Here is a 55,920-nt window from a genome sequence, read left to right as displayed (position 1 = left end):
CTTACGACCAGGGCCGGAAGGGGCCCGCGCACGGCAGGTCACCCCCCACGTCGCGCACCCGGTGCGGGGACGCGGGAGGATCGGAGCGTGGAACTGACTCTGCTCGGCACCGGAGCCCCCGACGGGCTGCCGCGGCCCGACTGTCCCTGCGCCGCCTGCGCCACCGCCCGCGGGGCGGGGGCCCGGGCCGCGACCGCCCTGCTGATCGACGACGCACTGCTGCTCGACCTGACCCCCGGGGCGGTGTTCGCCGCCGCCCGCGCGGGGCATTCGCTCACCGGCGTACGGCAGGTCCTGCTCACCCATCCGCACGACGGGCCCGCCGTCGAACTGCCCGCCGGGCTGCCCCCGGCCGGCCGCGTCCCGGACGGACGGGTGCTGACGCTGATCAGCGGGCACCGGGTGCGGGCCGTGCCGATGGACGCGCCCGGCACCGGCTACGAGGTCACCTCGCCGGACGGCGAACGGCTGCTCTACCTGCCGCCGGGCGCCGCACCGGCCGGTCTCGCCGACCGGGCGGCGGAGCCGTACGACCTGGTCGTCGCCGACGTCGTGGGGCGGCCCGACGCCGTGGCCCGGCTGAGGGCGGTCGAGGCGATCGGGCCGGCCACCGAGGTGATCGCCGTCCATCTGGACCATGACGCACCGCCGGGCCCCGAGCTCGACCGCCGGCTCTCCGCGGGCGGTGCCCGGGCCGTGCCGGACGGGACGACGCTGACGGTCGGCGGATACCACGCCGAACCCGGCATCCCGCGGCGCACCCTGATCACCGGCGGCGCGCGGTCCGGGAAGTCGGTCGAGGCCGAACGGCGGCTGGAGACCTACCCCGAGGTCGTGTACGTGGCGACCGGGGGCAGCCGGGAGGGCGACACGGAGTGGGCGGCCCGGATCGGACTGCACCGGGAGCGCAGACCGGCGGCCTGGCGCACCGAGGAGACCTGTGAGCTGGTGGAGCTGCTGGCCTCGGACGGGCCGCCGCTGCTGATCGACTGCCTCGCGCTCTGGCTGACGGACGCGATGGACCGGGTGGACGCCTGGAACGACGCGGCGTGGGCAGGCGGTGGTCGGAGCACGTTGCGCAAGCGCACGGCCGAACTCGTGGCCGCGGTCCGCGGGACGCGGCGGACCGTCGTCGCGGTGACCAACGAGACGGGCTCGGGCGTGGTGCCCGCGACGGCGGCGGGACGGCGTTTCCGTGACGAGCTGGGCCGGCTCAACGCCGAGTTCGCCGACGAGTGCGAGCAGGTACTGCTGGTGGTGGCCGGGCAGGCGCTGACGCTGCGCGGCTGAGCGAGCCGCCACCGAACGGGACAGGAGGAGCGGAACATGGCACGTGTACGGCCGATGCTGGACGGGGTTCCGGAGACCCTGTTGTGGACGCTGCACCACCGGGCGTTCGAGGCGGGCCGCCGCTATCCGGTGCTGGACGACCCGATGGCGCTCCAGCTGCTGGCGGACCTGGACTACCCGTTCGAGGAGCGTTTCGGGGTCCCCGACCCCTTCCACTCGCAGGCTCAGGCGCTGCGCTCACGCTGCTTCGACCTGGCCGTGCAGGAGTACCTCGCCGACCGCCCGGAGGCCACCGTGGTCGCGCTCGGCGACGGCCTGGAGACCGGCTTCTGGCGGGTCGACAACGGCCGGCTGAACTGGCTGAGCGTGGAGCTGCCGGAGGTCGCCACCCTGCGCCGCACCCTGCTGCCGCCCTCGGACCGGCTGCGGACGCTGTCCGGTTCGGCGACGGATCTGTCCTGGCTGGACGAGATCGAGGACCCGGAGGGCCGAGGCGTGGCCGTCACGGCGCAGGGCCTGTTCATGTACCTGCGGCCCGCCGAGGTGCGGGAGATCCTGGCGGCCTGCGCCGAGCGGCTGCCCGGCGGGATCCTCGTCCTGGACTCGATGGCCCGGTGGCTGGCGAGGGGCACGGTGGCGGGCACCTCGAAGGTGGGTGCCATGACGATCCCGCCGATGCGCTGGGCGATGGACCCCGGCGAGCGCGGGAAGCTGCGTAGCGCGCATCCGGGGATCACCGAGGTGCGGGGCCTGCACCTGCCGCGCGGGCGGGGCGCGATGGGTGAGCTGATCCGGATCCAGAACCTGCTCCCCGGACTGCGGACCCTGACGCCCGCGATCACCCAACTCCGGTTCGGGGACCGTACGCCGCACTGAGTGGGGCCGGAATTCGCGGCAGGTACTGTTCGGCGGGGAGCCCGGCTCCCCGGCCCACACCACGTATCGACCCGCGAGGCAGACCCCCGTGAATCTGGACGACTTCTCCGACCTGATCGAACGCCCCGACGGGGGTGTACGGCGCGATGCCGAGGAACGCCGGGAGCGGTTCATCGTGCCGCCGGGTGCCCTCGGCCGCCTCGACGAGCTGGGGGAATGGCTTTCCGCCGCCCAGCAGGCCGTGCCGGTCAGAGCGATCGAGCAGGCCCGTGTGGTGCTGTTCGCCGGTGATCACGGGGTGGCGCGGCTGGGCGTGTCCGGTCGCGCGGCCGGCACCGCGCACGAGCTGGTGCGCGCCACGCTGGACGGGGCGACGCCGCTGGCCGTGCTGGCCCGCCGGTTCTCCGTGCCGGTGCGGATCGTCGACGCCGGGCTGGACTGCGAGCCGGAACTGCTGCCGGAGGCGGTCGTCCGGACCCGGGTGCGGCGCGGCAGCGGCCGGATCGACGTCGAGGACGCGATGACGGTCGAGGAGGCCGAGCGGGCGGTGCGGCTCGGCATGGCGATCGCCGACGAGGAGGCCGACTCGGGCACCGGTCTGGTGGTGCTCGGCGATCTGAGCGTGGGCGGTACGACGGCCGCGGCCACGCTGATCGCGGCGCTGTGCGGCACCGATGCCTCGGTGGTCACCGGGCGCGGCGGTGCGGGCATCGACGATCTGGCCTGGATGCGCAAGTGCGCGGCGGTCCGTGACGCGCTGCGCCGGGCCCGGCCGGTACTGGGCGACCAGCTGGAGCTGCTGGCCAAGGTGGGCGGCGCGGACCTGGCGGCGACGACCGGCTTCCTGCTGCAGTGCGCGGTGCGCCGGCTCCCGGTGATCCTGGACGGGGTGGTCTCCGCGGCGTGCGCGCTGGTCGGGCAGCGGGCCGCGTTCCGGGCGCCGGACTGGTGGCTGGCGGGGCAGTTGAGCGGGGAACCGGCGCAGGCGAAGGCGCTGGACCGGATGGCGCTCAACCCGCTGCTGGACCACGGCGTCATCGTCGGTGAGGGAAGCGGGGCGTTGCTCGCGCTCCCGTTCGTGCAGGCCGCGGCCGCGCTGGCGGCCGAGCTGCCCGAACGTACGCCGGAGACCGACGACGACGCGGACGACGCTGACGACGTGAAGGACGACGAAGAGACGTCCGACGGCGAGACGTCCGGCACGGCGGACTCCCCGGCCGGGGAGTGACGAGCGGCGGCTGACCGACGGGACCGCGGCCGTCCGGCACCGGCCGCAGCGCGGCCCCTTCCATGAAACGCGATGCCCCATATGATCGCTTTTCATGGGAGAGGTCTGCTTGGCCAGTGAGGAATCCGGCCGGACTGCCGTCCGGCCGCGGAGCACCGACCGGTCGCGGCGGGGCGCGGCCTTCGCCATCTGGTACCTGCGCGTCGTGTCGTTCGTCAATTTCCTGAGCGCCGTCTGGGTCACCTTCGGCCAGGACCTCCGGCGCCACAACACCGAGAACTACTTCACGCCCTACCTGCTCACCGCGGGCTTCTCCTCCGGCGTCGTCGCCCTGTTCCTCGCGGTCACGATGCGCCGACGCAAACGGGCCGCGTGGATCGTCAACCTGGTGCTGAGCGGCCTCACTCTGCTGCTCTTCGCCGCGGTGATCGGCTTCCCGGAGGTGCGGCGGTATCCGCAGAACTGGATCTCGCTCGCGCTGACGGCCGCGTTCGTCCTCGCGCTCGCCCTGGGCCGGCGGGAGTTCTACGCGAAGGGCGACCGGTCCAACCCGAAGCTGGCCGCGCTGGTGGCGGTCGGCGGGCTGCTGGTCACCTCGCTGATCGCCGCCGGTCTGGTCACGCTCACCAACACCGCGCCGGACGAGCACCGTTCGACGTTCCTGGACCGCTGGCGCTACGGCGCGCTGCGTCTGGTCTCCGTCGCCGCCGACGACTCCCGCTTCCCCGGCATCACCACGCCGGGCTGGGTGAACGTCGTCATCAACATCCTTTCCACGCTGCTGCTCATCGCCGTCGTGTACGCGGCCTTCCGGGCCCGCCGCGCGGTCGACCCGATCACTGCCGAGGACGAGACGGCGCTGCGCGCCCTGCTGGACAGGCACGGCGAACGGGACTCGCTCGGCTACTTCGCGCTGCGCCGCGAGAAGAGCGTCGTCCGGTCGCCGACCGGGAAGGCCGCCGTCGCCTACCGGGTGGTCGGCGGTGTCTCGCTGGCCTCCGGCGACCCGATCGGCGACCCCGAGGCCTGGCCCGGCGCGATCGGCCCCTGGCTGGCCGAGGCCCGTGAGCACGGCTGGATCCCGGCGGCGATGGGGGTGAGCGAGGAGGGCGGCACGATCTACGCCCGGCACGGCCTCGACGCCCTGGAGCTGGGCGACGAGGCGATCGTGGAGACCGCCGATTTCACCCTGGAGGGGCGGGCGATGCGGACCGTCCGCCAGGCGTACAACCGGGTGAAGCGGGCCGGTTACGAGGTGACGGTGCGCAGGCACGCGGACATCCCCGAGGCCGAGATGGCCGAACTGGTGCGCCGGGCCGACGACTGGCGCGACGGAGCGACCGAACGCGGCTTCTCCATGGCGCTGGGCCGGCTCGGCGACCCGGCCGACGGACAGTGCGTCATGCTCGAATGCCGCGACGCGAGCCCTGCCGAGGGCGGCGGAACCGGTGCGCTGCGCGCCGTACTCAGCTTCGTACCCTGGGGCCCGCACGGCCTCTCGCTGGACCTGATGCGCCGTGACCGGGACGCCGAGAACGGCCTGATGGAGTTCATGGTCATCGAACTCCTGCAACGCGCCGAGAAGATCGGCGTCACCCAGGTCTCGCTGAACTTCGCGATGTTCCGCTCCGTCTTCGAGCGCGGATCACGGCTGGGCGCCGGGCCGGTGCTCAGGCTGTGGCGTTCGCTGCTCAGCTTCTTCTCCCGGTGGTGGCAGATCGAGTCGCTCTACCGCGCCAACGCCAAGTACCGGCCGATCTGGGAACCGCGCTACCTGCTCTTCGAGAAGAGCGCGGACCTGCCGCGCATCGCCGTCGCGGCGGGGCGCGCCGAAGGTTTCCTGGAGGCGCCGGGACTGCCCAAGTGGCTGCACCGTTCCAAGCTCGGACCGCGCGCGTGACAGGGGCGCGAACGCTCGGGCGGGCGGCCCGCCGGGAGTGGGGTCCGCTGTGGGCGGCGTTACGCACGGCGGTCGCCACCGAGCGGCTGCGGGCCGTCCCGATGACCGTGGCCGCGGTCTGTCTGACAGCGCTGCTCCAGGTGGTGCAGAACAGCTCCTGGGGGTACGGGCCGGTGCAGGCGCTCGGGGCGGTGCGGGCCGAGGACCCGCTCCCGGAGGCTCTGCTGCGTACCCCGCTGTCCCTGTTCGTCCCGGCCCTCGACCTGCCGGTCTGGGGGGCGCTGGCACAGGTACTGCTGGTGTTCGGGATCGCCGAGATCTGCCTGGGCCGGCGGCGGACGCTGCTGATCGCGTACGCCGCGACGCTGGCCGGGACGCTGTACGCACGGATCGGCGTCGCGGTCGGCCCCGACGGGTTCCTTGGTCTGCCCGGCTCCGACGCGCAGGTCGTCGACACCGGGCCGTCGGCGGCCGTGGTCGCCCTGGCCGTCTGCGTCTGCTGCGCCTACCGGGCCCGGTTCACCGGCGGGCTGGTGATCGCGGCGATGGTGGCGGAGATCGCGGTGAAGAACAACCTGGCGGGCAAGGAGCACCTGGCGGCCATCGCCGTGGCGCTCGCGCTGTGCGCGGTGCCGGCCCTGCGCGCCCGGCGCAAGGCCCGCCGTCAGGACTTGGGTGAGGGTGCCGGGACGCGGTCGGGTGCGCCGCCGATCAGGTCCTGGAACCTGCGCCGCGGCCCGGCCCAGCGGACGTCGTGGTGGTAGGCGCGCAGCACCGAGCGTGACCGGGCCCGGTGCCGGTTGCGGTAGAACCGCTTGGCCCACATCGAGGTCGGTCTGGCCAGCCGGACCGCCCCGACCAGGGCGACGAACGGAACCAGGGTGCCGAGCACCGCCATCCGCGCCTTGCCCTTGAACAGCGCGATCAGCACGAAGCAGAAGTTGACGACGAGGGTGAGGACGACGCCGAGCCTGCCCTGCTGCTGATCGTCGCTCAGGCCGTCCACGCCGAGCGGGGAGAACCCGCCCAGCACCAGCAGCACCAGGGCCGCGGTGAGGACCACGACCTCCACGCTCTGGCGGCCCTGCTCGCTCCAGTACACGTCGTCCATGTGGAGGATCAGGGCGAACTCGTCCAGCACCAGCCCCGCGCCCACGCCGAAGACGACCGCACAGGCCCCGGCCGCGAAGCCGTGCTTCCCGCTGGCCACCGCGCCGAACCCGCCGACCACGCTCAGCACCACTCCCGGCACGACATGGTGGACGTGGACGCCGCCCGGCGTGATGTTGCCGAAGGGGCCCTTGCCGGCCCGGATCATCCGGGTGATGACCCGGGTGATGGCGAAGGTCAGGACGAAGGCGGCCAGGGCCAGGAGCAGGGGCAGCTTCCCCGGCTCGACGATGTTGCGGTCGAACCAGTGACCCATCCCACCCACTCCCGATAAGTCGCTTCTGCTCCGTTATCTACCGTTCCGGACAATCTATCGGCCGCGCCCACCGATTAGCCTGCGCGCCGTGACCTCCCTGAACAGCCACGGCCTGCGTTTCGCCTTCGGCACCCTCACCGTGCTCCCCGTCCGCGTCAGCCGCTGGGACCGCGAGACCGCCCGGGCCGGGATGCTGTGCGCCCCGCTCGCGGGCCTCGCCGTGGGGGTCCTCGCGGCGGTGCCCGGGACCTTGTTGCTGCTGCTGGGCTCGGGGCCACTGCTCGCCGCGGTCGCCTCGGCCGCTGTCCCGGCGGCCCTCACCCGGGGGCTCCACCTGGACGGTCTCGCGGACACCGCCGACGGTCTGGGCAGCGGCAAGCCGGCCGACGACGCCCTGCGCATCATGAAGCAGTCGGACATTGGGCCGTTCGGTGTGATCACCCTGCTGTTCGTCCTGCTCGCCCAGGTGGCGGTCCTTCAGCAGCTGTACGCGCAGGGCTGGGCGCAGGGCGCGGCGGCGGCCGTCGTGTCCGGTGCCGTCGCCCGGCTCGCGCTCACACTGGCCTCCCGGCGCGGCGTCCCCGCGGCCCGCCCGGAGGGACTGGGCGCCGCGGTCGCCGGCACGGTCCCGGCGGCGGGCGCGGCGGTGACCGCGGTCCTGACCGTGGCGGTCTGCTCGGGTGCCGGTGCGCTGCTGGGCGGGTACGGGGCTCTGCGGTACGCCCTCGCCGCGGTGGCCGCGCTCGCGGTGGCCCAGCTGCTGCTGCGGCACTGTGTGCGGCGCTTCGGCGGGGTGACCGGCGATGTGTTCGGCGCGCTTGCGGAGACGGCGGCGACGGTGACGCTCGTGGGGCTGGCGCTCGGCTGAGAGGCTGCCGGACGCCCCGTCAGGCCTTCGCCGCCGGGCACCGCTCCCGCCAGACGCCGAGCTCGTACTTCTTCAGCAGCGAGCTCAGCCCCAGCCGCCGGGACTGCCCGCAGAACCGCGCCACGGGCAGCTCGTACTCCACGTGGAAGACCGCCTTGCCCGCCTCGATGAACGGGGTGAGCTCCTCGCACTCCTCGTACTGGGCGCACTGTTCGTTGACGGCGAAGTCGAAGTCGCCGACCAGTTCGGGGATCTGGGGCAGGTCGTTCTTCAGGCCGACGGCGAGGTGGTGGCGGTGGGCGATGCGGGCGACGAGCCGGTTGTAGCGCAGCTGGTCGGCGGCGGTCAGCGGGAAGCCGCTCTGATTGCGGTAGCCGTCCATGTTGTCGGGCTCGACCGCGTCGAAGCCCTTCTTCGCGCACATGGAGATCCGGCTCTCCATCAGCGGCTCCAGGACGTCGGTGCGCCGAATGTCGAGCCAGCGCTCCCCCTTCCAGCCGTTGCCCTTGCCGAGGACCGCCGTGGGGAACCTGGCCGCGTCCGGGCGGAAATCCTCCCAGGCGCCCGTCGACAGGTAGCAGATGACCTTGCGCCCCTTGCGGTGCAGCTCGGCCACCTGCGCCGCTTCGTGGTCGAAGCCGTCGATGTCGTACACCGGGGCGTCCACGGACGTGTCCAGCCGGCCGGACAGCTGCCACTGCCAGTCGGTGCCCGGCTCCGGCTGCCAGCGGGCCGCGGCGGACCGGCCGGAGGGGGCCGGCGAGGGGGCGGACCCGGATGCCGAGGTGCAGCCGGCCAGCATCACCAACAGAATCAGTACGGTGGCGGGCAGCGCCTTCGGCCGGCCGGCCGCCCGGGCGGCCATCCGGTCATCCATCGTTCTTCCCCCTGGGTCCATCCGCCGGGTCCGTCCGCTGGACGTCCGCCAACGCCGTGACGGTCACGGTCCGTTCCGCCGGGACGATCTTCCCGGTGCGACAACCGTACGGCCGCCGCGGCGCACTGACGGCCCGCCGCCGTAATCGGGCAGCAAAGGCGCGCGTAGGCTCATTCCCGGCACATCGCGGCGGCGTCTACGATGCGCCGGGCACGGTCGGCCACCCCTCGGCCAGCACAGATCGACAAAGAACTCAACGGAAGCGAGATTTCACCACCGTGACTGCTCTCACTCTCAGCACTGCCGGTGCGGCGACGCTGCGCGCCGACGCGCTCGTCGTCGGCGTCGCCAAGGGCGCCGGCTCCAAGTCCGGGGACCTGGTCCTGGCGCCGGGCGCCGAGGCCGTGGACAAGGCGTTCGGCGGGAAGCTCGCCACCGTCCTGGCGACCCTGGGCGCCTCCGGTGCCGAGGGCGAACTGACCAAGCTCCCCGCACCCGACGGCCTGAAGGTCCCGGTCGTCATCGCGGCCGGACTGGGCCCGGTCCCGGAGAAGGACGGCGCGTACGACGCCGAGGCGCTGCGCCGGGCCGCCGGCTCCGCCGCCCGCTCGCTCGCCGGCTCGAAGAAGGCCGGCTTCGCGCTGCCCATCGCCTCCGTCGAGGACGCCGAGGCCATCGCGGAGGGCGCCCTGCTGGGCGCGTACGCCTTCACCGCCTACCAGGGCGGCGAGAACAAGCTGGCCCCGAAGGGCGCCAAGGCCAACGGCCCGAAGCTGCCGCTCGGCGAGGTCGCCGTCCTCGGCGCCAAGCCGCGTGACAAGGCCTTCAAGGCCGCCGCCGAGCGCGCCGTCGCGCTGGCCGAGGAGATCAACCGCGCCCGCGACCTGGTCAACACCCCGCCGAACGACCTGTACCCCGAGTCCTTCGCCGCCGTGGCCACGGCCGCCGGCAAGGAGCACGGCATCAAGGTGCAGGTCCTCGACGAGAAGGCGCTCGTCAAGGGCGGCTACGGCGGTCTGCTCGGCGTCGGCCAGGGCGCGGCCCGCGGCCCGCGCCTGGTGAAGCTCGCCTACACGCACCCGAAGGCGGAGAAGACCCTGGCCCTGGTGGGCAAGGGCATCACCTACGACTCGGGCGGCATCTCGCTGAAGCCGGCCGGCCACAACGAGACGATGAAGTGCGACATGGCCGGCGCCGCCGCCGTGTTCGCGTCCGTCGTCACGGCCGCCCGACTGGGCCTGCGGGTCAACGTCACCGGCTGGCTGGCGCTGGCCGAGAACATGCCGTCGGGCAACGCCACCCGCCCCGGTGACGTGCTCCACATGTACAGCGGCAAGACCGTCGAGGTCCTCAACACGGACGCCGAGGGCCGGCTCGTCCTGGCCGACGCGCTGACCCGCGCCTCCGAGGAGAACCCGGACGCGATCGTCGACGTGGCGACCCTGACCGGCGCGATGGTGCTGGCCCTGGGCAACCGCACCTTCGGCATCATGGCGAACGACGACGCGTTCCGTACCTCGATCCACGAGATCGCCGAGGAGGTCGGCGAGGCCTCCTGGCCGATGCCGCTCCCGGCCGACCTGCTCAAGGGCATGGACTCCCCGACCGCCGACATCGCCAACATGGGCGAGCGGATGGGCGGCGGCCTGGTGGCCGGTCTGTTCCTGAAGGAGTTCGTGGGCGAGGGCATCGCCTGGGCGCACCTGGACATCGCGGGCCCGGCCTTCCACGAGGGCGCCCCGTACGGCTACACGCCGAAGGGCGGGACCGGGTCCGCGGTCCGCACCCTGGTGAAGCTGGCGGAGCGCACCGCGGCCGGAGACCTCGGCTGAGCGGCAGGCTCTGACGTACGGCCCCGGGCATACGTCCGGGGCCGTACGTGTTGCACCCACGGCGCCGCGGCGACGGCCGGGCGGGTTTCGCTCTCGACGAAATCCGTACGTCCCTACGCAGCGGTAACCCACTGAGACGGACGATCATCCGTCTCAGACACGGGCCCCGCGTCCCGCCCACCGTCAACAAGTGCGAAGATGGGTTCTCGGCAGGACAGGGCCCCCACCACAGGGCCGAATGACAAAAGCGGCCGAACACCAGCCGACCGGCCGGTCACACCCCGATGACGGGGCCCGGCGTACGGCGCACATGCATGGAGGACGTGACGTGGCGAACGACGCCAGCACCGTTTTCGACCTAGTGATCCTCGGCGGTGGTAGCGGCGGTTATGCCGCGGCCCTGCGCGGAGCGCAGCTGGGCCTGGACGTCGCTCTGATCGAGAAGGGCAAGGTCGGCGGCACCTGCCTGCACAACGGCTGTATCCCCACGAAGGCCCTGCTGCACGCCGGTGAGATCGCGGACCAGGCGCGCGAGGCCGACCAGTTCGGTGTCAAGGCCACCTTCGAGGGCATCGACATGGCGGCCGTCCACAAGTACAAGGACGACGTGATCTCGGGCCTGTACAAGGGTCTCCAGGGTCTCATCGCCTCCCGCAAGGTGCACTACATCGAGGGTGAGGGACGGCTCTCCTCCCCCACCTCGGTGGATGTGAACGGCCAGCGCATCCAGGGCCGCCACGTGCTCCTGGCGACCGGCTCCGTGCCGAAGTCGCTCCCGGGCCTGGAGATCGACGGCAACCGCGTCATCTCCTCGGACCACGCGCTGAAGCTGGACCGGGTCCCGAAGTCCGCGATCGTGCTGGGCGGCGGCGTCATCGGCGTCGAGTTCGCCTCGGCGTGGAAGTCCTTCGGCACCGACGTCACCATCGTCGAGGGCCTGAAGCACCTGGTCCCGGTCGAGGACGAGAACAGCTCGAAGCTTCTTGAGCGCGCGTTCCGCAAGCGCGGCATCAAGTTCAACCTCGGCACGTTCTTCCAGGGTGTCGAGTACACCCAGGACGGTGTCCGGGTGACCCTCGCCGACGGCAAGACCTTCGAGGCGGAGCTGCTGCTCGTCGCGATCGGCCGCGGCCCGGTCTCGCAGGGCCTCGGTTACGAGGAGGCGGGCGTCGCGATGGACCGCGGCTACGTCCTCGTCGACGAGTACATGCGGACGAACGTCGAGACGATCTCGGCCGTGGGCGACCTGGCCCCGACCCTTCAGCTGGCACACGTCGGCTTCGCCGAGGGCATCCTCGTCGCGGAGCGGCTGGCCGGCATGAAGACCGTGCCGATCGACTACGACGGTGTCCCGAAGGTGACGTACTGCCACCCCGAGGTCGCCTCCGTGGGCATCACCGAGGCCAAGGCCAAGGAGCTCTACGGCGCGGACAAGGTCGTCGCGCTGAAGTACAACCTCGCGGGCAACGGCAAGAGCAAGATCCTCAAGACCGCGGGCGAGATCAAGCTCGTCCAGGTCAAGGACGGTGCCGTGGTCGGCGTCCACATGGTGGGTGACCGTATGGGCGAGCAGGTCGGCGAAGCCCAGCTGATCTACAACTGGGAGGCGCTGCCGGCCGAGGTCGCGCAGCTCATCCACGCCCACCCGACGCAGAACGAGGCGATGGGCGAGGCCCACCTGGCCCTCGCCGGCAAGCCCCTGCACTCCCACGACTGATCAGTCGACCGGGCGCGACGACCGACCACTTCCGCATTTTCGTTAGGAGCAACTGAAACCATGTCGGTTTCCGTAACCCTTCCGGCGCTCGGCGAGAGCGTCACCGAGGGCACTGTCACCCGCTGGCTGAAGGCCGAGGGCGAGCGCGTCGAGGCCGACGAGCCGCTGCTCGAGGTATCGACCGACAAGGTCGACACCGAGATCCCGGCCCCCGCCTCCGGCATCCTGGCCTCCATCAAGGTCGCCGAGGACGAGACCGRCGAGGTCGGCGCCYAGCTGGCCGTCATCGACGACGGCACCGGCGCCCCGGCACCCGCCGCGGCTCCGGCCGCCGAGCCCGAGGCCGCCCCGGCCCCGGCTCCGGCACCCGCCGCCGAGGCCCCCGCGGCTCCGGCTCCCGCGGCCGAGGCTCCGGCCGCCGCCCCGGCCGGCGGTGCCTCGGGCACCGACGTCACCCTCCCGGCGCTCGGCGAGAGCGTCACCGAGGGCACCGTCACCCGCTGGCTGAAGGAGGTCGGCGAGGAGGTCACGGAGGACGAGCCCCTGCTCGAGGTCTCCACGGACAAGGTCGGCCCCGGCCCCGGCTCCGGCCGCCCCGGCGCCGGCCGCCCCGGCTCCGGCTCCGGCGGCTCCCGCCGCACCTGCCGCTGCTCCGGCCCCGGCCGCTCCGGCGCCCGTCGCCGCAGCCCCGGCTCCGGTCGCCCCGGCCGCTCCGGCTGCCCCGGCCGCGACCTCCGGTGACGACGGCGCGTACGTCACGCCGCTGGTCCGCAAGCTCGCCGCCGAGAACGGCGTCGACCTGGGCGCGGTCAAGGGCACCGGCGTCGGTGGCCGTATCCGCAAGCAGGACGTAGTGGCCGCCGCGGAGGCCACCAAGGCCGCCGCTGCCGCTCCGGCCCCCGCCGCCGCCGCTCCGGCCGCCTCGAAGGCGCCGAAGCTGGAGGCCTCCCCGCTGCGCGGTCAGACGGTCAAGATGACCCGCATGCGCAAGGTCATCGGCGAGAACATGATGAAGGCGCTGCACTCGCAGGCCCAGCTGACCTCGGTCGTCGAGGTCGACGTCACGAAGCTGATGAAGCTGCGCAACAAGGCCAAGGACGCGTTCGCGGCCCGTGAGGGCGTCAAGCTCTCGCCGATGCCGTTCTACGTCAAGGCCGCAGCCCAGGCGCTGAAGGCCCACCCGGTCGTCAACGCCCGGATCAACGAGGACGAAGGCACGATCACGTACTTCGACTCGGAGAACATCGGCATCGCCGTGGACGCCGAGAAGGGTCTGATGACCCCGGTCATCAAGGGTGCGGGCGACCTCAACATCGCCGGTATCTCGAAGAAGACCGCCGAGCTGGCCGGCAAGGCCCGCGGTGGCGGCCTGACGCCGGACGACATGTCCGGTGCCACCTTCACCATCAGCAACACCGGTTCGCGCGGTGCGCTGTTCGACACCGTCATCGTGCCGCCGAACCAGGCAGCCATCCTGGGCATCGGCGCCACCGTCAAGCGTCCCGCGGTCATCGAGACCGAGGAGGGCACCGTCATCGGCGTCCGCGACATGACGTACCTCTCGCTCTCCTACGACCACCGTCTGGTGGACGGCGCGGACGCCGCCCGCTACCTGACCGCGGTCAAGGCGATCCTGGAGGCCGGTGAGTTCGAGGTCGAGCTCGGCCTCTGAGCACCGCAGTTGTAACAAGCCTCACCAGCGGCGCCCCCGTCCGGAACACTCCCGGGCGGGGGCGCCGCCGTATTGTCTAGACACCACCGGTCGCTCCGGCCGCCGAGTTGGTGCAGGCAGCACCGGTTTGCCCCGAAGGAGCCACTCATGACCCCGCCCGTCGTCCACTCGCTGCGCGAACAGATCCGCGAGCACATCGTGGACGGGATCGTCAGCGGGCGCTGGAAGCCGGGTGAGCGGATCGTGGAGCGGCGCATCGCCACCGAGCTGGAGGTCAGCCAGACGCCCGTGCGCGAGGCGCTGCGCGAGCTGGAGACGCTCCGCCTGATCGAGTCGGCGCCCAACAAGGGCGTCCGCGTCCGCAACCTCACCGCGGCCGATCTGGAGGAGAGCTACCCGGTACGGGCCGGCCTGGAGCAGATCGCCGCCGAGCTGGCGGCCCCGGGGCTCGGCGAGGACTGCTCGCTGCTCGCCCCGCACGTGACGGCGCTGTACGAGGCGGACCGGCTGGCCGACGGCGAGGCCCAGGTACGCCACACGGTGGGCTTCCACCGGGAGATGGTCCGGGCGGCCGGCAACGCGGTCCTGCTGCACACCTGGGAGGGACTGGGCATCGAGGTGTTCACGGCGCTCTCGATCCGCTGGCTGGGCACGGTGCAGAAGTCGTACGCCGAGGAGCACGAGGCGCTCATCGAGGCGTTCCTGCGGAAGGACCCGGACATAGGGGTGCTGGTCAAGGCCCACGTACTCGGCTGCGCGCCGCGCGCCTGAGGCCGGGTCCCGCGCGCCTGAGGCCGGGTCCCGCGCGCCTGAAGCAGGGGTTCCGCGCTGCTGAGGCCGGGTCCCGCGCTACGACCCCCCGCTCGGGCCCGCGCTGAAGGCCAGGTCCTGAGACGAGGGCCCGAGGCCAGGTCCCGGGACCGGGGCCCGGGACCATGTCCTGAGACGAGGGCCCGAGACCAGGCTCGGGGCCGAGCCGGAAGCCCCGCGCTGCCGAACCGGGGCGTCCCCCGCCCGAGCCGGAGGCCCGCGCCGGGCATCGTTCATCCCGCGACCTGCGTGCACCACGGTGCGCATGTGTAGCGAGAGGCGCTCGCCTGTGCGGATGAGCGCCCGCTTAGTCCGATAAATCCCGTCACTCCGTGCCCCATTTCACGGCACCCCATGCCACTTTCTTCATATCGAGAAGTTTTGCCTTTCACCCTTTGATCGATCATCGATCGGAGCCTTACAGTTCACTCCGCGGGCCCACCGGCCCCATCGCCCTGTCCTGCCAGTCAGGGACTTCTCCACCCCCCTCCTCACCGGAAGGCGGCGATCATGACCGACCCCGTAGGAAAGCTTCCGAGCGAGCTCGACCAGCTCCCGGACCGCGACCCGGAGGAGACCGCTGAATGGGCGGCCTCCCTGGATGCCGTCACCAAGGCCGCGGGCCCGCACCGTGCCGCGTATCTGATGCGCCGCTCGCTCCAGCACGCCGAGGGCGCCGGTCTCGCGCTGCCCAAGCTGCTGGAGACCGATTACGTCAACTCCATCCCCACCGCCGCGGAGCCCGCCTTCGACGGCGACCTGGAGATGGAATCGCGGATCACCGCGTGGAACCGCTGGAACGCGGCCGCGATGGTCACCCGTGGCTCCCGCTTCGGCGTCGGCGGCCACATCGCGACCTTCGCCTCGGCGGCCTGGCTGTACGAGACCGGCTTCAACCACTTCTTCCGCGGCAAGGAGGGGGACGGCTCCGGCGACCAGCTCTACATCCAGGGCCACGCCTCCCCCGGCATCTACGCCCGCGCCTTCCTCGACGGCCGCCTCAACGAGCAGCAGCTCGACAACTTCCGCCAGGAGGCGGGCGGCGACGGTCTGCCGTCCTACCCGCACCCTCGGCGGCTGCCCTGGCTGTGGGAGTTCCCCACCGTGTCGATGGGCCTCGGCCCGCTCTCGGCGATCTACCAGGCGCGTTTCAACCGTTACCTGGCCAACCGCAACATCAAGGACACGTCGAACTCGCACGTCTGGGCCTTCCTGGGCGACGGCGAGATGGACGAGCCCGAGTCGACCGCCGCCCTCGCCCTCGCGGCGCGTGAGCAGCTCGACAACCTGACCTTCGTCATCAACTGCAACCTGCAGCGCCTCGACGGTCCGGTCCGCGCCAACTTCCGGGTCGTCCAGGAGCTGGAGGGCGCCTTCCGCGGCGCCGGCTGGAACGTCGTCAAGACGCTCTGGGGCACCGCCTGGGACGAGCTCTTCCAGCTCGACACCACGGGTGCGCTGGTGCGCCGGCTCCGTGAGGTCCCGGACGCGCAGTTCCAGACGTACGCCACCCGCGACGTCGCCTACATCCGCCAGCACTTCTTCGGCGCCGAGCCGGCGCTCGCCGAGCTGGCGAAGCTGCTCACCGACGCGAAGATCGCGGAGTGCTTCCACTCCTCGCGCGGCGGCCACGAGGCCCGCAAGGTGTACGCGGCCTACCGGGCGGCGCTGGAGCACAAGGGTGCGCCGACGGTGATCCTGGCGCAGACGGTGAAGGGCTACACGCTCGGCCCGGGCTTCGAGTCGCGCAACGCCAACCACCAGATGAAGAAGCTGGACGGCAAGCAGTTCCGCGCCATGCGCGACCTGCTGGAGCTGCCGATCCCGGACTCGAAGCTGGACGAGGGCCTGGTGCCGTACGGCCACCCGGGCGCCGACTCCCCCGAGGTCCGCTACCTCCAGGAGCGCCGCGCCGCCCTCGGCGGCCCCGCCCCGGCCCGCCGGGTGCACGCGGTGGCGCTGCCGCAGCCCGAGGAGCGCGCGTTCGCCGCGCTGAAGAAGGGTTCCGGCAAGCAGGAACTGGCCACCACGATGGCGTTCGTCCGCCTGGCCAAGGACCTGATGCGGGACAAGGAGACCGGCAAGCGCTGGGTTCCGATCGTCCCCGACGAGGCCCGCACCTTCGGCATGGAGGCGCTGTTCCCGTCGGCCGGCATCTACTCGCCGCTGGGCCAGACGTACGACCCGGTCGACCGAGACCAGCTGATGTACTACAAGGAAGCCAAGGACGGCCAGGTCCTCAACGAGGGCATCACCGAGGCCGGCGCGATGGCCGACTTCATCGCCGCGTCCACGTCGTACGCGACGCACGGCGAGCCGATGATCCCGTTCTACATCTTCTACTCGATGTTCGGCTGGCAGCGCACGGGCGACCAGTTCTGGCAGCTCGGCGACCAGCTCGGCCGCGGCTTCGTGGTCGGCGCCACGGCGGGCCGTACGACGCTGACGGGCGAGGGTCTCCAGCACGCGGACGGCCACTCGCACCTGATCGCGTCCACGAACCCGGCGTCGCTCAACTACGACCCGGCGTTCGCGTACGAGATCGCGGTGATCGTCCAGGACGGTCTGCGCCGGATGTACGGCCCCGACGCCGAGAACGTCTTCTACTACCTGACGGTCTACAACGAGCCGAAGCCGCAGCCCGCGATGCCGGAAGGCATCGAGGAGGGCATCCTCAAGGGCCTCTACCGGTTCAAGGAGGGCACGCCCGCGAAGGCGGACAGCCCGCGCGTGCAGCTGATGGCCTCCGGTACGGCGATCCACTGGGCCCTGGAGGCCCAGGAGCTGCTGGCCGCGGACTGGGGTGTCACGGCCGACGTCTGGTCCGCCACCTCGTGGGGCGAGCTGCGCCGCGACGCGCTGGAGTGCGACGAGGCGCTGCTCCGCGGTGAGCTGCGGGTGCCGTACGTGACCCAGGCGCTGGAAGGCGCACCGGGTCCGGTCCTCGCGGTCAGCGACTGGATGCGCCAGGTGCCGGACCAGATCAGCCAGTGGGTCGAGCAGGACTGGACCTCGCTCGGCACGGACGGCTTCGGCCTCTCCGACACCCGTGACGCGGCCCGCCGCCACTTCGGCGTCGACCCGCAGTCGATCACGGTCGCGGCCCTGGCCCAGCTGGCCCGCCGCGGCGAGGTGCCGGCGTCGGCGGTCAAGGAAGCCCGCGAGCGGTACGGGCTCTGACGGCCCGGAGTACGGGGCGCGGGTCTCTCCCGCGCCCCGTTCTCCGCGTACGTCTCCCGCGCCCGGCACTCCGCATAGGTGTGCCCCGCTCCGGCACCGGCTCTGTCCTCAATCGCCGGACGGGCTTGATGTGCCCCGCCGGAGCGCTGTCGCGTGCCGCACGGCCCTCCCCACGATCACCGGACAGGCCTGATGTGCCCCGCCGGAGCACTCCCGCGTGCCGGCACCGGCTTCGTCCTCATTGGCCGGACGGGCTTGATGTGCCCGCCGGAGCGCTCTCATGTGCGGCTGCTTCTCGGACGACGGCCCGATCCCGGCCGACCTTCGCACCCGGCCCGGGCGCACATTCAAGCCCGTCCGGCGATTGAGGACATCTTTGAGTCCGGCCGGCGCTTGAGGCCACACCCAGCCCGGCCGGCGCTTGAGGCCACACCCAGCCCGGCCGGCGATCGAGGCCGAGGCTCACCGGGTCCGGGGCACACGCGCCCCCTGCCGCGGCCACAATGGCCGCATGCGTGCTGCCCGGCTCATCAGAATGGTGCTGCTCCTGCAGTCCCGCCCCGCCATGACCGCCGCCGAACTCGCCCACGAGCTCCAGGTGTCGGAGCGGACCGTCACCCGGGACGCCCAGGCGCTCTCCGAGGCCGGGATCCCCGTCTACGCGGAGCGGGGCCGTGCGGGCGGGTACCGGCTCGTCGGCGGGTACCGTACCGGCCTCACCGGGCTGGCCCGCGACGAGGCCGAGGCGCTCTTCCTCTCCGGCCTGCCCTCAGCCCTGCGCGAGATGGGTCTGGCCGACGCCGCGTCCGCCGCCCGGCTCAAGGTGTCAGCGGCCCTCCTGCCCTCCCTGCGGGACGCCTCCGCCGGCGCCGCCCGTCGGTTCCATCTGGACGCGCCGGGCTGGTACCAGGAACCCGTCACCCCGGAGCTCCTGCCCGCCGTGGCCGAGGCGGTGTGGGACGACCGGACGCTGCGCGCGCACTACCGGCGGGCCGGCCGGGACACCGAGGTGGAGCGTGAGCTGGCCCCGTACGGCCTCGTCCTCAAGGCCGGGGTCTGGTACCTCTGCGCCCGGGCGGAGGAGGACTTCCGGGTCTACCGGATCGACCGCTTCACGGCCGTGTCCGTGTCCGACACCCGGTTCGTCCGGGACGAGAGCTTCGACCTGTCCGCGTTCTGGGACGAACGCGCGGCCCAGTTCGCCCGGTCGCTCCTGCGGGCCGAGGTGACGCTGCGGCTCTCGGAGGCCGGAGTACGCCGGCTGCCGCACGCCGTGGACCGCGTCGCGGCCCGGGACGCTCTCAAGGAAGCCGGTGCGCCCGGGGCCGACGGGTGGGTCACGGTCACCCTGCCGGTCGAGTCCCTGGACGTCGCGTTCGGTCAGCTGCTGGCCCTGGGACCGGAGTTGGAGGTCCTGGAGCCGGCCACGCTGCGCAGCAGGTTCGCGGCGGCCGCCGAAGCGCTGCACGGGCTCTACGTGAGGCCGTAAGGCTTCATTTCGGCGTCTGGGCGTGCATCGGCCCTCTCGGGGGCAGATGCTGGACCCGTGATGGACGAGACGGAATTCTGGGAGCTCATCGACAGCACCCGCGAGGCCGCCGACGGCGACCCCGAGGACCATGCCGACCTGCTCGTCGAACGGCTGGTGCAGCTCGATCCCGATTCCGTGCTGGACTTCGCGCGGCACTTCGAGGCCCGCTACAACCGTGCGTACCGCTGGGACCTGTGGGCGGCCGCCGCCGTACTGCTCGGCGGGGCCAGCGACGATGCCTTCGACTACTTCCGCTGCTGGCTGATCGGCCAGGGCCGGGAGGTCTTCGAGGGCGCCGTGCACGATCCGGACAGTCTGGCCGAGCTCCTCGACGACTTCGACGACGAGCTCGACGGGGACGCGGAGGAACTGGGATACGCCGCCGACGAGGCGTACGAGCAGCTCACCGGGGTGGTTGCCCCGGATCTCGGGCTGCCGCCGCAGCCGGCCGAGCCGGAGGGCACCCCGTTCGACTTCGAGGACGACGCGCTGCTGGCGGCGCGGCTGCCCGAGCTGTGGCAGCGGTTCGGCGCCGGGTGAGAGGGAGCCGGCCGGGGGCCCGTCACGGGCCGAGCGGCCGGCCCATCATCACGTCGTCCACGTAGCGCCCGCCCAGGAAGAACTCGCCGGGCAGGACACCCTCGACGGTGAACCCCTCCGACGCGTACAGCGCACGGGCGGGCGCGTTGTGTCCCAGCACGCGCAGGGTGATCCGGTTGGCGCCCTGGCGGCGTGCGGCCCCGCACGCGGCGCGTATCAGCGTGCGGCCCAGCCCGTGGCCCCGTGCCCAGGCGGCCACGGCGAGGCCCTGTATCTGCCGGACGTGCGCGTTGCAGGCCAGCGGGGTCGGTGGCACCACGCGTATGTACCCGGCGAGGGCCATCTCGCCCGCCGGGTTCTCCGCCTCGGCCACCAGGATGTCCCGCGGCAGGTGCCGGTCGTCGAAGAACTGTGCGTACGGCGGCTGCGGCCGCGGCGTCACGGCGTGCAGCGTCGACCAGGTACTCCGGTCGAGCTCCGCCAGGGCGGGGCCGTCGTCGGGGACGGCGGGTCGGACGGACGGTGCGGGAGGGGTGAAGGACTCGGCCATGGGCGTCACTGTGACACGCCTCGTCGGCGGCCCATGGGGCAGGATGGTCCCATGACGCACTCCCGTATCGCCGTCACCGGATCGACCGGACTCATCGGAGCGGCGCTGGTGCGCTCGCTGCGGTCCGACGGGCACGAGGTGGTCCGGCTGGTCCGGCGGCCCGCCCGGTCGGGCGACGAGGTGGAGTGGGACCCCAAGCGGGGCTATGTCGACGTGGCTGGTCTGGTGGGCTGCGACGCCGTCGTCCATCTCGCCGGGGCCGGGGTCGGCGACCATCGCTGGACCGAGGCGTACAAGCGGGAGATCCGGGACAGCCGGGTGCTGGGCACCGCCGCGATCGCCGAGGCCGTCGCCTCGCTGGACGTCCCGCCGAAGGTGCTGCTGTCCGGGTCCGCGATCGGCTTCTACGGCGACACCGGCGACCGCTCGGTGGACGAGGGCGCGCCGCCCGGCGACGGGTTCCTGCCGTCCGTGTGCGTGGAGTGGGAGGAAGCCACGGCCGCCGCGGAGGAGGCCGGGGTGCGGACCGTGCACGCGCGCACCGGACTGGTCGTCGCCCGGGAGGGCGGTGCCTGGGGCCGGCTCTTCCCGCTGTTCCGCGCGGGGCTCGGCGGCCGGCTCGGCAACGGCCGACAGTACTGGAGCTTCATCGCGCTGCACGACCACATCGCGGCGCTGCGCCACATCCTGGACAGCCCGGACCTGTCCGGACCGGTCAACCTGACGGGTCCGGCCCCGGTCACCAACGGCGAGGTGACGGCGGCGATGGGCCGGGTACTGCGGCGGCCCACGCTGTTCACCGCTCCCGCGCCGGTGCTGCGCATCGCCCTGGGCGACTTCTCCGGGGATGTGCTGGGCAGTCAGCGGGTGCTGCCGGGACGGCTGCTGGACTCCGGGTTCGCGTTCGCCTTCCCCGGGATCGACGCCGCCATCCGGGCGGCTCTGCGCTGACCCCGCCGCCCAGGAATCGCCCTCCGTCGCTTCGTTCGGACGGACGTGCGACCCCGTGCACCGGTGCCCCGGCCCGCGCGCGACTGCGCGGAATCCCGCCACCCTCCTAGCCTCATGCCGAACTCGCGCATTCCGGGGGCCGGTTGAGGGCAAGAGCCTCCCACCAGTTGCGCCGACTCGGGGAGGGGCACGTGCTCAGCACGGCACACCACGCGGACGTCGTCATCATCGGGGCCGGGATCGCCGGCCTGTCAGCGGCCCACCGACTGACCAGTGCGGGAGTAAGCGTCAGCGTCCTGGAGGCCGGCCCCCGGGTCGGCGGCCGGATGATGACCGACGAGGTGGACGGGTTCCGGCTCGACCACCTGGGACCGCTCCTCAACACCTCGTATCCGGAGCTGTACGCGACGCCCGGACTCGACGGGCTCGTCCTGCGGAACTTCGATCCCGGCGTACTCGTCCACAGCGAGGGCCGCCGGTACCGGACCGGGGAGACACGCAGCGCACGGGGCTCACGCAGCGCACGGGGCGCACTCAAGGCAGCGCGCGCCCTCGCAAGCGCCCCCCGGGCCCCTCTGAGCGGGAGCCTCACCGGAGCCATGGGCGGGGCGATCGACCAGGCCCGGCTCGGGGTGGCGCTGGCCCGGCTCGCGGCCACCCCCCGGCACCGCGTCCTGGCCCGGCCCGAACGGGCCGCGCTCGACGCCCTGTCCGGCCGGGGCCTGTCCGCCCGGACGCTGAACGGATTCGTGCGCCCCCTGCTCACGGCGCTGCTCAGCGACCCCGCGCTCGCCACGTCCAGCCGGTGCGCCGATCTCGCGCTGCGCGGCTACGCGAGCGGCAGGCTCTGCGCACCGTCGGGGGGTTCGGCCACGCTGCCCGATCTGCTCGCGGCCGCGCTGCCGCCCGGCACCGTACGCACGGGCGTCCACGTCACATCGGCGGACATCACCGCCGTCCGCACCAAGGAACACGGCGAGATCGGCTGCCGCTCCCTGCTGCTGGCGACCGGGGCGGGCGCCGCGGCCGAGCTGCTGCCCGGTCTGCGCGTGCCGCCCTTCCACCCGGTGACGGTGCTTCACCACACCGCCCCCGCTCCCCCGCCGACCGGCGCCTCGCTGCTCCTGGACGCCGACCGCTCCGGTCCGGTCGCGCACACCGCGGTGATGAGCGAGGTCGACCCGTCGCGCGCCCCGCACGGCCGGGTGCTGATCAGCTCGACGGTGCTCGGTACGCCCCCGCCCGATCTGGACCGCACGGTCCGCGCGCATCTCGCGGCGCTCTACGGCACGCCCACCGACGACTGGGAGCTGCTGGCGGCCCACCACGATCCGGAGGCGGTGCCCGCCATGCCGCCCCCGCACGACCCGCGGCGCCCGGTCCGGCTGCTCGCGGGGCTGTACGTGTGCGGCGACCACCGCGACACCGGCTCGGTGCAGGGCGCCCTGTCCTCAGGCGGGCGTGCGGCCGGGGCGATCCTCACCGATCTGGGGGTGCGACCGGCCGGGGGCACCGCGGCGCTCCCGGAGGCGGCCTGAGGCGTTCGGCCTCACCCCAGCGCGGCCACCCGTTCGCGGTAGCCGCGGACCGCGGCGGCGTCCTGGAAGGGTTCGAGGCGCCGCTCGAAGTCCCGTACGTACTCCGTGGCCCGCACCGACCGCATCTCGGCGGCCTGTTGCGCGGCTTCCGCGCCCAGCCGGCAGGCCTGGTCGAGCTCGCCGAGCCCGAGCCGGGCGGAGGCCAGCACGACCCGGCAGAACAGCCGGCTGCGGGCGTACGCGGGCGCGCGCAGCTGGAGCGAGCGCTCCGCGTGCTGCGCGGCGGTCCGGTACTGCTGGAGGTCGCGGTGGCAGTGCCCGAACTCGTCGGCGAGCTGGGCCTCGTCGAAGTGGCGCGCCCAGTGCGGGACCTCGTCGCCGGGACGCGAGGCCTCCAGCGCGCGTTCCGCCCGGGCGAGCGAAGCCGCGCAGGCCTTGGAGTCGCCGAGGACCCCGTGTCCGCGTGCCTCGACCGCGTGCAGCAGGGCCAGGACGGCCTGGGGCGCGGACGAGCCGACGCCCTGCTGGGCCACCCGCGCCAGCTGGATGGCCTCCCGGCCGTGCCCGAGGTAGACGGCCTGCCGGCTCATCGTGATCAGGACGAAGCTGCCGTAGGCCCGGTCGCCGGCGGCCTGGGCCAGCCGGAGCGCCTGGACGAAGTAGCGCTGGGCGAGCCCATGGGCCGCGATGTCGTACGAGGTCCAGCCCGCGAGCCGGGTCAGATCGGCGGCGGCGGCGAAGAGCCGGCGTCCTGTGGCCTCCCCGTACGTGCCGCGCAGCATCGGCTCCGTCTCGTGCTCCAGGTACCGCACGAGGGCCTGCCGGGCGTGGCCGCCGCCGTAGGCGTTGTCCAGGGTGCGAAAGAGCTCGGCGACCGAGCGCAGGGCGGCGACGTCCCCGCTGCTGACCTTCTGGCCGGAGGCGCGCTCGCTCTGCCGCTGTCTGGGGACGCCGGCGGGCCCGGCCACGAAGGCGGCCGGGGGGCCGCCCGGCGCGTGCGGTCCTGCGGGCCGGGACGGGGTGGGCCCGCGCAGGCCGTGCCGGACACCGGGGCCGGGCACGCCGCCCTGCTCGGGCACCCCGGGCACGGACCCCCCGCCGGGACCGCTCACGCCTCCGTACGGCCCGTGCGCTCCGACGGCGCCGGGCACCGGGCGCGGCCCGCCGGCGTGCGCCCTGGCGGCCTGACCCGGGACGGCGGCACCGTCTCCGGCCCGTCCCACCCACTCGTCCGCCCGTCCGATCAGCCAGTCCCGGCTGGGGACGACCAGCCCCGCCGGGGTGAAGGCGATCTTCCGCAGCTCCACATGGCTGCCGGAGTCCTTGCGCCAGAGTCCGCTGACGATGTCGACCGCCTCGGCGGGCGTGGCCGCGAACTCCAGGCCCGCGTAGACGGGCGCGCAGGCGTCCAGTCCCAGGTCCTGCGCGGAGAGCCGGCGGCCGAGCCGCCTGGTGAAGACCTCCGCGATCAGCGCGGGCGTGGTGCCGCGCGGCTGCTGCCCGCGCAGCCAGCGGGTCACGGAGGTCTTGTCGTACCGCAGGTCGAGGCCGTGTTCGAGTCCGAGCTGGTCCACCCGGCGGGCGAGGCCGGCGTTGGAGAACCCGGCTTCGGTGATGAGTGAGGCGAGTCGGCGGTTGGGGGTGCGCTGCGGAGGTCGTTCCGACATCAGCTGTACGGTCTCCTGCCTACGGGGCCGGGCGGGCAGCCCCTCAGGGACTGTTCTGTGTTCTCCCCGCGACATCGCGGTGCCGGGCCGGGCCCGAGGGAACGGCGCGAATTTAGCGGCCTCCGGGCCGACCCCGGCCGCCTTCGCATCACATTCATCCGATCGTGTGAGGATTGAGGGCGGCGCTGACGGGAACCACCTGCCGGGCCCCCGCTCCGGCACCGGTCGTACAGTGGCCGGAGGCGCGATTCGGTGCATGGTGACGGGACGACGGGACACCCCCGGCCCCGGCGCCGCAAGTAGAGAGGCTGCTGTCGTGACTGAGCTTCGGTTCGTCCGTCTGGGATTCGGCGAGGAAGCCGTCGACTACCAGGAGGCCTGGCAGAAGCAGCGCGAGGTGCACGCGGCACGGTTCGAGGACACCGTCCCCGACACCTGTCTGCTGCTGGAGCACCCGCCCGTCTACACGGCCGGCCGGCGCACGACCGACAGCGAGCGCCCGCTGGACGGCACCCCGGTCATCGACGTGGACCGCGGCGGCAAGATCACCTGGCACGGTCCGGGCCAGCTGGTCGGCTACCCGATCCAGAAGCTGCCGCGCCCCGTGGACGTCGTCGCACACGTCCGCCGGCTGGAGGAGGCGCTGATCCGTACGGCCGCCGAGTTCGGCGTGGAGACCAGCCGGGTCGAGGGCCGCAGCGGTGTCTGGGTCCTGGGCGACCCGGTCGAGCAGCGCCCGGCGATCGGCGGCCTTTCGCTCGACTTCGACCCCCGGCTGCGGGACGAGGAGTTCGACGCCCGGCTGAACGGACCCGAGTACGCCCCGTCCAACGCCGGCCAGCGCCGCGAGGACCGCAAGCTCGCCGCGATCGGCATCCGGGTCGCCAAGGGGGTCACCATGCACGGGTTCGCCCTCAACGTGAACCCCGACAACACCTCGTTCGACCGGATCGTGCCCTGCGGCATCCGGGACGCGGGCGTCACCTCGCTCGCGTACGAACTGGGCCGCGACATCACCATCGCCCAGGTGCTCCCGGTCGTCGAGAGGCACCTGCGGGACATCCTGGAGAACGCCGAGTTCGCGCCGCGCACCATCGAGCGCACGAACGATGCCGTGGCCACGGCCTGACCCTCGGAACACCTCCGCGGGAATAGGCCCTGCCGGCCACAGGTTGGCCAGACGTAAAGCCGTTTGAACTACGGGCGTACCCTGGTGTTCGCCGAAGAATCCAATGCAGCGAAAGCAAAGGGGAGTGCCGGAGTGTCCGCTGTCGCACCCGACGGGCGCAAGATGCTGCGCCTCGAGGTCCGAAACAGCCAGACCCCCATCGAGCGCAAGCCCGAGTGGATCAAAACCCGGGCGAAGATGGGCCCCGAGTACAACCAGCTGCAGAAGCTCGTGAAGAGCGAGGGTCTGCACACGGTGTGCCAGGAGGCCGGCTGCCCCAACATCTTCGAGTGCTGGGAGGACCGCGAGGCCACGTTCCTCATCGGCGGCGACCAGTGCACCCGGCGCTGTGACTTCTGTCAGATCGACACGGGCAAGCCGCAGGCGCTGGACCGGGACGAACCCCGCCGCGTCGGCGAGTCGGTCGTCACGATGGACCTGAACTACGCCACCATCACGGGCGTCGCGCGCGACGACCTGGAGGACGGCGGCGCCTGGCTGTACGCGGAGACCGTCCGCCAGATCCACGCGCAGACGGCGGAGCGGGAGGGCGGCTACACCAAGGTGGAGCTGCTGATCCCCGACTTCAACGCGGAGCCCGAGCAGCTCGCCGAGGTCTTCTCCTCGCGCCCCGAGGTGCTGGGCCACAACGTGGAGACGGTGCCGCGGATCTTCAAGCGCATCCGCCCCGGTTTCCGCTACGAGCGTTCCCTGGAGGTCATCACCCGCGCCCGCGAGGCCGGTCTGGTGACCAAGTCCAACCTGATCCTCGGCATGGGCGAGACCCGCGAGGAAGTCAGCCAGGCGCTCCGGGACCTGCACGACGCGGGCTGCGAGCTCATCACGATCACGCAGTACCTGCGCCCGACGCCCCGCCACCACCCGGTCGAGCGCTGGGTGAAGCCGCACGAGTTCGTGGAGCTCAAGGAGGAGGCCGACGCGATCGGCTACTCCGGTGTGATGTCCGGACCGCTCGTCCGCTCCTCGTACCGCGCGGGCCGGCTGTTCCAGCAGGCGATGGAGCGGCGTGGTGCGGCAGCCCCGGCGCCCACCGCGTAGCGGCGCCCGTGTGAATCCGGGCACAAGAAGCTATCCGGGCACAAGAAGCTACTGAACGGTAGTGGCTGGCTCGACGCGGCCCGTCCACTCCTCGCAGGTCCGAGGCGCGGATGGGCCGCGTCGGCGTGCGCGACGCCCGTATCAAGGTTTCATTGGTGTTTGACCGACCGGTCACGCGCTGGTAACACCAGGCAGTGACCCTGGATACAGGCAGCGCAGTGGTTCTCGCGGCCGCGTCGCTACTGCGCCCCGTATCCAGTTCCGCGCAGCACACTCCGCCCGCCGGGCACCGCCCGGTGAGCGCATCCGTTCCGAGGGGACTTCCACGATGCAGGCCGTGCCGGTACGCGCCACCGCCCTTCCGTCCGTCACCGACGCCCTCCGCGCCGTCGAGTCGCTGCTGCTGAGCAGCGGCCAGCGCACCGCCCGCCGAAACGCCTGGACGGCCGTCCTCGAGGACCGCCGCCGGGCCAAGGACCGGGTCGAGTCCGAGTACGTACTGGAGGCCGTGGCCGACCACCGTTCCTAGGCCACGTAAACTTCATTGCATGGCGAGGAAGGCAAAAACCACTGAAGGCGCGGACAGCGCCGAGAACGCGGGGCGGCTCAAGCAGATCGCCCTGACCTACAAGATGACCAGGCGGTCCGACTCCAAGATCGGGCTTGTCGTCGCGGGTGTGGGAATCGTCACCTTCGGTGTCCTCCTCGCGATCGGTTTCCTGATCGACCACCCGATCTACCTGGGCATCCTGGGCTTCGTGCTCGCCCTCCTCGCGATGGCGATCGTCTTCGGGCGGCGTGCCGAGCGGGCGGCCTTCGGGCAGATGGAGGGACAGCCGGGCGCCGCCGCGGCCGTGCTGGACCGCGTGGGCCGCGGCTGGAGCACGACGCCGGCGGTCGCGATGAACCGCAGCCAGGACGTCGTCCACCGTGCCGTGGGCAAGGCGGGCATCGTGCTGGTGGCGGAGGGCAACCCGAACCGGGTGAAGAGCCTGCTCGCGGCCGAGAAGAAGAAGATGGCCCGCATCGTGGTCGACGTACCCGTGCACGACATCATCGTCGGCAACGGCGAGGGCCAGGTGCCGCTCAAGAAGGTGCGCACGACGATGCTGAAGCTGCCGCGCGTCCTGACCGGCCCGCAGGTGACGGCCGCCAACGACCGGCTGCGCGCCATGGGGGACCTCATGAGCAATATGCCCTTGCCGAAGGGCCCCATGCCGAAGGGCATGCGGATGCCGCGCGGCGGAAAGATGCGCTGAGCGGACTGAGAAACGCACGAAGAGGGCGGGTCGCGAACCGGTGGTTCGCGACCCGCCCTCTTCGTCTTCCCCCACTTCGTGTTCCTTCGTTCGTCGCGCCCGTTCCTCAGATACGGATCTGAACCGTGCGGGCCAGCCGGTCGTGCAGCCCGCGGCCGTCGCGATCCCAGACCAGGGCCGGGATCACCAGGCACAGCAGCACGCTGCGCACCAGCACCCGTCCGAAGCCCAGGCGCCCGCCGTCCTCGGCCACGACCTTGATCCGCAGCAGGCGCTTGCCGGGGGTGCAGCCGATGGTGCCGACGGTGAGCACGCTCAGTACGAGGAAGACGCCGAGCGCCCAGTTTCCGGCCGCCTGCTGGTCACCGCGAGCGAACAGTCCGTATGCGATCAGCATGCACAGGGCCCAGTCCACGAAGATCGCGCCGAAACGCCGTCCGAGTGGCGAGACGGCACCCGGCCCCTGCTCGGGCAGCCCGAGCCGCTTGCCCCGGTAGCCGAAGTCGGCGCCCATCTCCTCGGCGGCCGCACGCGGTCCGGAGAGCCACGATCCGATTGCTTGCCTATTGTCCACCCGACCACGGTACTGCGCCCGCTCCCGGCACCCGCCGGGCGGGTGCCGGGAGCGGGCGGGACATCGGGCCGAAACCGGTCCGGAACGTGCCCGGAACCCGCCGTCGCCGCGCGCATGAGGTGCCGCCCACACCCGGCTCGGTTAACTTCTGCGAAACAAATGGGTCATGCTTGAGAAATCCGGTCTGCCTATGGTCGGGTCCAGCGTGTGCCACCGCACTGGCCACACAACGAGCTGCAACCCCGTCCCTCCCGGGCCGGGAGTAGGAGGAGTTGGATGTTCCAGAACGCCGACGACGTGAAGAAGTACATCGCCGACGAAGACGTCAAGTTCATCGACGTCCGGTTCTGCGACCTGCCCGGTGTGATGCAGCACTTCACCATCCCGGCGGCGGTCTTCGACCCGACCGAGGAGCTCGCCTTCGACGGCTCCTCGATCCGCGGCTTCCAGGCCATCCACGAGTCCGACATGGCCCTGCGCGCCGACCTGTCGACCGCCCGTGTCGACCCGTTCCGCCGCGACAAGACCGTCAACATCAACTTCTTCATCCACGACCCGATCACCGGCGAGCAGTACAGCCGTGACCCGCGGAACATCGCCAAGAAGGCCGAGGCGTACCTCGCGTCGACCGGCATCGCCGACACCGCGTACTTCGGCCCCGAGGCCGAGTTCTACGTGTTCGACAACGTCCGCTTCCAGACCTCGGCGAACGAGTCCTTCTACCACATCGACTCCGAGGCCGGCGCCTGGAACACCGGGTCGGAGGAGAACAACCGCGGTTACAAGGTCCGCTACAAGGGCGGCTACTTCCCGACCCCGCCGGTGGACCACTTCGCCGACCTGCGTGCCGAGATCTCCATGGAGCTGGACAAGAACGGCCTCCAGGTCGAGCGCCAGCACCACGAGGTCGGCACCGCCGGCCAGGCCGAGATCAACTACAAGTTCAACACGCTGCTCGCCGCGGCCGACGACCTGATGCTCTTCAAGTACATCGTGAAGAACGTCGCCTGGCGCAACGGCAAGACCGCGACCTTCATGCCGAAGCCGATCTTCGGCGACAACGGCTCGGGCATGCACGTCCACCAGTCGCTGTGGGCCGGCGGTTCCCCGCTGTTCTACGACGAGCAGGGCTACGCGGGCCTCTCGGACATGGCGCGCTACTACATCGGCGGCATCCTGAAGCACGCCCCGTCGCTGCTGGCCTTCACCAACCCGACGGTGAACTCCTACCACCGCCTGGTCCCCGGCTTCGAGGCCCCGGTCAACATGGTCTACTCGCAGCGCAACCGCTCCGCCGCGATGCGCATCCCGATCACGGGCTCCAACCCGAAGGCCAAGCGCGTCGAGTTCCGCGCCCCGGACCCGTCGTCCAACCCGTACCTCGCCTTCTCGGCGCTCCTGATGGCCGGCCTGGACGGCGTCAAGAACAAGATCGAGCCGCCGGAGCCGATCGACAAGGACCTCTACGAGCTGGCTCCCGAGGAGCACGCCAACGTCCAGCAGGTCCCGACCTCCCTCCCGGCCGTGCTCGACGCTCTGGAGGCGGACCACGAGTACCTCCTGGCGGGCGGCGTCTTCACGTCCGACCTCATCGAGACGTGGATCGACTTCAAGCGCACGCACGAGATCGCCCCGATCCAGCTGCGCCCGCACCCGCACGAGTTCGAGCTCTACTTCGACCTCTAGGCAGCAGGTGGCTCAGCAGTTCTGAGCAGGGCGAGGGCCGCTACCCCGTGACCGGGGTGGCGGCCCTCGCCCGTTCGTCGTTCTTCACCGGCTGTGGACGATCTGGATCAGGTTGCCGCAGGTGTCGTCCAGGACCGCGAACGTCACCGGACCCGCGTCCATCGGTTCCTGGGTGAAGCGGACTCCGAGGCCGCGCAGCCGGGCGAACTCCGCGGGGACGTCGTCCACCGCGAAGGAAGCGGCCGGGATGCCGTCCTTGACCAGGGCCGTCTTGTACGGCTTCACCGCGGGATGGCCGTCCGGTTCCAGGAGGAGTTCGGTGCCGCCGGGGTCCTCCGGCGAGACCACGGTCAGCCAGCGGTCCTTGCCGACCGGGACCTCGGTCTTCTTCACGAAGCCCAGCACGTCCGTGTAGAAGCGCACGGCCTTGTCCTGGTCGTCGACGAAGACGCTGGTCAGGTGGATCCTCATGGTGCTCTCCCGTCTGTCGGGCCCGAGCGTCGGTCTGCGTCCGGCTCGGGCGGGGCCGGTGTTCCGATCATGCATCGCGGCGACAGCCCACGGCCCTCGGCCGGGCCTGAAGGCCGTTCGGATGAGCCGGAAGAGGTCGCCGGCCGCGTGTGTGTCGGTCGGGTCGTCGATCCCGCGCAGGTTGTCGCACAGGGCGTCGAGGACGGTGCCGGGAGCGGTGGCCCGCGGGGCTCCGACGGCCACGCCGAAGGTGCGGCAGCCGAGGGTGTGCCCGGCCTCGTTCCAGCCGCGCATCCACTGCTCGCTGATGCCGCACTCCCCGTCTGTGATCATCACGATGTCGCCGCGCCGGCGTCCGTCGGTGTTGCACTCCTCGTCCAGCAGCCGGACGGCCGCCGCCGCCGGGGTGCGGAACTCGGCGCCGCCGCGGCTGTCGTAGAGCATCAGCCGCGACTCGGCGAACCGCGCGGCGAATACGTTCCGCATGACCGGGATCCCGAGGCCGGCCGGCTCGGACGGGATGAGCCGGGAGAGGTCGTCGCCCAGGGTGATGCCGACATATTCGCCGCGGGCGTGCTCGACCTTACGGGCGCGCTCGCCGGCGGCCATCTGCCGGAACCGGCCGATGAGGCCGGCGGACGCCCTCAGCCGGCCGCCGCGCAGCCGTTCGTCGAGCCGGGCCCGTTCGGCGTACGGCATCCGCTCCAGCTCGCCTCCGTGGCCACCCCTCGTCCGGTCAGTGCCGCAGTGCCTGGCCCACCTCGACCTTGATGTCGCCGTCGAGCTTCCGGTTGCTGCGGGCCGTGGCGTCCTTGGTCTTCTTGGAGGCCACGTCGTCGACCGTCACCACGACCGTGTCCTGCAACTTGCCTTCCGCGTTCTTGAAGTTGATCTGCACGGCATAGGACTGCGCCGAGCCGGTGCTGTTCGTCACGGTGACCTTCGAGGTCACCCGGCCGTCCGCGTCGGTGGCCGGGGCGCCCGCCTTGACGTCGCCGCTCGCGTTCACGCCGTCCTTGAAGCTGTTCAGCTTGTCCGCAGCGGCGCCGGTCGCGGAGGCGACCACGTCGGACCCCTTGGAGGCGACGGAGGAGGCCACCGACGACGCGGCGGACGCCGCCTTCGACACCGTGCTCGACGCGCTGTCGCCGTCGTCCGAGCAGGCCGATGCCGTGAACGCCACCGTCATCGCCACCAGTACCGCGCTCGCGCCCCGTACGCCTCGCCTGGTCATCGTGCCTCCCAGCACTCGTCCGTCGGCCCAAGTCAATGCGGCGGCGGCGGGGTACGCATGCGGTGTAGGCCGACCGGGTGAGGGGGTGGCGGACGTGGGGTCGCGGGCGGCGCGCGGACCACGGAGTCTGAGGGGATGAGCGAACAGGCGGCCCCCGGCGCACCGGTCCCGCCGCCTCCGAGGAGGCGGCGGCTGTGGCCGTGGGTGCTGCTGCTGATCGCCGTGCTGCTCGCGCTCGGGGCCGGTGCGGTCTCCGCCGTGCTGGCCCGTGAGGTCTCGGCCGAAAGCGCGCGCACGGTCCACATCCGGTACGAGGTCACCGGCGCCGCCGAGGACGTGACGCTCACCTACAGCACGTGGAAGGGCGAGGAGCTGTCGACCGCGCGGCTGACCCTGCGGAGCCTGCCGTGGACCGGGGAACTGGACACCAAGGGCTTCATGAGCGGCGGTTCGTTCGAGGTCAGCCTCGGGAGGTCGGGCGGGGACGTGGCCTGTTCGGTGACGGTGGACGACGGGACCCACCGCACCGCCAGGGCCTCGGGCGCCTTCGCCACCGCCACGTGCAACGGGTACTGAACAGGGACCGTGCCCCCGGTCTTTCCGGGGCACGGTCCCTGACGGACAGTGGGCCGGCCGGTCAGCGGCCGTAGCGGATGAGGGCGCGGACCATGCGGCAGGTGGTGTCGGACGGCGGGTGGATGGCGAGGCGCTCGGCGGTCGTGCGTATCCGGGCATTGCTCGCGCTCGACGGGTAGTACACGCCCGTGTCGAGCAGGGCGATCGCCAGACGCATCGCCTTCAGCCGGCGATTGTGGGAGACGTACCACTCACGGGGACGGCCGGCGGGGAGCGGCTTCTTCTTCAGGGGTGTGTCGAGCGGCTTGGTCGTGACTGCGGCTACGGCCATTGGCAACCTCCTGGCGCGGTGGTGGAACCCTCACGAACTACCCCCATTTTACTGCCCCCCACTGACAATCACCCCTGGCCAGAGGGGTTTTCGAGGTCCATCGCGTACCTTTGGCCCCATGGAGATCTGGATCAATCCCGCCTGTTCCAAGTGCCGCAGCGCGCTGACGCTGCTCGACGCGGAGGGCGCCGACTACACGGTCCGCCGCTACCTGGAGGACGTGCCGTCGCCGGACGAGATCAGGGCCGTACTCGGCCGGCTCGGTCTTGAGCCGTGGGACATCACACGGACGCAGGAGGCGGACGCGAAGGAGCTCGGGATCAAGGAGTGGCCGCGCGACGCGGACGCGCGGGAGCGCTGGATCACGGCCCTCGCCGAGCATCCGAAACTCATCCAGCGGCCGATCATCACGGCGGAGGACGGCACGGCCGTGGTCGCGCGCACGGACGAAGCGGTCCGGGAGGCCCTGGGGCGCTGAGCGCGCCAGGGCGCCGGCTCGGGGACCAAGCGGCCGCCTCGGGGACCAAGCGGCCGCCTCGGGGACCAAGCGGCCGCCTCGGGGACCAAGCGGCCGCCTCGGGGACCAAGCGGCCGCCTCGGGGACTAAGCGGCCGCCTCGGCGTCGAGGAAATCCTCCATTCTCCGGTTGAGTTCGGCCGTCACCGGGCCGTACAGCGGCAGCGCGTGATGGGAGACGCCGGGCAGCACGACGGTCTCGGCCTGCGGCAGCAGCCTGTTCACGGCAGCGCCCACCCGGCTCGCGTCCTGGGCGCGCCCCTGTCCGGCGAGGAGGACCAGGGCCGGTACGCCGAGCCCGCGCAAGGCCTCGGGCGAGGGGCGCGGTCCGGTGACCGGACGGGCCCAGGGGAGGCCCGCGGCCTCTTCGCGCATCCGCAGCCAGACCGGGTCCAGCGCGGCGTGGCCCGTCTCCCAGGCGAGGAAGGCACGCGTCCGCGCGGCGTCGGGGCGGAGCAGCATCGGGAGCGCGCGCACCAGGTAGCGGGGGCGGAATCCGGCGAAGCAGCCGGTCGGGTCGACGAGGACCAGGCGCCGGACGCGGTGGGGGGCGTGCAGGGCGTGGTGGAGGGCGATCCAGCCGCCGTACGAATGACCGCACAGCGCGACCGGTCCGGGGCCCAGGGCGTCCAGCACCGCGTCGAGCCAGCCGCGCAGGTCCTCGACGCTGCGGACGGGGCGCTCCCCCGCCGCGCTGCGGCCGGGCTCGCCCACGAGATCGACGGCGTGGACCCGGTGGGTGCGGCCGAGGGCCGCGGCCTGGGCGTACCAGACGGTGGAGGTCGCGCCGCCGCCGGGCAGCAGGAGCAGGGGCGGGGCGCCCTCGGGACCGTAGCTGTTGAGGCGGGTCGTGCCGTACGGGGTGGGGATCTGCGTCGAGGCCGTTCCGGCAGGCCATCGGGCGGCGAGGACCTCGTCGTAGGCCGCGAGGAAGCCTGCCGCGTCGGTTGCGGACGTAGCGCGTGTCATGGGCACTCCCTGAACTCCGTCACGGGGATATTATCTCGCTGAGCGAGATAATAGAGCGAGGAGTCACGCATGGACGAGCAGGGATCCGAGCGGGAGATCGTCCACCTTCTGCGCAGGGTCACCGTCGAATTCGGCCTGCGCCAGGCCGAATTCGCGGCCCGGAACGGCATGCATCCGACGGATGTGCGCGCCCTGATCTGCCTGCTCGACGCCGAGCGGAACGGAACCGAGGCCACGGCCGGACGGCTCGGCGCGGAGCTCGGGCTCAACTCGGCGGGCACCACCTCGCTCATCGACCGGCTGGAGCGCCTGGGCCATCTGACGCGCACCCGCGACGCCCGGGACCGGCGGCGGGTGCTGTTGTCCGTGACCCCGCAGGCGGTGGACCTGGGATGGGCCGCGTTCGGACCGGTGATCGGGAGCGCCGAAGCCCTGCTGCGGGGGTTCGACGCGGCGGAGGTCGCCGCCGTACGACGGTTTCTGCTCGGCTTCCACGCCGCGGTGTCGCAGGAGTTGGGCCCGGCCGACAGCACGGGCCGCCCGTGAGACGGTGCCGCCGGWCCCGGGTGCGGGTGGGGGCCGGGCGGGGCGGCCGGGCTCAGCTGCCCGCCTGCGCCTCGGCCTCCGCGAGCAGCTCCGTCAGCCGGAGCCCGAACCGCACGTCACAGGGGTGCGCCTCGCCCGTACGCACCGACTCGATCAGCGCGTCCACCGCGGCGCCGAACGCCCCGACGGCACCGTCCCACCGGGGCAGGCCGACGACGCCGTGCTCGCCCCTGAGCTCGATGCCCACGCCGGCCGCCGCCACCGGGGCCGCCAGGCTGAGCGTCACCGTGCTGGAGGCGCCGGAGGTGTGGCGCAGGACGAGGTGGTGGGTGCCGACGGGGCCACGGACCGCGGTCAGGGCGGTGACGTCACCGAGCACCGGGATGAGGACCGAGAGCGCGTGCGGGCCTACGTCCCACAGACCGCCCTTCTCCCGGCGCCAGGGGGACGCGGCGAACTCGCTGTCCGCGCCCGGCGCCCACAGGGCACCGATCCACTCGGCATGAGCCGTGAACCAGCCGCCCGCCGCGCCCTGTTCGGCGATCCACTCCGCGGTCTGCGGAGCGAACCGCAGGGTGCAGAACACGATCGAGGCGACCTGGGCCCGCTCGGCGGCCTCGGCCACTTCCCGGGCGCCCTCGACGGTCGTGGCCACCGGCTTGTCCATCAGCAGATGGCAGCCGGCCGCCGCGGCCCGGGCTGCCAGGGGCGCCTGGACATCGGGCGGCAGGGCGAACGCGACGGCGTCGCTCGCGGCGAAGAGCTCGTCGAGCCCCGCGTCACCGGTGTAAGCGGCGACGCCGTGCGCGCCGGCCAGCTCCCCGGCGGCCTCGGCACGGCGGCCCCACACCCCGCTGAGCACGACGCCGGGGTGGGCGGCGAGGGCGGGGGCATGGGTGATGCGGGCCCAGGGGCCCGTACCGACCAGGCCGATACGCAGAGGGGTCGCGCGTGTCGTCATGGGAACAGTGTGCACGGCGGGCCGGACCGGCCGGGAGAACCGGCCCACGCGGGGTTCGGTGACGCATGTATACGACGCGGAGGGCTTCGCCGTCCGGCGGCTGTCACCGAGCCCGCCGAAACCCGGCGCCTTCCCGGGACGGGAGTCCGCAGGCGGCAACCCACGGCCGGCCCCACTTGCACAGGAAACCTCGGTAACACGGGGTTCACACGAGGGCAACGGTCGGGAAATCGCGTCTTGCGAAGCTGCGCTGCATAGACCGCAGCACCCGCAAAGGATGGGCTTCCGTGACGTTCAAGGCTGAGTACATCTGGATCGACGGCACCGAGCCGACCGCCAAGCTCCGCTCCAAGACCAAGATCATGTCCGGTTCCCCGTCCTCCGACGTGGCCGGGCTGCCCATCTGGGGCTTCGACGGATCGAGCACCAACCAGGCCGAGGGCCACGCCTCCGACCGGGTGCTGAAGCCGGTCTTCACGTGCCCGGACCCGATCCGTGGCGGTGACGACATCCTGGTCCTGTGCGAGGTCTTCCACATCGACATGACCCCGCACGAGACCAACACGCGGGCCGAGCTGCGGCCGGTCGCCGAGCAGTTCGCCGGCCAGGAGCCGATCTTCGGCATCGAGCAGGAGTACACCTTCTTCGACGGCCACCGGCCGCTCGGCTTCCCCGAGGGCGGCTTCCCGGCCGCGCAGGGCGGCTACTACTGCGGCGTCGGCGCGGACGAGATCTTCGGCCGCGAGATCGTCGAGAAGCACCTCGACAACTGTCTGAAGGCGGGCCTCGCCATCTCCGGCATCAACGCCGAGGTCATGCCCGGCCAGTGGGAGTTCCAGGTCGGTCCGGTCTCCCCGCTGGAGGTCTCCGACCACCTGTGGATCGCCCGCTGGCTGCTCTACCGCACCGCCGAGGACTTCAACGTCTCCGCGACCCTGGACCCGAAGCCGGTCAAGGGCGACTGGAACGGCGCGGGCGCGCACACCAACTTCTCCACCAAGGCGATGCGCGAGGGCTACGAGGCGATCATCACCGCGGCCGAGTCGCTCGGTGAGGGCTCGAAGCCGATGGACCACGTCAAGAACTACGGCGCGGGCATCGACGACCGGCTGACCGGTCTGCACGAGACCGCCCCGTGGAACGAGTACAGCTACGGCGTCTCCAACCGCGGCGCCTCGGTCCGTATCCCGTGGCAGGTCGAGCAGGACCAGAAGGGCTACATCGAGGACCGTCGTCCGAACGCCAACGTCGACCCGTACGTCGTCACGCGGCTGATCGTCGACACCTGCTGCACCGCGCTGGAGAAGGCCGGCCAGGTCTGATCCCGCGGCAGCGACCGCCCGTACGAGGGGCGCCCACCGGTTGGTCCGGTGGGCGCCCCTCCGCGTGCCCGGGGCACTGTCAGTGCGGTGTGCCAGGCTGGTCGCATGCTCGAGATCAAGATCGCGACCGAGAACCAGCAGACACACACCCGTGTTTCGGACCAGGAGCTCGGCGGCCTGGTGCACCGGATCGGCATGACCGGTGACCGCTTCCTGGTCGTGCAGCGGATACCGGACATCCCGGGCACGTTCATCCAGGTGTGGCATGAGATCGGCGGGGCGTACGACGTGGAGCACCGCGCCGGCGGAGCCGCTACCCATGTCCGCGCCCTCGTCGAGACACCCGAGCGGGTCGCCGCGTTGATGACGCGCTGGGCCCGCCAGGAACGCGGATGGGACACGGGTATCGGCTGGGAGAGCGCCGGCCTGCCGGAACCGGAGCCCGTACCGGAGATCGCGGCGGACATCCGCGAGGAGCTGGAGGAGCGCGTGCGGGAGCTGGTCCACGGCGGATACGGCACGGTGGCGGATATCGCCGAGTCGGCCGAGGACTTCCTGGTGTGCGACGGCGTGCGTCCGGTGACCCTCGCGCAGGCACGGCAGTTGGTGGAGCGGGTGTGGCTGGAGAGGGTCGAGGAGCAGCGGCATTGGCCGGAGGTGACTGATCCGGACCGGCTGGAGCGGGCCTTCGCCGTGCTGGACGGCAGAGGGATCACCGCGCGGGAGAACTTCGCGTGCTGCCGGTCGTGCGGAACCGGCGAGATCCGCGGCGAAGGGCGCGAGGACGCCCGGGGGTTCGTCTTCTTCCATGTCCAGGGTACGGATGGTGCGGTGACCGGCCGGAGACTGATGCTGTATTACGGCGGGTTCGACGAGTCCGCCGAGACGACGACGGCGGTGGGCCGGGAGGTCGCGGCCGTGCTGGGGGAAGCCGGACTGACCGTGGAGTGGGACGGTTCGCCGGACCGGGCGATCGAACTGACGGACCTGGACTGGCGGAAACGCCTGGTGGGCTGAGCCCGAACCCGGTCCATGGCAAAGGGCCCGTATCGACGGGTGAGAGAGGTCTGCTCCCGCGCCCGGTTCTCTGGTTCAATGGGGTCATGGCCAGCATCCAGCACACCTCGTCAGGTCGCAGCGACCTCGAGCCGTTCTGGCCCTCCCGTCAGCATCACGACTTCGACCGGGTGTGTTGCCGCGCGTGGAACGCGCAGGCCCTCTAACACCGCTCACCCCGGTCTTCGGTCCGCGCGCACGAAGCAAGTCCGTCCACAGACGACTCCCTCGCGCGAAAGAGCTGACCCTCATGGCGAACACCCGTATCTTCTCCTCCGCAGCCGCTGCCACCGCAGCGCAGTCGGCGACCGCTGCGACCGCCTCCTCCCGTCCTCCCTCCCCCAACCGTCACCGGCTGCGCGCCGTCGCTCCGGACGAGGTCGTCCGGCCGGCCGATGTCTCCGCGTTCCTGACTCCGGGCGCCACCTGGCTGCCCGCGCCCCAGCACACCCTGCCCGCGCTGCCGGGCCGGCCGCCGATGGTCGGATACCTGGTGCTCGTACCGGCCGACCAGCAGCCGGCCATCGCGGCCGCGGCCGCCCAGTACGTGGTGCCGGAGGTGCTGGAGGACGCGGCGACGGGACCGGTGCGGATCGACTCCGTCCAGCGCACGGCCGCGGTGAACGGGAACACGCTCGACCTCACCTACCTGGAGTTCGAGCTGCTGGCCCATCTGGTCGCCCACCCCCACCGGGTGCACACGCGCGACCAGTTGGTGACCACGGTCTGGGGTTACGGACACGTGGGCGACGGGCGCACCGTCGACGTCCACATCGCCCGGCTGCGCCGCAAGCTGGGCGCGGAGCACCGTCGGTCGATCCAGACGGTGCGGCGCGTCGGTTACAAGTACACGCCCTGACCGCACCCGAAGTGGGCCCCGGCCGCGGTGGATACCGCGGCCGGGGCCCACGTGGTTCGTCCGGGTCAGCCGGGCATCGCCGGGGCGGCCGCGCGGGCGGGCTCCGGCTGCGGCTCGCCGTGGTCCGGCTCCGGCAGGCGGCGCAGGCCGCGCGGGGTGCGCCAGTTCCGTTCGCCCAGCAGCGCCATCGCGGAGGGCAGCAGGACCATCCGTACGATCGTGGCGTCGAGCAGCACCGCGACGGCCAGGCCGACGCCCATCTGCTGCATGTCCTGCATCGACAGCGTCCCGAAGACCGAGAACACCGCCACCATGATCACGGCCGCGCCGGTCACCGCGCCGGCCGTGCGCCGGATGCCCTCGTCGATCGCGGCCGGGGTGGAGAGACCGCGGCTGCGGGCCTCGCGGATCCGGGAGACCACGAAGACGTGGTAGTCCATCGAGAGTCCGAACAGGACGACGAGGACGAACAGCGGCATCCAGGCCTCGATCGCGCCGACGCCTTCCGAGCCGATCAGCGAGGCGCCCCAGCCGTGCTGGAACACGGCCGTCATCACGCCGTAGGCGGCGGCCACGGAGAGCAGGTTGAGCAGGATCGAGGTCACGGCGACGACGTAGCTGCGGAAGCAGAACAGCATCAGCAGGAAGGTCACGGCGGTGATGAAGAGGAAGACGGGGACGATGCCGCGTTTCAGCTGGTCGTTGAAGTCCACGGACCCGGCCACGTCACCGGTGACATAGGCCCGGGCACCCGTGCCGTCGAACGCGGCCGGCAGCCGGTCCTCCCTCAGTTCGGTCAGGTCGGCCACGCCGCCGGGCAGCGGTACCTCGATCTCCGCGACGTTCTTGGCCCGGTGGACGGTCACCTGGTCGAATCCGGCCAGCGCCTTGCGTACGGCGGGGGCCTCGATGTTGTCGGCCTCGACGACCACCTGGGCCGGGGCGGGGCCGCCGGGGAAGGTCTCGTTGATGTGCCGGTAGGCGACGGACAGTGCGGAGTCGGACCCGAACTGCTTCTCCAGGCCGAGCGACTCGGTCTTCATGCCGAGGGCCGGTGCGGCGAGTACCAGGAGAACGAGGACCGAGGCGGCCGCGAAGAACTTCGGCTTGGCCAGGACCGGCCGCAGCAGCTTGCCGGCGATCCTACCGCTCTCCTTCTTGCGCTTGTTGCGCCGGTTCAGCAACGGCACGCGCCCGGCGTCGATCCGGTCGCCCAGCCAGGAGAGCAGGGCGGGCAGGACCGTAACGGAGCCCATCATGGCGATGAAGACCACGATGATCGTGGCGAGGGCGAAGCCCTTGAACAGCATCAGGCCGGACAGGAACATGCCGGCCATCGCGACCATGACCGTCAGCCCGGACACCAGCACGGACCGGCCGCTGGTCGCCGCGGCGATGCGCAGCGCCGTTTCGGCGTCGCGCCCGGCGGCCCGCTCGTCGCGTTCGCGGCGCAGGTAGAAGAGGCAGTAGTCGACGCCGACGGCGAAGCCCATCAGGAACATCACGGAGTACGTGGTCTGGAAGAGGTGCAGCTGGTGGCTGGCCAGCGAGAGCAGCCCGAACGCGGCCATGCACGCGGTCAGCGCGAGCCCTACGGGCAGCAGGGCCGCGACGACGGCTCCGAACGCGACCAGCAGGATGCCGAGCGCCAGGGGTACGGCGGTGAACTCGGCCTTCTTCATGTCGTCGGAGAGCAGGTCGCCGAGCCACTTCCCGGCACTGGCCTCGCCGAACTGGTGGACGGTGACGTCGGGCCGGGCCTTCTGGACCCCGGCCACGGCGTCCAGGACGGGCTGCACCCGGTCGGCGGCGGTGTCCGCGTCGCCCTTCATCTCGAAGGTGATCAGCGCGTCCTTGCCGTCCTTGGACGGGACCGGAGCCGCGAGGTCCGTCACCTCGCCGGTCCGGCCGATCGATGCGGTGAGCTCGCCGGCCGCCGTCCGCCAGCCGTCGGGCTTCGTCGACGACACCATGACCAGCTCACCCGCGCGCGGGCTGAGGCCTGCGTCGGAGAGGATCTGCTCGGCGCGCGCCGAGTCGCCCGCGCCGTTCTCCGCGTTGGTCATCTCGACCATCCCCGACGCGCCGCCGATGCCCGCGGCGAGTACGACGAAGAGCAGCCAGCCGAGAATCGCTGTCTTGCGGTGGTGTGTGCTCCACACACCGATACGTGCCGCGAGGTTGGGCCTCATGGTGTTGTTCGCCCCCTGTGTAGGCGTCGGACCGGACACCACGAATCTAGGAATTCCGGGCCCGCCGCCCCAGCCGTCGAAGCCCCCACTCGGCGCGACGTAGGGCGTCGGTGCGGGGGTGGTGGTAGGTACACCCCCGCCGGGTGGCGAAACGGCTGACGCCCGCGGGGTCCGCCGGGTCAGACTGTCTACGGACCGGGGCCGGCACGGCGGCCCGGCCAGGGCGCGTCCGGCGGATCAGACCGGACGGGACCGGCCCGGAGAGGGAAGAGGGATCAGGATGAACGCGACACGGGGACGGGTGAGGGGCGCGCTGCTGGCCGCGGGGCGTGGGTTGCTGCTGTCGGTCGCCTCGCTGGCGGGATCGCTCACCCTGTTCGTGCTGACGGTGCTCTCCATCGCCTTCATCCTGCTGGGCATCGGGCTGGTGACCACCCCCTGGGTGCTGACGGCGGTCCGGCAGCACGCCAATCAGCGCCGGCTGCTGGCCATCACCTGGTCGGACGTCCGCATCCCCGTTCCGTACCGGCCGCTGCCGAAGGATGTGCGCAGCGGCTTCACCGGGCAGGTGGAGCGGACCACGCTGATGCTGAAGGACCCGGCGACCTGGCGGGACATCCAGTGGCTGATGGTCGACATGACCGCGGGCTACGTGGTGGCGACCCTGGCGGCGGCGCTGATGATCTACCCGGTGGAGGGCTTCGTCCTGGCGGCAGGTCTGTGGCGGGTCTACACGGACGACCGGTACTGGTACGCGTTCGTGCCCGTCGACAGCCAGGCGTCGGGGCTGGCGGCCGCCGCGCTCGGCGTGGCGCTCCTCGCGGCCGGTGTGCTGCTCAGCGAGCGGCTGCTGCGGGCCCACTTCGTGCTCGCCCGCTCGGTGCTGGCCCCCGCCCATGAGCAGGAACTGGCCCTGCGCATCGACCGGCTGACCGAGACCCGGCACGAGGCGGTCGACACCGCCGCTTCCGAACTGCGGCGCATCGAGCGGGATCTGCACGACGGGGCGCAGGCCCGGCTGGTCGCCATGGGCATGAACCTCGGCACGATCGAGGCGCTGATCGAGAAGGACCCGGCCCAGGCGAAGAAGCTCGTGGCGATGGCCCGTGCGTCCTCGGCCGAGGCGCTGACCGAGCTGCGCGATCTCGTCCAGGGCATCCACCCGCCGGTTCTCGCCGAGCGCGGTCTCGGGGACGCGGTCAGGGCGCTGGCGCTGCGGATGCCGATCCCGTCCGAGGTGGACGTGGAGCTGGACGGCCGGGCCGAGGCCCCGGTCGAGTCGGCGGCGTACTTCGCGGTCAGTGAGACCCTGACGAACGCGGCGAAGCACTCGGGCGCGGACCGGATCTGGGTGGACCTGAACCATGTCGACGGCATGCTGAGGATCTCGGTCACGGACAACGGGAAGGGCGGTGCGGCGGCCGGAAAGGGTTCGGGTCTGAGCGGCATCGAACGCCGACTCGGTACATTCGACGGCATCATGGCCGTCAGCAGCCCCGCGGGCGGTCCCACCATGGTGACCATGGAGATCCCTTGCGAGTTGTCCTAGCCGAAGATCTCTTCCTGTTGCGCGACGGCCTGGTGCGCATGCTGGAGGCGTACGACTTCGAGATCGCGGCCGCCGTCGAGACGGGGCCCGAACTCACCCGGGCCCTTGCCGAGTTGAAGCCGGACGTCGCCGTGGTCGACGTCCGGCTTCCGCCGTCGCACACGGACGAGGGCTTGCAGTGCGCCCTCGCGGCGCGCCGGGCCCGGCCGGGGCTGCCGGTGCTCGTACTCTCCCAGCACGTCGAGCAGTTGTACGCGCGCGAGCTGCTGGCGGACGGCAACGGGGCGATCGGCTATCTGCTCAAGGACCGGGTCTTCGACGCCGACCAGTTCATCGACGCGGTGCGCCGGGTCGCGGCGGGCGGCACGGCGATGGACCCGCAGGTGATCTCGCAGTTGCTGTCGCGGCGCGCGCAGGACAAGCCGATGGGCGGGCTGACGCCGCGGGAGCGGGAGGTCATGGAACTGATGGCCCAGGGGCGTTCGAACGCGGCGATCGCCTCGCAGATGGTGATCACGGAGCGGGCGGTGGCCAAGCACACCTCGAACATCTTCGGGAAGCTGGACCTGCCGCCCTCCGACGACGACAACCGCCGCGTCCTCGCGGTGCTCGCCTATCTGGATCAGGGATAGCGGGACCAGGGACACGGCGTGCCGTGGGTCGCGCATCCGGGCCGGGGGAAGAGTTGTGCCGGCGGGGTCGCGCATCCGGGCCGGGTCAGGGCCGGCCCGGACGCGCGGCATCGGGACGGACGGTCAGGAACCGGCCGGTGCGGTGGTGAGGTGCAGCGTCGTGGCTCCCAGATGCGGCTTCGCCCTGGATTCCAGCACCTTGACGCGGACCGAGGTCGCGGTCACGGCCGCGGGGAGCGGCAGGATGCGCTCGTGGCCGATGGTGGTGCCTTCGGCGATCGTCTGCCAGGCCCCGCCGATCCGGGCCTCCACGGCGAACCGCTCGACCCGCTGGCCGTGCCTGATGTCCTCACGGACCGCCACCCGGTCGAAGGTGTACGGGGCCGGGCCCTGGGTCCGTACGTCACTGCCGTAGATCCGGCGCACGTCGTCGCCGAACGCGGTGAGTGACGCGACGTCCGCCTGGGCGATCCGGCCGTCGGGCGCCGGCGGGACGTTGAGGAGGAGCGAGGCGTTGCGGCCGACGCTCTTCTCGTACAGGTTCAGCAACTGCGCTGCGGTCTTGGGCTGTTCGTCCTCGTGGTAGAACCAGCCGGGCCGGTTGGAGACGTCGGCCTCGGCCGGGTACCACTGGAGGTGGTTGACGTCCGGGCCGAGGAGCTTGGCGCGCGAGCCGATGTCGGCGTCGGTCGAGTCGTTGGGGAGGCTGCCGAGCCCGGTCCACGGGTCGGTGGTGTGCGGGGTGACGCTCCACTCGGTCTCCCGGGCGACGCCCGACTCGTTGCCGACCCAGCGGACGCCCTGGGGGCCCTGGAAGACGACGGTGTTCGGCGAGAGCGCCTTGACCATGTCGAACCACTGCTTGACGTCGTACTTCTGGGTGATGCCGGAGCCCGACCACGGGTTGGCGCCGTCGAGCCAGAGCTCCTCGACGGGGCCGTACTGGGTGAAGATCTCGTACAACTGGTTGAGGTAGTACGCGTCGTAGTCGTCGGCCTTCACCGTGAAGGTGGGCAGCTTGCCGCTCTTCACGCGGGCGGCCCGGTCGTCGCCGGGGACGAGGGTGGGGATGGTGCGCTCGGTGACGGCGCTGCCGTTGCCGAACCGGCCCTGTCCGGCGGGCGCGCGGTCGCCGTCCTCCAGTGCCATCCGCTCGGGCAGGCTCAGCGCCTTGCCCTCGGCCTGCTTGGCCCGGATCTTCTCGACCCACTCCGCGTGCCAGGCGTGCGGGAGTTCGGCGCCGTCGGAGGGCGAGAGATAGAGGCCGACCTTTAGGCCCGCCTTGCGGGCGGCCTTCACGTAGGCGGCGACGACATCGGGGCTGCCGGGACTGAGGGCGACCGAGTGGTCTGTGTAGCGGCTGGGGTAGAGGACGAAGCCGTCGTGGTGCTTGACGGTGAGCATGACCTGTTCGACGCCGGCGGCCTTGTAGGCGCGCATCCACTGGTCGGCGTCGATGCTCTTCGGCGCGAAGAGCTTCTCGTCCTCCGTGCCGGAACCCCACTCACGGTCGGTGAAGGTGTTCATCCCGAAGTGCGTGAAAGCGGTGACCTCCCGCTGCTGCCACGCCAGTTGGCCCGGCGTGGGCACGATGTTCGCGGCCTTCTCGATGATCCGGTCCGGGCTGTCGCAGGACTCGACCGTCATCTGCGACGCGGGTCTCACGGGCGCGTCGCACGGGGCGGCGGGCGATGCGGACCGCTGGGATGCGGGCTGTTGCGCCGTGGCCTGTACGGGGATGAGCGCGGCGGCCGCCGCCAGTGCGAGCGCGCTGAGCACATGGGTGCGTCGTGCCATGGTTCCCTCCCATTCACGACCACAAGTGGTCGGGTCTTTCGGGTGCCGACGCGTGCATGTTGCCGCATGACGGGGTCCACAGGAAGGGTGCGCACTCGATACGTCCTATCTCTCATGCACAAAGTCCAAGTCCTGTCCCGCTCGTTCAGCCGTTGAACCAGGCGGCCATATCGAGCCGGAACGCATCGGTGGCGGCCATGGTGCGCAGATCGGCCTCCATGGCGCCGACCCGCTCGGCGCCGAGCACCCGCACCCACTCGGCACGCAGCCGGTCGAAGCCCTCGGCGGACCGCACCAGCATGTCGACCCCGCGCGGGGACAGCCGGACCAGCTTGCGGCGGCCGTCCTGCGGATCGTCGACGCGCTCCACGTAGCCGAGGCCCTCCAGCTTCTCGACGGTCTTCCCTGCGGCCTGCTTGGACACGCCCAGCCGCCGGCCGATCTCACTGGCGGTCGACCCGCCCCGGCCCACGGCCTGCAGCGCGTACCCGTAGGCGGGCCTCATGTCGGGGTGGCCGTGCTCGGCCAGCTCGCGATGCAGGGCGTCGATGATCGAACGGAAGCCACCGAAGAGCAGAACGGGCAGCTCGAAGCCCGCTCCCGCCTCGACGGGGGCGCCGGCCGGACGCTCAGCCATTGCAAAACTCGACAACCTGGTTTACCTTTTCGTCAATCACGTTGTCGAGTTTATCGCGAGGGGTCTTCCATGTCCGCCACCGCTTTTCCCGACCACACCCTCGAATCCGCCCCCGCGGCCGCCCGCTCCACCATGGCGGCCGTGGCGCAGAAGCAGGGTTATCTGCCGACCGCCGTCACCCGGCTCGCCTCGTCCCCGGAGCTTCTCGGCGGCTTCCTGAAGATGAGCGCGCTCTTCGAGTCGACGACCCTGGACCCGCTCTCCCGGGAGACCCTGATCATGACGGTGGCCGCCCGCAACGGCTGCCACGTCTGCGTGGCCATGCACACCGCACGGCTCACCGCTCTCGGTGCCGACGCGGACCTCATCGCCGCACTGCGCGACGGGACGCCGCTGCCGGACGAACGGCTTGAGGCGGTACGGGAGTTCACGCTGGCCGTCCTCGTGACGAGCGGGGCCGTCGGCGAGGACACGCTCCAGTCGTTCCTGGCGCACGGGTACACCGGCCGCAACGCGCTGGAAGTGGTCCTGGGCATCGGCGCCTACACCATGTCGACCCTGGCCAACCGGCTGGTCTCGGCCCCGGTCGATCCTCAACTGGCCCGCTTCGCCTGACACTTGGTTCACAGGAATTCCTCCGTCCGTTGAACGGGCGGCGCGCCGGCGCCGTATGGAACGTCACGCTTCTCCCCCGCGAAGCCTGAGGAGTCCGAGGAGTTCCATGGGACGCACATCGCGCAAGAAACGCTCCACCCTGGCCAACCGGGCGATCATCGCCTCGGCCGCACTGATCCTGGGCGGGGGTGGGCTGGCCGCGGTCAACGTCTACGCCTCTGCGGGCGAGGGCCCGTCCGGCTTCTCCCACCGGAACGGGCCGCAGGTCCGCCAGGCCTCCACCATCGACTGCCCCGAAGTGGTCAACGAGATCCCCGAGGTGCCGGATCCTGCCCGGGCGGAGGTCGACCGCGAACTGGCCGCCATGGACACCCAGATCACCGATGCCTACCGGGAGTTCGCCGACCGCCGGGACAGGATGGCCCGCGACCCGCAGCTCGCGCAGAACGCCGTGCTGGGCCCGCTGAAGGCCAGGCGCACCGCCAGCATCGACCGCATCGCGACCGCGATCGGCCGCAGCACGGAGCGTCCGGAAGGGCTCGGCTCGCTGGCCCCGTGCAGTCTGCGCGCGGACGACGAGGCGGACGAGCCGACGGAACCGCCCTCGGGCGATCCCGCGGAACCGGCGCCGGGCGATCCCACGGACGAGCCGCCGGACCAGCCGTCGGGCGAACCCACGGACGACGGTTCCGGCGGCAACGGCCCCGAGGACTCCGACTTCGTCGACATCCGGTCGGTCCAGCCCGGCGTCGACCGGCCGGCCCGGCTCCGGGGCGCCTCGCGCGGCACCTTCACCACCGAGTGCGGACGCAACCAGAACGGGAAGTTCAACCCGGACAACGTCATCGCCGCACCCGGTGTCGCCAACGGGGCCCACCACATGCACGACTACGTCGGCAACCAGGCCACGGACGCCTTCTCCGGCGACGACGACCTGGCGGCGGGCGACACCACCTGCCGTAACCAGGGCGACCGGTCCACGTACTACTGGCCGGTGCTCCGCCTGCGGAACGGGGCCGCGGAGAACGACGCCGAAGCCGACGGCGGGGGCAGGGACCAGAACATCGGGGAGATCCAGACCCCGTCGCAGGTCACGCTGAAGTTCGTCGGCAACCCCACCGGCAAGGTCACGGCCATGCCGCGTTTCCTGCGCATCATCACCGGCGACGCCAAGGCGTTCACCAACGGCGACGCGAACGCCAACGCCTCCTGGAGCTGTACCGGGTTCGAGGACCGGCAGCTCAAGGACAAGTACCCGATCTGTCCCGAGGGCAGCCAGGTCGTCCGTTCCTTCGCCTTCCAGAGCTGCTGGGACGGGCAGAACACCGACAGCGCGAACCACCGCACCCATGTGGCGTTCGCGCAGGACGACGGGCGGTGCCCGAACGGCTTCCGGGCCATTCCGCAGCTGGTCCAGCGGATCGTGTACGACGTGCCTCCGGGGCCCGGGTTCGCCGTCGACTCCTTCCCGGAGCAGCTGCACAAGCCCGTCACCGACCACGGTGACTTCATCAACGTCTTCGACGACAGGCTGATGCGGAAGGTGGTGAGCTGCGTCAACGGCGGGCGCAAGTGCCGCTGAAGGCGCATCGCCCCGCGCCGCACCCGCGCGGTCAGCTCCCCGGACGACCGGAGTGCTCTGCCTCGTTCCCGCCGTCGCCACCGCTTCCCGAGTGGTGCGGCGAGGCAGTCTCCACCGTCCCCCCGAGCCGGCCGCGCAGTGCCGCGATCACCGCGGCGTCCGAGACGGCGACCCATCTGCGGCCGACCAGGTACGAACCGCCGTAGTCGTTGGCCTCGTTGATCCACTCCCGCTGGCCGCGGTCGGTCGCGAACGTGGCCAGCACATAACGTCCGTCCTCCGTGGCGCAGTTGGCCTGGCGCAGCTCCTGGGCGTCGGTCTGGAGCTTCGGCTCGCAGTGCGCCTGCGCGGCGAGTTCCTCCAGGGTGCCGGTGGCGGTCGGCGGAATGTCGTCACCGCCACCGCCGCATCCCGCGAGCAGGACCGGGCCCACGACGACGGCCGCGCACCACGCGTACCGCGCCGCGCTTCGCGTAGCGTTCCGCTTCGTCATCCGGCCATCGTGCCGTTCCGGGCCGGGTCCCGCAGCCGAACGTGAGAAGGGCCGGAGCGCGAGTGACCCGGCCGCACAGCCCCCGGAGTGACCATCGCACGATTCGCTCGTTCTGCTGAACGTGCGTCCACTGTCAGAGGTACCGCCAGCCGCCGCCCGGCCCGACGCGGGGCAGTCCGAGGCCGCGCTCGTCGAGCACTACCCGCGGCTGGCCCGGCTCGGCTATCTCGTCCTGCCGCACTCGCTGAGCCGCGACCGGCGCGTCCTCACGGCTCATGCCCTGGCCCAGCGATCCCTCCAGGCGGCGCGCAGAGCCGGGCCCGGGGACGGCGGCGCGGTTCCGCTGCCACGCCGTCCGGGTCGCGCGGAGGCGGCCGATCCGGGGTACGCGTACGTCCGGCGGCAGGTGCTGCGGAACGCGCTGGCGGCGGGTCGGCCGGTGCGGCTGCGCCATCTGCCGCGCCGCGACCGGCTCCCGGCGCTCCTCCCGCTGACCTGGGGGCTCCGGCTGTTCCCGCACTCCGGCGGCGCCGATGAACTCGCCCTGGAACAGCGGCTGTCGGCGGTGAGCGGGGCGGCCCGGGCCGCGTTCGTCCTGCGCGGCCTGGAGGGGCTGGCCGACTGCGAGGTCCGGCGGGTGCTGTCCGATGCCGGGGTGGCCGACCCTCATGCGGCGTTGATGGAGGCGGACGGGGTGCCGGCCGCCTACGCGCTGCTGGCCTCGCCCGGGTTCGACCCCTGCTCGCTCCAGGCCCGTCCGCCCGATCTGGCGCGCCGCCGCAGATACCTCCGGGCGGCGCTGGCCGGTTTCGCCGCCCTGCTCGTGTGCGGGGCGCTGCTGGGCCTGCCGGGTGAGGGCTGGAGCCGGGGCTCTTTGTCCGCGCCCCTGTACGCCCGCAACCCGGCCGCCGAAGCGGCCCTGGAACCGGGGGCGTTGCGCAGGGTGCCGACGGCGTTCTGGCAGCGCTCGCCGCGTACCGACTTCACCGCCTGGCCCACGCGGGGCGACCGGACCGAGGACACCCGGCTGCTGCGGCGGGCGCTACGGGTGTGGGCGCGGCCGGGCGGCGGTGTGCGGACGTCGGCGACGCCGGGGACGCCGGTGGGGCCGCCCATGGGGGCGCCGCAGCTGCTGTACGCGGGCGAGGTCGGCCCGTCCGCGGTGGTGCTGTTCCACGACGGGCTGCGTGTCGTGCGGTACGCGGAGCCCCGTGACGCCGATCCGTCGAAGGGTGCGGCACTCGACTTCGCCCGGGTCGACGGGGCGGACGTGGCGTCGGCCGGGGCCCTGGTCGTGGAGCGGGCGGACGGCTCGGTCCGCTATCTGACGGCGCCCTGGGTCCGGCAGGCGCGGGTAAGGGATCTGCTCGCGCCGGACCGGGACCCGCGCGCGCTGCACCGCTCCCCCGACGGAGTGACCGACCCGCTGCCAGGACCGGCGACCGCGCCCGGCTGCCGGTCCTGGCACGCGGTCGAGCTGGCCGGCGCCGGGGCGGTGCGCCTGGTGACGGATCTCGGTGAACTCGCTCCGGCCCGGCTGACCTCGGGCCCGCCGGAGCGTCCGCACGACATCTCGGGGCGCGCGGAGTACGCGAGCTGGGCGCGCACCGCCTGTCTGCTGCCGGCCGTACGCGCGCACGGGGTGCGCGAGGTCAACTCATGGGTGTACGCGAAGCAGTCGCTGCCCGAGGGCGACGGCACCGCCCAGTGGCTGTGCACCCGGGCGGAGACCTGGCGGGGCACCGGGAGCAGGACCCTCGCCCAGTTCCAGGCCCCGTCCGGGCGGCCGTCGGGGAGCGGGCCACCGGGGGTGGTCGCGGCGCGCGCCGAGAACACGCCGGAGTGCGGGAACAGCCGGAGCCCCCAGGTCAGCGGGAGGAGCGCCGGGAGCCGGTCGCGGCGCGGCAGATGGCGCAGCCGCACCGGCCGACCCGCCGCCAGCGCGTTCCGCAGCACCGCGCCGGGAGCCGGTCGCGGCGCGGCAGATGGCGCAGCCGCACCGGCCGACCCGCCGCCAGCGCGTTCCGCAGCACCGGTAGTGCTCGACGAGCGCGGCCTCGGACTGCCCCGCGTCGGGCCGGGGCGGGCGACCGGGCGCAGCTGGACGGGCGGCTGGCGGACGGCAGCCGGGCGGGGGCGCTGCGCTGAGCGCGACCGCGCGAAGGCGACGGGCCCGGGAATTCATGGTGTGCACGCCCCTGTCGCCCGGCCCTACCCCTCAGTACATTGACAACATGTCTCACAAGCAGCCAGCGGCGGTGGCCTCGGAGCGGGCCCGCCTCAAGGCCCGTCGGGTGTCCTTCGCCTGGGACGGAACGCCCCTGCACTGGGTGCCGGGCGATCCGTTCACCACGCACACCATCAACGTGCTCCATCTGCTGCTTCCGGCCGGGGAACGCTGGTTCATCCACGTGTACCGCCAGGTGCTCCCGTACATCCACGACGAGCAGCTGCGCCAGGACGTCATCGGGTTCATCGGCCAGGAGGCGATGCACTCCCAGGCCCACGACGACGTGCTCCCGCACCTGAAGGACCTCGGTCTCGATCCGACCCCGTACACCGCCCAGGTCGACTGGCTCTTCGAGAAGCTGCTCGGCGACCGGACGCTGCCACCGGGCCGGGCGCGCAGGTGGTGGCTGATGGAGCGGGTCGCGACGATCGCGGCGATCGAGCACTACACGGCGTTCCTCGGCGACTGGATCCTGAACGCCGAGGAGCTGGACCGGCGCGGCGCCGATCCCACGATGCTGGATCTGCTGCGCTGGCACGGCGCCGAGGAGGTCGAGCACCGCTCGGTGGCCTTCGATGTGTTCATGCACGTCGACGGCGGATACCGACGGCGGGTACGGACCTGGGCGACGGCCTTCTCCGCGCTGCTCTTCCTCTGGCAGCGCGGCACCAGGTTCTTCATGGAGAACGATCCGAGTCTGCTGGACGGCAAGGCGTCCTTCGGCCAGTTCTACCGCAGCGGCCGGCGCGGCACGCTGCCGAGCACCCCCTCGATGCTGCGGTCCGTCCCGCGCTATCTGAGCCGTACGTACCACCCCTCGCAGGAGGGCAGCACGGCGCAGGCCGTCGGCTACCTCGCCCATTCGCCCGCCGCGGTCGCGGCCGAGGCCCGTACGACGGAAGCCGGCTGACCGATGCCCCTGCCCCTGCCCCGCCCGCGTACCGTCGCCGTGGTGGCCGCCGCCGCGCTGCTCGCCAGGCGGGCGATGCGCCGCCGCATCGAGAAGTCCCCGCTGTGGCCACTGCCCGCGCTGGACGAGCCCGTGTCCGGCCGGGCGCAGCGCCGTTCCACCACGGGCCGGCGGCTGCTGATCACCGGGCGGACCACACCCGCGGACGGGGTCGTGCAGCTCCGGCTGGAGGGCCCGGACCTGCCGCCCTGGCAGCCCGGCGCCCATCTGGACCTGGTGCTGCCGTCCGGGCTGGTCCGCCAGTACTCCCTGTGCGGCGACCCGGCCGACCGCACCGCGTACACCGTGGCGGCCCGGCTGGCGGAGGACGGCCGGGGCGGCTCGCGCGAGGTGCACGCCCTGCTCCACGAGGGCCAGGAGGTCGAGGTCCGGGGTCCGCGCAACCGCTTCCCGCTGGCCGACGCCCCCGCCCACCTCTTCGTCGCCGGCGGCATCGGCATCACACCGGTCCTGCCCATGGTGCGCGCGCTGGCCGCCTCGGGGGGCGACTGGCGGCTGCTGTACGGGGGACGCAGCCGGTCGACGATGCCGTTCCTGGCGGAGATCGAGAAGCTGGGCGCGGACGGCGACCGGGTCACGGTCGTCCCGCAGGACGAGGCGGGCCACCCGGACATCGCGGCGGCCCTCGCGGACACGGCCGAGGGCACGGCGGTCCACTGCTGCGGTCCGGAGCCCCTGATGGACGCGGTCGCGGCCGCGCTCCCGCCCGGCCGCACCCTGCACCTGGAGCGGTTCTCCGCGCCGGGGACGGACGCCGCGGGGTCGGTGCCCTTCGAGGTGGAGCTGCGCCGCTCGGGCCGCACCGTCGCGGTCGCGGCCGGCCAGTCGGTGCTCGCCGCCGTGCGTGCCGAATTGCCGCACGTCGCGTACTCCTGCGAGCAGGGCTTCTGCGGTACGTGCCAACAGCGGGTCCTGGAAGGCGAGATCGAGCACCGGGACGACCTCCTGACGGACGCGGAGCGGGACGGGTCGATGCTGATCTGTGTGTCCCGGTGCCGGGGCGGACGGCTGGTGCTGGACCTCTAGGGCGTGTTGTCGTGCCGGTCGGTACCCTGTTCCCCATGACGACCGGGGTACGGCGCAGGATGGGCGTCGAGGAGCGCAGGCAGCAGTTGATCGGCGTCGCGCTGGAGTTGTTCAGTCACCGGTCCCCGGACGAGGTGTCGATCGACGAGATCGCCGCCGCCGCCGGGATCTCCCGGCCGCTGGTCTACCACTACTTCCCGGGCAAGCAGAGCCTGTACGAGGCGGCGCTGCGGCGGGCGGCGGACGAGTTGGCGGCCCGGTTCCTGGAGCCTCGCGAAGGGCCTCTGGGGGCACGGCTGTTGCGGGTCATGGGGCGGTTCTTCGATTTCGTCGACGACCACGGGCCCGGGTTCGCGGCCCTCATGCGGGGCGGACCCGCGGTGGGTTCCTCGACGGCGAACGCGATGATCGACGGAGTGCGCCAGGCGGCCTGCGAGCAGATCCTGGCCCATCTGGGCGTCGAGGAACCTCCGGCCCGGCTGGAGCTGGTCGTCAGGTCCTGGGTCTCGCTCGCCGAGTCGACGGCCCTGATGTGGCTGGACGGACGGCGCATCCCGCGTGCGGAGCTGGAGTTGCAGCTCGTGCACGACTTCGCCGCGCTGGCCGCCGTGAGCGCCGCGTACAACGAGGAGATGGCCGGCGTCGTGCTGCGGGTCCTCGCGCAGGAGCCGGCGGACGGGCCGTTCGGAGATCTGCTGGTGCGGCTCTCCTCGCTGGCGCCCGCCGTGCCGGCCGTACCTCCGCAGCGGCTGCGGTAGCCGCTCAGCGCTTGCGGTAGGAGGGGTCGAGGTCGCGCGTCTCGGCCGAGAGGTGGAGGGTCAGTTCGCCGGCCGGCCGGATATGGGCGGCGAGCAGTTCCAGTACCGACTCGGTGAGCCGCGCCCTGATCTCCGGGGTGCGGCCCGGCAGCAGTGCGATGTCGACGTGCACGAGCGCGTCCCCGTCGGGAGCGTCCGCGACCACGGTCTCCTCGACCCGGCGGAAGCGGGTCTTGCAGGCGGCGATCTTCGTGGTGACCGTCTCGGCGACCAGCGGGTGCAGCGCGCCCGCGAAGCCTGAACGGTCGAAGGCGCCGTCGAGTTCGGCGGAGTAGTCGACGGTGATCTGGGGCATGACGGCCTCCTGAGCGGGCGCGGGACGGTGGTCACCCCCACCCTTGCGCCCGTCGGCAGGGCGCACAAGCGGGAACCACTATGTGGGCGGTCACCCTGCGGTGCGAGGGCCGGGCGGCCCGGGGACACCGACGCACTGCTCGCCCCTGACACCCAGAGGCTGTCCGCTCGTGGCGAGGACGGTCAGCCCGGGAGAGGTCGTGAGGATCTCGCCGAGGAGGTGCGCACAGCCTGCGCGCACCTGTGCGCAGGAGTCCAGGACGAGCAGGAGGTGCATCTCGGCGAGGTGTTCGCACACCGCCTCGACGAGCGCCTGGACGGGACCCCGCCGGCTGCGGCCGTCCAGTCCGACCGCTTCGGAGACGGTGGCGAGGAGCAGCTCGTCGTCATGGACCGGGGCGAGGTCCGCCCATCGGACGCCGTCGCGGTACAGGGACCGCACGCGCCCGGCCGCATGGATCGCCAGCAGGGTCCGGCCGGCTCCGCCGGTGCCGGTGAGGGTGGTCAGCCGACCCGTGACGAGGGCGTGTTCGATCCGGCCGAGTTCCGTCTCCGGTCCGGCGGGGCTCGTGGTCCCCTCGGGAATGCTGCTCGCCATCGTCACCTTCGCTGACCAGGTGGAGCGGCCGGTCCCGGCCCCCTGCGCCCCCCGTACGGCACCGTCGGACGATCGACGACGGTGCCGTACGGGAGAGGGGCCTGAACCGGCCGGGTGGAGTGGGAGGGCGCGCCGGGAGTGGGGTGCTGCGGCTCTGCCGACGGCTGCCCACACGGTAGACCCGGTGCGGGTCAGCGCAGCGAGAACACCGCCACCGTGCGTCCCGGAACGGTGAAGCTTCCCGAACTCCTCTCGTACGTGGACCTCTTGACGGTAAGATCCGCGCCCGCCGCCTGGACGGGGTGCAGGGCGTAGTTCTTTCCGGCCAGCGAGGCGACCTTCTGAGTGGTGGCGCCGGGTGCCGCGTTGAGGACGACGACCAGCTTGCCGAGCCGCATGGTGATCACACCGGGTGTCTCGTCCTTGCCGGAGAGCGGGAAGGAGAGCGTGGACTGCACCTGTCCGGCGGTGGAGAGGCCGAAGTCCTTCTCCGTGGCACGGATGGTGAGCAGGTCCTGGTACGCGGACGAGGCACCGTTGATCTGTGCGCAGCCGGGACTGAGCGCCGCGTCGGCGAGCAGCGGCTTGGCGTAGGACCACTTGGCCCGGTTGTCCGCGGCGGGCGGCAGTCCGCGGCCGAAGCCGTTGCCCGCGCGGCAGTCCCAGTGCAGGGCGTTGAACCAGTCGCCGCTGTCGAAGGAGTTGCGGTCCAGGGACTTGGAGCGCAGCAGGTCGGTGCCGGCCTGGGAGAGCGAGGGGCCCTGGGAGAGGGTGGCCGTCGCCATGGCGAGGACCTGCATGCGGGCCCGGTCGGCTGCCGAGGTGCCCGCCGGGAGCTTGAAGGCGAGGGTGTCGTACAGCGTCTCGTTGTCGTGGGCGTCGGAGTAGGCGAGCGCGTCACCGGGCGCGGCGGCGTATCCGGCCGGGGCCCCGTTGTAGTCGACGCCCGAGCCCTTGACCGTGGCGCCGGTGGTGTCGGTGAAGGTGTAGTCGGCGAGGTTGCCGGTGAGTCCGACCTTGATCAGGTCCTGGTAGTGGAGCAGCCGGGCCTTCTGCTCGGCCTCGGTGCCGTTGTGGGCGGAGGTGTTGGGGTCGGTGTAGAGGCCGGAGGCGAAGCCCTGCACGCCGGGGTCCTCGTCGAACGGGGAGCCGCCGCGCACGGCGTCGCGGGCCCGGTCGGAGAAGGTGGCGATGCCGGTGCCGGCCATGTTCTTCTGCGTCGCCTGGACGAAGCGGGCGTCGTCGGCGATCTCTCCGAAGTTCCAGCCCTCCCCGTACAGGATGATCTTCTTGCCGTCGACGCCGTCCTTGGCGGGGGTCAGTGCGTCGAGTGCCTTGCGGACGGCCAGGATGTTGGCCTTGGGGTGGTGGCCCATCAGGTCGAAGCGGAAGCCGTCGACCTTGTACTCCTTGGCCCAGGTGACGACGGAGTCCACGACGAGCTTGC

Annotated in this window: 50 protein-coding genes and 2 pseudogenes; 34 read left to right on the top strand and 18 right to left on the bottom strand. The window is 72.1% G+C overall.

Features of this window, described 5'->3' with window-relative positions:
* Positions 1-87: 87 nt before the first annotated feature.
* The 5 genes from EAO72_RS14290 (at position 88) to EAO72_RS14270 (ending at position 6,058) form a co-directional block, all read left to right on the top strand.
* A complete protein-coding gene (locus tag EAO72_RS14290; RefSeq protein WP_148017666.1) occupies positions 88-1,290 on the top strand; it encodes a bifunctional adenosylcobinamide kinase/adenosylcobinamide-phosphate guanylyltransferase in 1,203 nt (400 codons plus the stop codon).
* A 36-nt stretch (positions 1,291-1,326) separates the two neighbouring features.
* Positions 1,327-2,166 carry a class I SAM-dependent methyltransferase gene (locus EAO72_RS14285; RefSeq protein ID WP_148017665.1) on the top strand — a complete coding sequence of 280 codons (840 nt, stop codon included), beginning with the start codon at positions 1,327-1,329 and terminating at the stop codon, positions 2,164-2,166.
* 88 nt (positions 2,167-2,254) lie between these two features.
* On the top strand, positions 2,255-3,394 hold the full coding sequence (locus tag EAO72_RS14280) for a nicotinate-nucleotide--dimethylbenzimidazole phosphoribosyltransferase (protein WP_148017664.1): 1,140 nt from the start codon (positions 2,255-2,257) through the stop codon (positions 3,392-3,394).
* Between the two features lie 94 nt (positions 3,395-3,488).
* Positions 3,489-5,294 carry a phosphatidylglycerol lysyltransferase domain-containing protein gene (locus EAO72_RS14275; protein ID WP_187285043.1) on the top strand — a complete coding sequence of 602 codons (1,806 nt, stop codon included), beginning with the start codon at positions 3,489-3,491 and terminating at the stop codon, positions 5,292-5,294.
* Entirely contained in the window at positions 5,291-6,058 is a 768-nt protein-coding gene (locus EAO72_RS14270) for a hypothetical protein (RefSeq protein WP_148017663.1), read from the top strand. The genes EAO72_RS14275 and EAO72_RS14270 overlap by 4 nt, the downstream gene beginning before the upstream one ends.
* On the opposite strand, the gene EAO72_RS14265 is transcribed toward EAO72_RS14270, so the two are convergent.
* Positions 5,959-6,720, bottom strand: coding sequence for a hypothetical protein (locus tag EAO72_RS14265; RefSeq protein ID WP_148017662.1), 762 nt, complete (start codon positions 6,718-6,720; stop codon positions 5,959-5,961). The genes EAO72_RS14270 and EAO72_RS14265 overlap by 100 nt on opposite strands.
* A gap of 88 nt (positions 6,721-6,808) precedes the next feature.
* Between EAO72_RS14265 and EAO72_RS14260 the strand changes: the two genes are divergently transcribed.
* Positions 6,809-7,588 (top strand): adenosylcobinamide-GDP ribazoletransferase, encoded by a 780-nt coding sequence (locus tag EAO72_RS14260; RefSeq protein ID WP_148017661.1) that lies wholly within the window; start codon positions 6,809-6,811, stop codon positions 7,586-7,588.
* 19 nt (positions 7,589-7,607) lie between these two features.
* Here the strand turns inward: EAO72_RS14260 and EAO72_RS14255 are convergent, their stop codons facing one another.
* Complete coding sequence (locus EAO72_RS14255; protein WP_148017660.1) at positions 7,608-8,465, bottom strand: endo alpha-1,4 polygalactosaminidase; 858 nt, start codon at positions 8,463-8,465, stop codon at positions 7,608-7,610.
* A gap of 278 nt (positions 8,466-8,743) precedes the next feature.
* On the opposite strand from EAO72_RS14255, the gene EAO72_RS14250 reads away from it, so the two are divergent.
* The 7 genes and pseudogenes from EAO72_RS14250 (at position 8,744) to EAO72_RS14220 (ending at position 19,747) form a co-directional block, all read left to right on the top strand.
* The gene (locus EAO72_RS14250) at positions 8,744-10,297 is read left to right on the top strand and encodes a leucyl aminopeptidase (RefSeq protein WP_148017659.1); all 1,554 of its coding nucleotides are present in this window, start codon (positions 8,744-8,746) and stop codon (positions 10,295-10,297) included.
* Between the two features lie 328 nt (positions 10,298-10,625).
* Positions 10,626-12,014 (top strand): dihydrolipoyl dehydrogenase, encoded by a 1,389-nt coding sequence (gene lpdA, locus EAO72_RS14245; protein ID WP_148017658.1) that lies wholly within the window; start codon positions 10,626-10,628, stop codon positions 12,012-12,014.
* A 60-nt stretch (positions 12,015-12,074) separates the two neighbouring features.
* Positions 12,075-13,686: pseudogene (gene sucB, locus EAO72_RS14240) on the top strand (2-oxoglutarate dehydrogenase, E2 component, dihydrolipoamide succinyltransferase).
* Between the two features lie 147 nt (positions 13,687-13,833).
* Positions 13,834-14,457: a GntR family transcriptional regulator gene (locus EAO72_RS14235; RefSeq protein WP_148017657.1), complete on the top strand. Its 624-nt coding sequence runs from the start codon at positions 13,834-13,836 to the stop codon at positions 14,455-14,457.
* 549 nt (positions 14,458-15,006) lie between these two features.
* Positions 15,007-17,676 (top strand): pyruvate dehydrogenase (acetyl-transferring), homodimeric type, encoded by a 2,670-nt coding sequence (aceE, locus tag EAO72_RS14230; RefSeq protein ID WP_148017656.1) that lies wholly within the window; start codon positions 15,007-15,009, stop codon positions 17,674-17,676.
* A gap of 511 nt (positions 17,677-18,187) precedes the next feature.
* Positions 18,188-19,165: a helix-turn-helix transcriptional regulator gene (locus tag EAO72_RS14225; protein WP_148017655.1), complete on the top strand. Its 978-nt coding sequence runs from the start codon at positions 18,188-18,190 to the stop codon at positions 19,163-19,165.
* A 60-nt stretch (positions 19,166-19,225) separates the two neighbouring features.
* A complete protein-coding gene (locus EAO72_RS14220; RefSeq protein ID WP_148017654.1) occupies positions 19,226-19,747 on the top strand; it encodes a DUF4240 domain-containing protein in 522 nt (173 codons plus the stop codon).
* A 22-nt stretch (positions 19,748-19,769) separates the two neighbouring features.
* Here EAO72_RS14220 and EAO72_RS14215 read toward each other — a convergent pair whose 3' ends face one another.
* The gene (locus EAO72_RS14215) at positions 19,770-20,297 is read right to left on the bottom strand and encodes a GNAT family N-acetyltransferase (RefSeq protein ID WP_148017653.1); all 528 of its coding nucleotides are present in this window, start codon (positions 20,295-20,297) and stop codon (positions 19,770-19,772) included.
* 51 nt (positions 20,298-20,348) lie between these two features.
* On the opposite strand from EAO72_RS14215, the gene EAO72_RS14210 reads away from it, so the two are divergent.
* Complete coding sequence (locus tag EAO72_RS14210) at positions 20,349-21,248, top strand: TIGR01777 family oxidoreductase (protein WP_148017652.1); 900 nt, start codon at positions 20,349-20,351, stop codon at positions 21,246-21,248.
* 191 nt (positions 21,249-21,439) lie between these two features.
* The gene (locus EAO72_RS14205; protein ID WP_148017651.1) at positions 21,440-22,786 is read left to right on the top strand and encodes an NAD(P)/FAD-dependent oxidoreductase; all 1,347 of its coding nucleotides are present in this window, start codon (positions 21,440-21,442) and stop codon (positions 22,784-22,786) included.
* Positions 22,787-22,797: 11 nt separating this feature from the next.
* Here the strand turns inward: EAO72_RS14205 and EAO72_RS14200 are convergent, their stop codons facing one another.
* On the bottom strand, positions 22,798-24,453 hold the full coding sequence (locus EAO72_RS14200) for a regulator (protein WP_148017650.1): 1,656 nt from the start codon (positions 24,451-24,453) through the stop codon (positions 22,798-22,800).
* A 316-nt stretch (positions 24,454-24,769) separates the two neighbouring features.
* Between EAO72_RS14200 and lipB the strand changes: the two genes are divergently transcribed.
* From lipB to EAO72_RS14180, 4 genes are all read left to right on the top strand, one after another.
* Positions 24,770-25,582 carry a lipoyl(octanoyl) transferase LipB gene (gene lipB / locus EAO72_RS14195; protein ID WP_148017649.1) on the top strand — a complete coding sequence of 271 codons (813 nt, stop codon included), beginning with the start codon at positions 24,770-24,772 and terminating at the stop codon, positions 25,580-25,582.
* 132 nt (positions 25,583-25,714) lie between these two features.
* Positions 25,715-26,680 carry a lipoyl synthase gene (gene lipA, locus EAO72_RS14190; protein WP_148017648.1) on the top strand — a complete coding sequence of 322 codons (966 nt, stop codon included), beginning with the start codon at positions 25,715-25,717 and terminating at the stop codon, positions 26,678-26,680.
* Positions 26,681-27,008: 328 nt separating this feature from the next.
* Positions 27,009-27,209 carry an SCO2195 family GlnR-regulated protein gene (locus EAO72_RS14185; RefSeq protein ID WP_136330099.1) on the top strand — a complete coding sequence of 67 codons (201 nt, stop codon included), beginning with the start codon at positions 27,009-27,011 and terminating at the stop codon, positions 27,207-27,209.
* 19 nt (positions 27,210-27,228) lie between these two features.
* The gene (locus EAO72_RS14180; RefSeq protein WP_148017647.1) at positions 27,229-27,939 is read left to right on the top strand and encodes a DUF4191 domain-containing protein; all 711 of its coding nucleotides are present in this window, start codon (positions 27,229-27,231) and stop codon (positions 27,937-27,939) included.
* A 106-nt stretch (positions 27,940-28,045) separates the two neighbouring features.
* On the opposite strand, the gene EAO72_RS14175 is transcribed toward EAO72_RS14180, so the two are convergent.
* A complete protein-coding gene (locus tag EAO72_RS14175) occupies positions 28,046-28,513 on the bottom strand; it encodes an RDD family protein (RefSeq protein ID WP_148017646.1) in 468 nt (155 codons plus the stop codon).
* Positions 28,514-28,789: 276 nt separating this feature from the next.
* Between EAO72_RS14175 and glnA the strand changes: the two genes are divergently transcribed.
* Positions 28,790-30,199, top strand: coding sequence for a type I glutamate--ammonia ligase (gene glnA, locus EAO72_RS14170; RefSeq protein WP_148017645.1), 1,410 nt, complete (start codon positions 28,790-28,792; stop codon positions 30,197-30,199).
* Positions 30,200-30,283: 84 nt separating this feature from the next.
* Here the strand turns inward: glnA and EAO72_RS14165 are convergent, their stop codons facing one another.
* From EAO72_RS14165 to EAO72_RS14160, 3 genes and pseudogenes are all read right to left on the bottom strand, one after another.
* Positions 30,284-30,670 (bottom strand): VOC family protein, encoded by a 387-nt coding sequence (locus EAO72_RS14165; RefSeq protein ID WP_148017832.1) that lies wholly within the window; start codon positions 30,668-30,670, stop codon positions 30,284-30,286.
* 120 nt (positions 30,671-30,790) lie between these two features.
* Positions 30,791-31,405 (bottom strand): annotated as a pseudogene (locus EAO72_RS44295) (vWA domain-containing protein); the annotation flags it as partial.
* Between the two features lies 1 nt (position 31,406).
* Positions 31,407-31,904: a hypothetical protein gene (locus EAO72_RS14160; protein ID WP_261991468.1), complete on the bottom strand. Its 498-nt coding sequence runs from the start codon at positions 31,902-31,904 to the stop codon at positions 31,407-31,409.
* A 135-nt stretch (positions 31,905-32,039) separates the two neighbouring features.
* On the opposite strand from EAO72_RS14160, the gene EAO72_RS14155 reads away from it, so the two are divergent.
* Positions 32,040-32,480 carry a hypothetical protein gene (locus EAO72_RS14155; protein ID WP_148017644.1) on the top strand — a complete coding sequence of 147 codons (441 nt, stop codon included), beginning with the start codon at positions 32,040-32,042 and terminating at the stop codon, positions 32,478-32,480.
* Positions 32,481-32,541: 61 nt separating this feature from the next.
* Here EAO72_RS14155 and EAO72_RS14150 read toward each other — a convergent pair whose 3' ends face one another.
* Positions 32,542-32,811 (bottom strand): hypothetical protein, encoded by a 270-nt coding sequence (locus EAO72_RS14150; protein ID WP_148017643.1) that lies wholly within the window; start codon positions 32,809-32,811, stop codon positions 32,542-32,544.
* A gap of 118 nt (positions 32,812-32,929) precedes the next feature.
* Between EAO72_RS14150 and EAO72_RS14145 the strand changes: the two genes are divergently transcribed.
* Positions 32,930-33,289, top strand: a complete 360-nt coding sequence (locus tag EAO72_RS14145; RefSeq protein ID WP_148017642.1) for an arsenate reductase family protein — start codon at positions 32,930-32,932, stop codon at positions 33,287-33,289.
* A 125-nt stretch (positions 33,290-33,414) separates the two neighbouring features.
* On the opposite strand, the gene EAO72_RS14140 is transcribed toward EAO72_RS14145, so the two are convergent.
* On the bottom strand, positions 33,415-34,296 hold the full coding sequence (locus tag EAO72_RS14140; RefSeq protein ID WP_148017641.1) for an alpha/beta fold hydrolase: 882 nt from the start codon (positions 34,294-34,296) through the stop codon (positions 33,415-33,417).
* A 69-nt stretch (positions 34,297-34,365) separates the two neighbouring features.
* Between EAO72_RS14140 and EAO72_RS14135 the strand changes: the two genes are divergently transcribed.
* Positions 34,366-34,842, top strand: coding sequence for a MarR family winged helix-turn-helix transcriptional regulator (locus EAO72_RS14135; protein WP_148017640.1), 477 nt, complete (start codon positions 34,366-34,368; stop codon positions 34,840-34,842).
* 52 nt (positions 34,843-34,894) lie between these two features.
* Here the strand turns inward: EAO72_RS14135 and EAO72_RS14130 are convergent, their stop codons facing one another.
* Complete coding sequence (locus EAO72_RS14130) at positions 34,895-35,803, bottom strand: Gfo/Idh/MocA family protein (protein ID WP_148017639.1); 909 nt, start codon at positions 35,801-35,803, stop codon at positions 34,895-34,897.
* A gap of 287 nt (positions 35,804-36,090) precedes the next feature.
* Here EAO72_RS14130 and glnII point away from each other — a divergent pair, with 287 nt between their 5' ends.
* The 3 genes from glnII to EAO72_RS14115 all read left to right on the top strand — a co-directional run bounded on the left by glnII (position 36,091) and on the right by EAO72_RS14115 (position 39,040).
* Positions 36,091-37,125 carry a glutamine synthetase gene (gene glnII / locus EAO72_RS14125; RefSeq protein ID WP_148017638.1) on the top strand — a complete coding sequence of 345 codons (1,035 nt, stop codon included), beginning with the start codon at positions 36,091-36,093 and terminating at the stop codon, positions 37,123-37,125.
* Positions 37,126-37,230: 105 nt separating this feature from the next.
* Positions 37,231-38,142 (top strand): DUF6891 domain-containing protein, encoded by a 912-nt coding sequence (locus tag EAO72_RS14120; RefSeq protein WP_148017637.1) that lies wholly within the window; start codon positions 37,231-37,233, stop codon positions 38,140-38,142.
* Positions 38,143-38,431: 289 nt separating this feature from the next.
* On the top strand, positions 38,432-39,040 hold the full coding sequence (locus tag EAO72_RS14115; RefSeq protein ID WP_148017636.1) for a winged helix-turn-helix domain-containing protein: 609 nt from the start codon (positions 38,432-38,434) through the stop codon (positions 39,038-39,040).
* A 65-nt stretch (positions 39,041-39,105) separates the two neighbouring features.
* Here the strand turns inward: EAO72_RS14115 and EAO72_RS14110 are convergent, their stop codons facing one another.
* Complete coding sequence (locus EAO72_RS14110) at positions 39,106-41,232, bottom strand: MMPL family transporter (protein ID WP_187285042.1); 2,127 nt, start codon at positions 41,230-41,232, stop codon at positions 39,106-39,108.
* Between the two features lie 280 nt (positions 41,233-41,512).
* Between EAO72_RS14110 and EAO72_RS14105 the strand changes: the two genes are divergently transcribed.
* Both EAO72_RS14105 and EAO72_RS14100 read left to right on the top strand, forming a co-directional pair.
* A complete protein-coding gene (locus tag EAO72_RS14105; protein WP_148017635.1) occupies positions 41,513-42,781 on the top strand; it encodes a sensor histidine kinase in 1,269 nt (422 codons plus the stop codon).
* The gene (locus EAO72_RS14100; RefSeq protein WP_148017634.1) at positions 42,766-43,413 is read left to right on the top strand and encodes a LuxR C-terminal-related transcriptional regulator; all 648 of its coding nucleotides are present in this window, start codon (positions 42,766-42,768) and stop codon (positions 43,411-43,413) included. The genes EAO72_RS14105 and EAO72_RS14100 overlap by 16 nt, the downstream gene beginning before the upstream one ends.
* Positions 43,414-43,536: 123 nt before the next feature.
* Here the strand turns inward: EAO72_RS14100 and EAO72_RS14095 are convergent, their stop codons facing one another.
* Both EAO72_RS14095 and EAO72_RS14090 read right to left on the bottom strand, forming a co-directional pair.
* Complete coding sequence (locus EAO72_RS14095; RefSeq protein WP_187285041.1) at positions 43,537-45,210, bottom strand: alpha-L-fucosidase; 1,674 nt, start codon at positions 45,208-45,210, stop codon at positions 43,537-43,539.
* A gap of 145 nt (positions 45,211-45,355) precedes the next feature.
* A complete protein-coding gene (locus EAO72_RS14090; RefSeq protein ID WP_148017633.1) occupies positions 45,356-45,847 on the bottom strand; it encodes a MarR family winged helix-turn-helix transcriptional regulator in 492 nt (163 codons plus the stop codon).
* Positions 45,848-45,916: 69 nt separating this feature from the next.
* Here EAO72_RS14090 and EAO72_RS14085 point away from each other — a divergent pair, with 69 nt between their 5' ends.
* Both EAO72_RS14085 and EAO72_RS14080 read left to right on the top strand, forming a co-directional pair.
* Complete coding sequence (locus EAO72_RS14085) at positions 45,917-46,462, top strand: carboxymuconolactone decarboxylase family protein (RefSeq protein ID WP_148017632.1); 546 nt, start codon at positions 45,917-45,919, stop codon at positions 46,460-46,462.
* Between the two features lie 106 nt (positions 46,463-46,568).
* The gene (locus EAO72_RS14080; RefSeq protein ID WP_148017631.1) at positions 46,569-48,044 is read left to right on the top strand and encodes a DUF1996 domain-containing protein; all 1,476 of its coding nucleotides are present in this window, start codon (positions 46,569-46,571) and stop codon (positions 48,042-48,044) included.
* A 31-nt stretch (positions 48,045-48,075) separates the two neighbouring features.
* Here EAO72_RS14080 and EAO72_RS14075 read toward each other — a convergent pair whose 3' ends face one another.
* A complete protein-coding gene (locus EAO72_RS14075; RefSeq protein ID WP_261991467.1) occupies positions 48,076-48,537 on the bottom strand; it encodes a hypothetical protein in 462 nt (153 codons plus the stop codon).
* 121 nt (positions 48,538-48,658) lie between these two features.
* On the opposite strand from EAO72_RS14075, the gene EAO72_RS14070 reads away from it, so the two are divergent.
* Genes EAO72_RS14070 through EAO72_RS14055 form a run of 4 tightly spaced genes read left to right on the top strand, consistent with a single transcriptional unit; the run spans position 48,659 to position 53,521 of the window.
* Entirely contained in the window at positions 48,659-50,767 is a 2,109-nt protein-coding gene (locus EAO72_RS14070) for a hypothetical protein (RefSeq protein WP_261991466.1), read from the top strand.
* Positions 50,768-50,771: 4 nt separating this feature from the next.
* A complete protein-coding gene (locus EAO72_RS14065) occupies positions 50,772-51,677 on the top strand; it encodes a metal-dependent hydrolase (protein WP_148017630.1) in 906 nt (301 codons plus the stop codon).
* A 9-nt stretch (positions 51,678-51,686) separates the two neighbouring features.
* The gene (locus EAO72_RS14060; protein WP_187285056.1) at positions 51,687-52,763 is read left to right on the top strand and encodes a PDR/VanB family oxidoreductase; all 1,077 of its coding nucleotides are present in this window, start codon (positions 51,687-51,689) and stop codon (positions 52,761-52,763) included.
* Positions 52,764-52,798: 35 nt separating this feature from the next.
* A complete protein-coding gene (locus EAO72_RS14055) occupies positions 52,799-53,521 on the top strand; it encodes a TetR/AcrR family transcriptional regulator (RefSeq protein ID WP_148017628.1) in 723 nt (240 codons plus the stop codon).
* 4 nt (positions 53,522-53,525) lie between these two features.
* On the opposite strand, the gene EAO72_RS14050 is transcribed toward EAO72_RS14055, so the two are convergent.
* The 3 genes from EAO72_RS14050 to EAO72_RS14040 all read right to left on the bottom strand — a co-directional run.
* Positions 53,526-53,876, bottom strand: coding sequence for a 5-carboxymethyl-2-hydroxymuconate Delta-isomerase (locus EAO72_RS14050; RefSeq protein WP_148017627.1), 351 nt, complete (start codon positions 53,874-53,876; stop codon positions 53,526-53,528).
* 90 nt (positions 53,877-53,966) lie between these two features.
* Positions 53,967-54,473 carry a hypothetical protein gene (locus EAO72_RS14045; RefSeq protein ID WP_148017626.1) on the bottom strand — a complete coding sequence of 169 codons (507 nt, stop codon included), beginning with the start codon at positions 54,471-54,473 and terminating at the stop codon, positions 53,967-53,969.
* A 191-nt stretch (positions 54,474-54,664) separates the two neighbouring features.
* Positions 54,665-55,920 (bottom strand): alpha-1,6-glucosidase domain-containing protein (locus EAO72_RS14040; RefSeq protein WP_148017827.1); only part of this gene is annotated, 1,256 nt, incomplete at its 5' end.

Origin of the sequence: Streptomyces sp. OR43 (assembly GCF_008042275.1) — a bacterium.
Taxonomy (GTDB): domain Bacteria; phylum Actinomycetota; class Actinomycetes; order Streptomycetales; family Streptomycetaceae; genus Streptomyces.
The sequence above is the reverse complement of the archived record's forward strand: the minus strand, read 5'-3'. Positions and strand labels throughout refer to the sequence as shown.

Coding starts and splice junctions, on each gene's coding strand:
- EAO72_RS14285 (WP_148017665.1), top strand. CDS start 1,327: ATGGCACGTGTACGGCCGATGCTGGACGGGGTTCCGGAGACCCTGTTG.
- EAO72_RS14275 (WP_187285043.1), top strand. CDS start 3,489: ATGGGAGAGGTCTGCTTGGCCAGTGAGGAATCCGGCCGGACTGCCGTC.
- EAO72_RS14265 (WP_148017662.1), bottom strand. CDS start 6,720: ATGGGTCACTGGTTCGACCGCAACATCGTCGAGCCGGGGAAGCTGCCC.
- EAO72_RS14255 (WP_148017660.1), bottom strand. CDS start 8,465: ATGGATGACCGGATGGCCGCCCGGGCGGCCGGCCGGCCGAAGGCGCTG.
- EAO72_RS14235 (WP_148017657.1), top strand. CDS start 13,834: ATGACCCCGCCCGTCGTCCACTCGCTGCGCGAACAGATCCGCGAGCAC.
- aceE (WP_148017656.1), top strand. CDS start 15,007: ATGACCGACCCCGTAGGAAAGCTTCCGAGCGAGCTCGACCAGCTCCCG.
- EAO72_RS14225 (WP_148017655.1), top strand. CDS start 18,188: ATGCGTGCTGCCCGGCTCATCAGAATGGTGCTGCTCCTGCAGTCCCGC.
- EAO72_RS14220 (WP_148017654.1), top strand. CDS start 19,226: ATGGACGAGACGGAATTCTGGGAGCTCATCGACAGCACCCGCGAGGCC.
- EAO72_RS14215 (WP_148017653.1), bottom strand. CDS start 20,297: ATGGCCGAGTCCTTCACCCCTCCCGCACCGTCCGTCCGACCCGCCGTC.
- EAO72_RS14210 (WP_148017652.1), top strand. CDS start 20,349: ATGACGCACTCCCGTATCGCCGTCACCGGATCGACCGGACTCATCGGA.
- EAO72_RS14200 (WP_148017650.1), bottom strand. CDS start 24,453: ATGTCGGAACGACCTCCGCAGCGCACCCCCAACCGCCGACTCGCCTCA.
- EAO72_RS14185 (WP_136330099.1), top strand. CDS start 27,009: ATGCAGGCCGTGCCGGTACGCGCCACCGCCCTTCCGTCCGTCACCGAC.
- EAO72_RS14180 (WP_148017647.1), top strand. CDS start 27,229: ATGGCGAGGAAGGCAAAAACCACTGAAGGCGCGGACAGCGCCGAGAAC.
- glnA (WP_148017645.1), top strand. CDS start 28,790: ATGTTCCAGAACGCCGACGACGTGAAGAAGTACATCGCCGACGAAGAC.
- EAO72_RS14165 (WP_148017832.1), bottom strand. CDS start 30,670: ATGAGGATCCACCTGACCAGCGTCTTCGTCGACGACCAGGACAAGGCC.
- EAO72_RS14160 (WP_261991468.1), bottom strand. CDS start 31,904: ATGACCAGGCGAGGCGTACGGGGCGCGAGCGCGGTACTGGTGGCGATG.
- EAO72_RS14155 (WP_148017644.1), top strand. CDS start 32,040: ATGAGCGAACAGGCGGCCCCCGGCGCACCGGTCCCGCCGCCTCCGAGG.
- EAO72_RS14150 (WP_148017643.1), bottom strand. CDS start 32,811: ATGGCCGTAGCCGCAGTCACGACCAAGCCGCTCGACACACCCCTGAAG.
- EAO72_RS14145 (WP_148017642.1), top strand. CDS start 32,930: ATGGAGATCTGGATCAATCCCGCCTGTTCCAAGTGCCGCAGCGCGCTG.
- EAO72_RS14140 (WP_148017641.1), bottom strand. CDS start 34,296: ATGACACGCGCTACGTCCGCAACCGACGCGGCAGGCTTCCTCGCGGCC.
- EAO72_RS14135 (WP_148017640.1), top strand. CDS start 34,366: ATGGACGAGCAGGGATCCGAGCGGGAGATCGTCCACCTTCTGCGCAGG.
- EAO72_RS14130 (WP_148017639.1), bottom strand. CDS start 35,803: ATGACGACACGCGCGACCCCTCTGCGTATCGGCCTGGTCGGTACGGGC.
- EAO72_RS14120 (WP_148017637.1), top strand. CDS start 37,231: ATGCTCGAGATCAAGATCGCGACCGAGAACCAGCAGACACACACCCGT.
- EAO72_RS14115 (WP_148017636.1), top strand. CDS start 38,432: ATGGCGAACACCCGTATCTTCTCCTCCGCAGCCGCTGCCACCGCAGCG.
- EAO72_RS14110 (WP_187285042.1), bottom strand. CDS start 41,232: ATGAGGCCCAACCTCGCGGCACGTATCGGTGTGTGGAGCACACACCAC.
- EAO72_RS14105 (WP_148017635.1), top strand. CDS start 41,513: ATGAACGCGACACGGGGACGGGTGAGGGGCGCGCTGCTGGCCGCGGGG.
- EAO72_RS14095 (WP_187285041.1), bottom strand. CDS start 45,210: ATGGCACGACGCACCCATGTGCTCAGCGCGCTCGCACTGGCGGCGGCC.
- EAO72_RS14090 (WP_148017633.1), bottom strand. CDS start 45,847: ATGGCTGAGCGTCCGGCCGGCGCCCCCGTCGAGGCGGGAGCGGGCTTC.
- EAO72_RS14085 (WP_148017632.1), top strand. CDS start 45,917: ATGTCCGCCACCGCTTTTCCCGACCACACCCTCGAATCCGCCCCCGCG.
- EAO72_RS14080 (WP_148017631.1), top strand. CDS start 46,569: ATGGGACGCACATCGCGCAAGAAACGCTCCACCCTGGCCAACCGGGCG.
- EAO72_RS14075 (WP_261991467.1), bottom strand. CDS start 48,537: ATGACGAAGCGGAACGCTACGCGAAGCGCGGCGCGGTACGCGTGGTGC.
- EAO72_RS14065 (WP_148017630.1), top strand. CDS start 50,772: ATGTCTCACAAGCAGCCAGCGGCGGTGGCCTCGGAGCGGGCCCGCCTC.
- EAO72_RS14055 (WP_148017628.1), top strand. CDS start 52,799: ATGACGACCGGGGTACGGCGCAGGATGGGCGTCGAGGAGCGCAGGCAG.
- EAO72_RS14050 (WP_148017627.1), bottom strand. CDS start 53,876: ATGCCCCAGATCACCGTCGACTACTCCGCCGAACTCGACGGCGCCTTC.
- EAO72_RS14045 (WP_148017626.1), bottom strand. CDS start 54,473: ATGGCGAGCAGCATTCCCGAGGGGACCACGAGCCCCGCCGGACCGGAG.